A 55653-nucleotide genomic window follows, 5' to 3' on the forward strand; every position below is an offset into this window, starting at 1 on the left:
CCACAGGGAGCGGGGGCTCTACGGCAAGCACCCATCGCCGACAAGATCGGCTCCCACCAGGCGCTCTTTCGAGTGCCACCTTGTCCGAAAGTGCTGTTTATTCGTCATGTGATTGCTGGGCCCTCGTCCATACACCGTAGATAGGTTGCAGCCGCTTCGGCGCGCCCACCTTTCACCTTGTATCGGAGCACAGCATGAAACTGACGGGTAACACGATTTTCATCACCGGCGCGACATCCGGCATCGGCCGGGGCCTTGCCGAAGCATTCCACAGGCTCGGCAACCAGGTCATCATCAGCGGGCGGCGCAAGGAGCTCCTCGAGGAAGTGACGATGGCCAATCCCGGCATGCAGGCGATCGAACTCGACATCGCCGACCCGGCAAGCATCAAGTCCGTCGCCGACTGGCTCAAGAACGCACACCCGAGCCTCAATGTGCTCATCAACAACGCCGGCCTGATGCCGTTCGACGATCCGTCCGGCGTGATGGACGACGAGCAGATGCAGAAGATCATCGTCACGAACTTCTTCGGCCCCATCCGCATGACTTCAGCGCTCATCGACGTGCTGAAGGCCCAGCCGTCGTCGACGGTCATCCACAACACGTCGGTCGTGTCGTTCATGCCCCTGGCCACCAACTCCGTGTATTCGGCCGGCAAGGCCGCACTGCATTCGTTCACCCAGACCCAGCGCTTCGCCCTCCGCAAGACGTCGGTCGAGGTCATCGAGATCGCCCCGCCCTGGGTCAACACCGACCTCATCTACAAGAGCGGTGATCCCCGTGCCATGCCGCTGGATGACTATGTCAACGACACGATGCGCCAGCTCGGCACCGACGAGCAGGAAATCATCGTCGACGCCATCCGTGACCTGCGCGACAACCCCGGTACCGGGGAGTACAAGCTCATCGCCGAGTTCAACGAGTACCTCGCCGAGCATCCCATTCCCGTGGAATCCCAACCCTCGCTTACCGAGGGAGTCGTCGCATGAGCACGTTCGTCGACGACATCCTCGACGCCCACGGCGGCCTCGACCGCTGGCGTCGATTTACCACGGTCCACGCGAAGCTGCTTCAAGGCGGTGCGCTATGGGGTCTCAAGGGCAAGGCAGGCGTTCTCGATGACACGGCTGTTACGGTATCGACGGATCGCCAGTGGGCATCCCATGCGCCATTCGGCACGAGAGCGGCCCGTTCGGACTTTACGAGCCAACGTATCGCGCTGCTGGATGCCTCGGGGACGGTCATGGAAGCGATGGACCGTCCGCGCGCCTCATTCGAAGGGCACTCCCTGGAGTCACCCTGGAACGACATCCAACTCGCCTTCTTCGCGGGCTGCGCGATGTGGACGTATCTCAATACGCCATTCCTTCTGGCATGGGAGGGCGTGCACGCCGAGGACGGCGGCACCTGGGAGGAGAACGGCGAGACATGGCAGAAAGTGAATGTGCGCTACCCGGACTCGCTCGAAGTCTTCAGCAAGGCGCAGGCGATCTACGTGGGGCCGGACAAACTGGTGCGACGTCTCGACTACGATGTGGAGATCGCGGGAAACACGCCCGGCGCGCACTACGTCGACGGCTACATCGATGTATCGGGCATCCGTATCCCGACCCGGCGACGCATCTACCCGCGCCTCGCCGATGGGACGTCATCGGGCGAACCGCTGGTCGTTTCCATCGAGCTCAGCGACATCGTCCTGCGCTGATCCTCGTTCAAGTCATCCGAGAAGCACGGGGGAGGGAGACCAGGAAACGTGTGGACCAGCCCATTGGTGCGTGATCGAGGCGGATTTCGCCACCATGTGCATCAAGGATCGACCGGCAGATCGCCAGGCCGAGCCCCATCCCGTGATCCTTGGTCGTAAAAAAGCTATCGAACAGGCGGCCGAGGTTCTCGGCCGCGATGCCCGGGCCCGTGTCATCGACATAGACGCGCACGTGCAACTCGTCATCTTCCATCGAGACACGTAAACGACGAAGCCTTGCCGACATCTGGTGCATCGCTTGCGATGCATTCAGCGCCAGGTTCACGATCACCTGCTGAATCTGGATGTGATCCGCCTGCACGGTGGGAAGACCCGGCAAGGTCGTCGCCTCGACCTCGACCTGGTTTCTGTCGAGCTCCCCGTGCACGAATGAAAGTGCGTCGTTTACGACCTCGTTCAGGTCAACCTCGCAGAAGGTCGTCTGTTCACGGCAGGCCATCTTCCGGATGCGTGAAAGAACACTTGCTGCACGCTGCGCCTGGGCGGCTACACGCTCCGCGATGGCACGCAACTCGTCGTGATCCGGGTCGGGATGCGAGAGCCATCGCAGGGCGGAATGCGAATCCAGTGCAATGGCGGAAAGCGGCTGGCTCACCTCATGCGCGATCGAGGCTACGAGTTCGCCTAGAGTGGCGATACGTCCCGCATGCGCGAGGTCGGCCTGCGTTTGGGCAAGGACCGCCAGCGGGACGGTACGAGGCTTCTGCATGGGGTGTTCTTGTACATTTTCGTCTGTCCTCCGAGACTAGCCCTCAAGGGCCGGTTCAGAAGGACGAAATAGCCACCAATCCGGACATCCGGCTGGATGTCGGATAAAAGCCGCCCCATTTGGCTGGCTGGTTTGACGTGAGTCTTTTGCTACGGAGGAGCCGAGCGTGCGGCACGTAGGCTTGATTGTTTATCCCGACTTCCAGGTCCTTTGCTTCGCTGCCCTTTCCGTATTCGAGGTGGCCAACAAGGAGGCCGGAAAGCGTCTGTATGACCTGCAGGTCCTCGGCAGCGGAGGCGCGTCGGTGCGTGGCTCCTTTGGGCAGGAAGTGACCTGCATGCCTTTGGTGGACGACGGTTTCGATACGCTGCTTCTGGGTGTCGGGATGGACATACCGCCGCATGACCGCCGTGTCTCGGAGTTCCTGACGGAGACGAGCGCTCGCACCCGCCGCATCGCGTCCATTTGCCTGGGCAGTTTCGTACTCGGCGACGCGGGGCTGCTGGATGGCCGCAAGGCGACCACTCACTGGAACTACGGGGACCAGATGCGGGAGCGTTACCCCCGATGCGAGGTGGACCTCGATCGGATCTTCGTTCGCAGTGGTCGCATCTGGTCTTCAGCCGGAATGGCCGCGGGCGTGGACCTCGCCCTGGGGCTCGTCGAGGAGGACCATGGTCGCGAACTGGCCGCCATGATCGCGAAAGGCATGGTGCTGCCCCACCGCCGGGCAGGCGGGCAATCCCAGCATTCGGCGCTGCTGGAGCTGGATGCTCAGAGCGACCGCATCCAAGCCACCCTCGCCTATGCCCGGCGCAACCTGAGGAACCCACTGACGATCGCCGAGCTCGCGGGAGTCGCGTGCATGAGTCCTCGACATTTCTCCCGCGCGTTCCGGGCGGAGACGGGGCGATCGCCGGCTCAGGCCATAGCGCAGTTGCGCCTTGAACAGGCACGGATACTCGTCGAACAGGGGAGCCAGACACTTGAAAGCATTGCCCGGGAGACCGGGTTCGGCGACAGCGAGCGGATGCGCCGTGCTTTCCTTCGCTGGATCGGGGTCATTCCTGCCGATCTTCGGCGCCACGCGCGAACCGGCCGCAGGATCGACTTAGGCGCCTGACCGTTGGCCCGGGTGCGATACGTACTTGCCGCTCACGCCGAGAAACACCATGGTGACGATGCTGCCTACCGACGCCAGCAGCATGTCCTGCTGGGCATCCCACACATCGCCTTGCGTGCCCAGGTATTCCTGCCCGATGCCATCGCCGAACGCGGTGGCTGCGGCCCATTCGATCAGTTCATAGATCAGGGCGTGGGACATGATGAAGGTGACCGGAAGAATCCAGCGCCAGATGCCCTGCGGCGGTGCCCGTCGCGCGAAGAGTTCGACGGCGGCGGGCGTGACCAGCAGCCCATAGGAAAAATGGACGAGCCGGTCGAAGTGGTTGCGGGTCAGGCCGAGCAGGCCGTTCAAAGTGACGCCGAAGACGCTGGCGAACCACTCGTCGTAGGGAACGTTCGAATACGTGTAGTGGGCGCCGATCTCGTGCAGGGCCAGGAACACGAAAAGTGACACGCAGGCGGTGTTGGAGAAATGCAGCCGGCGGTAGCCCACGACCAGCAGCGGCAAGGCCACCGCGACGACGGCGTTCTCGAGCAGCCAGTTCGTCCAGATGGCCGGCCTGAAAGCCGAAATCGCGATAACGAGGATCGAGCCCGCCAGCAGGGCGGATGGGACGCGGCCGCGGTTCATGGCGTGCAAATCAGCTTCCCCATCCGAGGTATCCATGACGTCGTCGCGTGGGATCTACGATATCCGAGGCAAGAGGTGAAATAAAAGAGTAAAATCAGCCTCTTTTGACCAGCAGAACCGTGCAATCTTCCCAACGGACGATGGTCCGGGGACCGACGTTCATCCGCCTGCTTGCCCGGCTCACGGACGTCGAGACCCCGCCATCCAGCCAATCGCTGTCGGACCGATTGAGCCAATGGCTCGAATGGACCCACGCCATCGCGCTCTCCACGGCCCTCGACGGCACGCCGTCGGCGCCGGCCGAGGATGTGCCGACTTTTGGCAGTGCGCAGGAGGAGGAATACGCCCGGGCCAGGGCGTCCCTGGTGAATGCCATCGCGGGAGCGCGCGAACTGGCTCCCTCCGGCGATCGCGGGGCCGGGCGGGGCGTCGGAGTGGACGAGACGGCCGATTACGCGCCGTTCCGCCAGCGCTACCTCGCCCTGCAAAGGTCGATGCAGGCCACGACAGGCCAGCTGCGTGGCCGCCTGCGGGACATGCTCGCGGCGACATCGCCCGCGCTGGCCCGGCTGGCGGAGGTCGATGCGGTGATGGAACTCGCGTTGAGCCCGCGCGAGCAAAAATTGCTCGGTGCCGTGCCCGCCGTGCTCGGGGGGCACTTCGATCGCCTCCGCCAGCGGGAGCAGGGGGCGGACGCATGGATGGACGTATTCCGAAAGGACATGCGGAGCGTCTTGCTCGCCGAACTGGATGTTCGTTTTCAACCGGTCGACGGCCTGCTTGCAGCGCTGCGCGCCAGCTAACTGGGTAGTCATGTTCAGAAATCTTCTTTACTTCGCCGTGTTCCTCATCGGCCTCGCGGCCATCGGCTGGATCGGCATCGGCTATGTCGGCTCGAACCCGCTGGGCGCGGCGGTCGCCGGGCTGATCGGTGCCTGTTACCTCGTCGGTGCGCTCGAATTGCACCGTTATCGCCAGGCCACGCGGTCGCTGGGGCTGGCGGTGGCCGACCTGTCCGCGCCGCCGCCGAGCCTGGCGGCCTGGCTGGAGCCCTTGCACGCGAGCCTGCGGAACGCGGTGCGCCTGCGCATCGAAGGCGCGCGTGCGGCCATGCCCGCGCCGGCATTGACGCCTTACCTGGTGGGCTTGCTTGTCTTGCTGGGCATGCTCGGCACGCTGCTGGGCATGATGGCGACGCTGAGGGGAACCGGCATCGCGCTGGAAAGCGCGACGGACCTGCAGGCGATCCGTGGTTCGCTCGCCGCGCCGGTGAAGGGCCTGGGCTTCGCCTTCGGCACGTCGATCGCGGGCGTGGCCAGTTCCGCGATGCTCGGGCTGCTCTCGGCCTTGTGCCGGCGTGAGCGGCTCGAGACGGTGCAGCTGCTGGATGTGAAGATCGCCACGACCCTGCGCGTCCACTCCCAGGCGCACCAGCGTGAAGAGGCCTTCAGGCTCCTGCAGCAGCAGGCCGAGTCGATGCCTGCCCTGGTCGACCGCCTGCAGGCGATGATGGCGGCTATCGAAAAGAACAGTCTCGCCGCCAGCGACCGCCAACTCGCGAACCAGGAGGCATTCCACGCCTCGACCGACGCGATGTACACGCGCCTCGCGTCATCGGTCGAGGCATCGCTCAAGGACAGTGTCTCCGAAAGCGCGCGTGCGGCGAGCGCGACGCTCCAGCCGGTCATCGACGCCACCATGGCCGGGCTCGCGCGTGAAGCGGCATCGCTGCACGACACCGTGACGAAGGCCGTGCAACGGCATCTCGACGGTCTTACGGAAGGCTTCCAGGGATCCACCGCGATGATCGCCAACCTCTGGAACGATGCCCTGGCGGAGCAACGCCGTACGAACGAGGCCGTGGCGAACGATCTGCGCGGCTCGCTGGAAGCGTTCACCCAGACCTTCGACGAGCGTTCGACGAACCTCGTGGAAACGGTTTCGACGCGTTTCGAGGCCGCTTCGCATGGGGCGGCCGCGGTGTTCGAACAGCATGCCACGTCCCTCGTCGAAACCGTCCGCCAGTCCCATACGGGCCTGCAGGACGTCCTGGCATCGCGCGACGAAGAACGACTCACATTGTGGGCCGACACGCTCGCCCGCACCGCCAGCGACATCACGGCACAGACCAAGGCGGACGCCAGCGCGACCATCGCTGAGATATCCCGTCTGGTCGAAGCCGCGTCCGAGGCGCCGAAAGTCGCCGCCGAAGTCGTTGCCGAGTTGCGGCAGAAACTTTCCGACAGCATGGTGCGCGACACGGCGATGCTCGACGAGCGCAGCCGTTTGCTGGCGACACTGGAAACCCTGCTCGATGCCGTGAACCACGCGTCGACCGAACAACGTGCCGCCGTCGACGCGCTGGTGGCTACGTCGGCCGACCTGCTGGAACGTGTCGGTACGCGATTCACCGACCAGATCGAGGCCGAGACCGGCAAGCTGGCCTCCGTCGCCGCACAGGTCACCGGCAGTGCCGTCGAGGTGGCGAGCCTGGGTGAAGCGTTCGGCGCGGGTGTCCAGTTGTTCGGCCAGTCGAACGAAGCCTTGATGGAACGCCTGGAGCAGGTCGCCACCGCGCTCGACAATTCCCTCGTTCGCAGCGATGAGCAACTGGCGTATTACGTGGCGCAGGCAAGGGAAGTGGTCGATCTCAGCGTGCTGTCGCAAAAGCAGATCCTGGATGACATGCAGCGCCTCGCCGCGCAGCGCATGCCGGCCATGGACGAAACGGCATGAGCGACGACGTCGAGTTCGAATCCGAGTCGGCCGCACCGATCTGGGCTGCGTTCGGCGACCTGATGTCGGTGCTGCTGGGTGCCTTCGTGTTGATCCTCGTCGGCGTCATCGGCATGCAGCTGCAACTCTCGAACCGCCTGGATGAAGAGGTCAAGCAACGGCAGGCCGAGGCGCAGCGCCGCATGACGCTCGAACAGGCCCTGGCGGTGCCGCTCGCGGCGGGTCGCGTGACCCTCGTCGACGGGCGCATCGGCATTCGCGGCAGCGTGTTGTTCGCGCTGAACTCCGACCAGCTCCAGCCCGAAGGGCGCGAGCTCCTGAAGAGCCTTGCGGCGCCGCTCACCCAATACCTCGCCTCGCGAAACGAGGTCCTCATGGTCAGTGGTTTCACCGACGACCAGCCGGTGCGCGACAGCAATCGCCACTTCGCCGACAACTGGGAACTGTCCGCGCAACGTGCGCTTACGGTGACGCGTGCGCTGATCGCCGAGGGCGTTCCCGCGCCGTCCGTGTTCGCCGCGGCGTTCGGCTCCGAACAACCCGTGAGCCCGAACGCCACCGACGAAGGCCGCGCGAAAAACCGGCGCGTGGAGATCGCACCGATTCCGAAACCGTCGACAGCCACCGTGGCGTCCCATGGACCGTAGCGTGTCGCGTGCTCGCGGTCCGCTGGGGCGGTTGGTGGACGAGTTCGCCCGCGACCCTGCATCCCACGCCTATCCCGAGCTTCCCGCCCTCGACGAATTCCGGGCTATCTGGTCCGGCCTGCGTGCGGAGAGCCAGCTGCGGCAGACGCTCGACTACGTGCCCCGGAACGCGGGCCCGCTCAATTCGAATGCGCTCGTGCACCGGTCGATCGAGCTCATGCGCGAGTTGTCGCCGGGATACCTGAGGCAGTTCCTTTCCTATGTCGACGACTTGGCGTGGATCGAGCGGGTGACGGCCGGTGGTCCTTCGGGGGAGAAGGATGTCCCCCAGGCGGCGAGCATCGGCAAGCGACCAAAGGGCAAGCGCGTCCGGCGATAGTCCCGGAATCAATTTGAAAATGGATGTCGATCCGGGATATCCCCGTTCGTCGTAGGCAATGAGGACTTCACCTCGCCACGAGAATTTCCCATGACCGGCACCGTTCGCTTGCACCGCGTATTCACCACCCCGCCCGAGCGCATCTACCGCGCCTTCCTCGACGCCGCCGCCACGTCCAAGTGGCTGCCCCCCGATGGCTTCACCTGCACCGTGCACGAACTGGATGCGCGGGTGGGCGGTAAGTATCGGATGACGTTCACGAATTTCTCCACCGGCAACGGCCACAGCTTCGGCGGCACCTATCTGGAACTGGTGCCGAACGAGCGTATCGTCCACGACGACCGTTTCGACGATCCCAACCTGCCCGGTAGCATGGTCACGACGATCAGCCTGCGCGCCGTGTCCTGTGGGACCGACGTGCAGATCGTCCAGGAGGGGATTCCCGACATGATTCCGGTCGAGCAGTGCTATCTCGGCTGGCAGGAGTCGCTGACCTTGCTCGAGCGGCTGGTCGAAGTGGCGATACCGGACTGACCCAAAGGACACGCACGATGAGCATTGTCATTACCGCGTTCGAACGCTCGCCCGATGGCGGCCTGGGCCTGGCGCGCGACACGCGTGTTCGCTGGGCGCTGGAGGAAGTGGGCCAACCGTACGAGGTTCGCCTCGTGTCCTTCGGGGCGATGAAGGAGCCCGCGCACCTGGGCCTCCATCCCTTCGGCCAGATTCCCACCTATGAGGAAGGGGAGCTGGTGCTGTTCGAGAGCGGCGCGATCATCTTCCACCTCGCCGACCGCCACGCGGGCTTGTTGCCGGAGGACGCCAATGCCCGGGCCCGTGCGATCACCTGGATGTTCGCCGCGATCAACACCGTGGAGCCACCGATCCTGGAACTGGTGACCGCCAGGTTCGTGGAGGGCGACAAGCCCTGGACCCAGGAGCGCATGCCCCTGATCGCGGATCGCATCCGCGGGCGGCTGGACCGGCTTGTCGCCCGCCTGGGCGACGCCGAGTGGCTCGACGGTGAGTTCAGCGCCGGCGACCTGATGATGGTATCGGTGCTGCTCAGGCTGAGGCCATCGGGCATCCTGGCGGAATTTCCGAGCCTTGCCGCCTATGTCGCCCGCGGCGAAGCGCGGCCGGCGTACCAGCGGGCGTTCGCTGCCCAGTTGGCGATCAATGCCGCGCCGGCCAGCGTGCCCTGAGCCAAGCTTCATCCCGCCGGGAGCCATCGAAACATGGAAGCCAAGTAATATGGCTCCATGTCTCGATGTGAAAGCCAGGAAGCTTCGTGGTCCTAGTGAACGGACAGCCGGATTCCCATCGGACGGCCGCCGTCTTCATCGCCTTGATCTCGCTGCTCAGCGTGGCAGCCTTGTATGCGCCGCGTTTCGTGCGGCCGACCGTGGCGGCTCAGGCCGCTTCGCCTGTGAGGCCCATCATGCCGGCGGTCGAGGTCTGGCTGAGCACCGCCGACCACCGCCTCAAGCTGGCGCCGCAACCCGATATCGACACGAGACCCCACGACGCCTCGCCCGCCGACATCGTCATCGACGTCGGCACTCGGTACCAGACCATGACGGGCTTTGGCGCGGCCATGACCGACTCGTCGGCTTGGCTTCTCCAGAACACGTTGAACGCCCTGCAACGCCGCGCGTTGTTGCGCGAGTTGTATGGTCCGCCGCCGAACCTCAACCTCAACATGATGCGCCTGATCGTCGGCGCCTCGGACTTCTCGCTGAGGCTGTATACGCTGGACGATATTCCCTTCGGCCAGACCGACCCGCAGTTGGAGCACTTCAACGTCGCGCCAAACCTCCAGGACGTGATACCGGTGGTGCGAGAAGTGCTCTCCATCCACCCGGAAATGCTGATCGTCGCTTCGCCATGGAGCGCTCCGGCTTGGATGAAGACCAATGAGAACCTGATCGGTGGGGAACTGCTGGAACAGTACGAGAGCACGTACGCGGACTATCTCGTCAAATATCTCGATGCCTACCGCAGCCACGGTATACCCATATTCGCCCTGACCTTGCAGAACGAGCCCGCTTATTCACCCATCAGCTATCCCGGCATGGTCATGGGCGCGGAGACGCGTGCACGGATCATCGCCAAGTACCTAGGGCCGAGGCTGGAACGGCGGAAGCCGAGAACGGCCATCCTGGACTGGGATCACAACTGGAGCCATCCCGAGCAACCGTTGGCCGTGCTGGCCAACGCGGATGCCGCACGCTATGTCGATGGCGTGGCCTGGCATTGCTATGAAGGCAGCCAGCATGAGCAAGGTCGCGTGCATCGCCAGTATCCCGACAAGGATGCGTATATCACCGAGTGTTCGGGTGGCGACTGGCCGTTGAACATGAACGGCGAACTGCTCTGGTTCACCCGCAACCTGCTGGTCACGGGAACCCGCCAATGGGCGCGTGGCGTCATCTATTGGAACCTGGCGCTGGACGAGAACCACGGCCCCCATTTCGGCGGATGCCTGGCTTGCAAGGGCGTGGTCACGATCGACTCGCAGACCGGGGCGGTGACTCGCAACGACGAGTACTACGCCCTGGCGCACTTCAGCCAGTTCGTCCTGCCGGGCGCCACGCGAGTGAAGTCCAACGATACCGATGCCGACAAGGGCATCGCCAACGTGGCCTTCCAGAACGACTTCGATGGATCGATGGTTCTCGTGATGGTGAACATCAATACCGCGGCGCGTCCTGTTTCGGTGACGGATGGCCGGTTCCGCTTCGAGTACACGATGCCGCCGGAAAGCGTGGCTACCTTCGTATGGAATCCGGATCTGCCGGGGGCGCTGGTGCGACGGGCCCTGCGGTGGCTGGGCAACGTGCGCCCTTTGCCGTAGGCGAGGTCGGCGCGCTTAAACCTTCGTGATGCATATGGCATCCAAGCCGTGGTCGCCGGACCGGGGAGGTGTCGATGAACGTTTTTCCAGGATCGCGAAAGCGAGCCCGCCGATGCTGTCCATGGCGGGTCGCGCTGTGGCTGATCGCCTTGCCGATGACCTTTCCGGCATGGGCGGACTGCGGTGGCTGCGCCGCCATCGCCCAGCGTTTCGTTGCCGAGGAAGGCTTCAATGGCGTGGTGCTGGTAGGCCACGGTTCGCACATCGACTACTCCGCCAGCTTCGGTGTGGCGGATGCCGCCACGGGTCGCGCCTTGACTGCCGACACACCGTTCGAGTCCGGCTCGATCTCGAAGTGGATCGCCGCGATCGTGGTCATGCGATTGGTCCAACAGGGGCAGCTCGCGTTGGACGAGCCGATCTCCACTTATCTCCCGGACTATCGGCCCGACAACGGCGCGAAGCTGACCCTGCGCAACTTGATGACCCATGCCAGCGGGCTTCCCAACGACATCGACGACGCCATCAAGCGCGACCCGGCCACGCGGTCCGTGTCGATCGACCAGGCAGAGGCCGTGCGCCGCTTCGCAAGCGGTGATTTGCGTTTCGAGCCTGGGACGGAATGGGACTACTCGCATTCCAACTGGCTACTGGTCAAGTCGGTCATCGAGCGGGTCACGGGACGAGATTATGCTTCGCTAGTCGATGGGTACATCGTCCGGCCGCTTGCCATGCGCCATAGTGGAACCTTCACGGGAAGCTCGCTGGTGGTACCGGGCATGGCTCACGGTTACCGGAAACTGATTCCCCAGGCGGAACCGCTCGACAAGCCATCGCCGAACTTCATGATGCTCGCTGGTGGCTTCTACGCCAGCGCTCACGACTTCTTCGCCTTGGTGGACGGTCTTTTCTCAGGCAGGGTGTTGTCGCCCGAGTCCACGCGTATCTTGATGACCGTCGAACGCCCTGCCCAGCACTACGCCTTGGGTGGACGTACCAAGACGTTGCCCTTTGGCGGCAAGGATCATCCCGTCGCATGGGAATACGGATCCAACGGCGCCTACCGGGTGCTCGTATGGCGCACGCTCGACGATGGCCACACCGTTATCCTGATGAATAACACCAGTTTCGATCACATGAAGATCGGAGGGCTGGGCACGGCGCTCATGGATGCGAGCTATCGTTAGACGGCTCTCGCCGATTTGTTGGTCGATGAAGTTGACGCTCATGCTGGGGCAGAATGTTTGGCAACTCGATGTCGTGGATCAACCAAAATAAAGTAGCCCGACCGCAAGCAGGGCACACTGAAAAAAGAAATACGTTATGACTCTGATCAGGAGGATCGAGCCATCCTTTCGGCAAAACTTATAAAGGATGAAAGTATTGGCAAGAAGCCATGCTACAAAGGACACATAATAAGCTGCTGTTCCAGAACCAAAGAATACCTGGGAGAAAATTCTCCCCACGAGGTACATGGGTACCAGCAGAGAATAAAAGACTACCTTATCGAAGGTCATATCAAAGCTTGCCTTACTTGGGCTCGGTTGAAGGGTGCCGCAATGAACTCACGGGCGCCTCATCCCTACAGTTGCCGTCATCGTCGCAACCACCCAGATCATCTATATGAGTCACGGCCTCGAACGCAGCACCCATAGGGGTGACCTTCAGGACGCCGGTCTTCGTAATCTTAAGTGCCTTGTAGGACAAGGTTTTGACGATCTGATTAGACGCAGCATCATCAATTTTCCCAAAGATGAGCAATGGCGCACGCCATTGTGACGTCGCGCAGGGGCGACTTCTTCCAAGCACTCATCAATGTCCCCTGTAGAAAGTCAATTTTCAGCGGGATGGAGATCGTGAGATCAATGGCCATCCGAGTACATCCTGCCGCAAAGTTATACGATGTGCCTGCGGTACAACGCAAACGATCACACGCCGATTATCAGCTGCTCAACAAATGACTACCTATGTGGGTTCAAGGACCGGATATGAGATTTCTGCCGAAGGCCCACGTATTAGTGCTCGCAGTCATGGTGTCTGTGATCACCCTGGCCGCCGTATCCCGGGCGTCGGCAGGTGAGTTCCCGACGCATTCGGCAGCTTCCCCGTTATTCGGCACCTGGTCGCTCGATACGTCGCGCCTACCCATGCCGACCGATCAGCGCCCGAAGAGCGTCACGTTTACGTTCGCCGATGCGGGCGGCGACAAATGGGTCACTCACGTCGACATCGTCTACACGCCTGGCGTGGAGGTTCATTCCGTTTCCACGGCTACGCTGGACGGGACTTACGCGGTCATCGAGAACAGTCCGGAAGCCGACCATGTCGCAGTGGAGCGACCCGCACCCAACGTCCTGGTCATGGCGTTGCAGAAAGAAGGCGTTCTCGTCTCGACGCGAATCTATACCGTGTTGCCGGACGGACGTAACCTCGTCGAGACGGTGGTTTATCCAGGAACCAACCGCACGCCCGTCATGCGTGCCAACTACTTCACGCGTATCCGCTGACTCAGCCGTTCATGATGCGGGCGAACAGCGCCTGGTGCAGCCATCGTGGCGTCGCCCACACCATCGCCACGGCGGCCTTGTTGTTGAAGCCCGGGACGACACTGATGCGGCCCGCATCGAGCGCGCGGATTCCGACCCGTACCACGGGTTCGGGCTTCATCATCAGCAGCTTGAGTCCTAGCGTGATTTTCTGCTTCGCGGCCTGGGCAAAGCCGGTGTCGGATATGCCGGGGCATAGCGTCGTGACGGTCACGCCGTCACGCTTGAACTCGCGGTGCAGCGCCTCGCCCAGACGAAGCACATAAGCCTTGGCTGCACCATAGACGGCCATGTCTTTCACGCCGAAGTAAGCCAGCAAGCTGGCGACGAGCAGGATCTTTCCATGGCCTTGCTTGCGCATGTCGTCACCGAAGAGCCGTGTCATGAGTGTCAGGCTCGCGATGTCCAACTGCACCATGTCCAGGATGCTTTGCCGCGACGAGTCGAGGAAGGAGCCCTGCAAGCCATGCCCCGCGTTGTTGATCAGGATTTCGATCGCGATTCCGCGCTCGCGAAGATTCGAGTGCAGCCCGTTGACGGCTGCCAAGTCCGACAGATCGACCTGTTCCGTGATGACCTCCACTCCGTATGTCTGGCGAAGCGTCGCAGCCAAGGCTTGCAGCCGATCGAGACGACGTGCGGCCAGGACCAGCGAATGGCCCTGGACAGCGTACTGCTTGGCGAATTCTTCGCCAAAACCACTGGATGCCCCCGTTATGAGGACCCACGTACCGGCGTTGGTAGCCATGATGCTTGCCTTTGTTGAGGTCACGGTGAAACAGAAGGTGGCCGCCATCCCGCAGTTCAGGCAGAATTGAAGACCGATGGTCTCTAATATAACAGACCATCGGTCTTTTGCAACTGGAAGGTGATCCCCCGCATGACCTCGCCCCATTCCTATGTACGCGCCCGCTCCCCCGAGCAGAAGGAAGAGCGCCGCCGGCATCTGCTGGCTACCGCCCGGGCCATGCTGTTGCAGGACCCGGACGTCCTGGATCTCGGAATCAATGAGCTCGCCCGCCAGGCGGAGATGACGAAGTCGAATGTCTACCGCTATTTCGAAAGCAGCGAAGCCGTGCTGATGGATCTGCTCGTCGAGGAATTCGCGGGGTGGCACGCGGACCTGGGCGCGGCACTGGATCGGGGCGGCAAGAACGCATGGGGTGTCGAACACATCGCCCGTGTTTTCGCCTCGACGATCGTCGCGCGTCCGTTGCTTTGCCGCCTGACCAGCATCTTGCCGTCCATTCTCGAGCGCAAGGTGTCATTCGAACGCATGGTCGAGATCAAAGGCAATCTGCTGGCGATTCGTCAACGAACGGCGCAGGACTTCCATTCCCGGGTGCCCGGCATATCCGCACAGGCGTTCGATCAGGTGGTGAAGCACGCGCTGCCACTCATCATCGGTCTGTGGCCGCTAAGCCATCCCACGGGGATCGCCGCGCAAGTGATCGAGCAACCGGGCTTGCAGAGCCTGCGGTACGATTTCGAGCACGATCTCGAACATGCGCTCCTGGCATTGATGCGGGGAATGACGCAAGTCTGAAAGGTGTCGTGTCACGGTCGCCGCTCCAGCCTCAGCAAGCGCCCGTCGGATTCATCCGTGAGCAGGTAGACGGTACCGTCCGGCGCCTGTTTCACGTTGCGCAGGCGCACGCCGGTGAGCAGCACCTCCTCGCCGACCACGCGATCTCCCTGCAAGTCCAGCCGGAGCAAGCTGCCCGTGCTCAGGCCAGCCAGAAGCAGGTCGCCGCGCCACTCCGGAAACTGCTTGCCGCTGTAAGCGGCTAGTCCGGCAGGCGCGATCGTGCGATCCGTCCAGGTCCAGGCCGGCGCGGTATAGACAGCTCCCGGCAGCGTCTGCGGCACATAGCCGGCATCGCGAAGGCGACCCGCCGTATGCACGGGCCACCCATAGTTCGCATGGGGCTGCAGCAGATTGATCTCATCGCCCCGCGTGGCCCCGTGCTCGGACATCCAGATGCGCCCATCGTCCGCCTGTGCGAGTCCTTGCGCGGAACGGATGCCCAGTGCGTAGATCCCCGGTATCGCGCCCTTGCCGAAATCGGGATTGCCGCGCGCCGGTTTGCCATCCAGGGTGAAGCGATAAATTTTACCGCGTCGATCCGTGGGGTCCTGCGACACAGGTAGCGGAGGGTTGCTGCTTTCGCGGAAATGACGCTCGCCGATGGTCATGTAAAGGTGACGCTGGCGATCGATCAGCAGTCCGCCGCCGTAATGGAAGCGCTCCGACGAGCGTGGCGTGGCATCGAAGAGCGGACGCACGTCGACAAGGCGATCATCTTGCAGGCGCGCGGTGGACAGGCGGGTCGTCGTGCCCTCCGCACCGCGCGATGTATACGTGAAATAGATACGGTGGTTGCGGGCGAAGTCCGGGTGCAGTACCACGTCGAACAAGCCGACATTGTCACCGCGCCCTTGCGCGGCATTCTCCAGGTCGTCCGGCATGCCCGCGATCGGGTGTTTTTCGCCGCCAGGAGTAACCCGGACCAGTCCGCCTTCCTTCTCGCTGACCAGGAAATCCCCTTGGGGAAGAAACGCCATCGACCACGGGCGATGGAGGCCCGTGGCGACGGGAACCGTCTCCACCTGGGCCGTCGTCATGGTTGCGGCCAGTATGAGTTCGAGCAGCATCGACGACTCCTTTGGTATGGTGCTTCGCGGCCCGTATTGGGCGCGCGTCGGGTGGAAGGAGGGGACTGCACATGTCGTCCACGAGGCTAACGGTTGCGGAGGCACCCGGTAGGGCGTTTGCGCCGAAGCGTTCCGCGTGCGCGCCGAACCGAATCGCGGCGGCCACCCGGCGAAGGTGTCCCGTCTATGCTGTCGACAGGTCGAACCACCTACGCCATGACTCCTGATCCCGTCGTTCCGAACGATCCTCCATCGCCCCCTGTGCTGGGCGCGCTGCCGCCGGCAAGATCGGCGAACGCGCTGTTCTGGTGGCTGCACGCGGGCGGCTGGGGTGGCGTGTTCCTGGTCAACTATTTCTCCGCACTCGCCAACGGGAAACCGGCCGAGTACTGGACGGTATTGCTCGCCGTGGCTGTCACTGGCTTCCTCGGCACGCTCGGGCTGCGTTACCTGTTGCGTGCGTGCGGCGACCGGCCGCCGGCGCGAGTGGCATTGCTGATGATCGTGCCGGCGGTGCTGATCGCCGCCGCGATGGGGCTCACCTACAAGCTGGTAACCGACCTGGAATGGTGCCGCCAATGCCTGCCCTTCACCGGTTTCGGCTATTTCACTTACGTGATCAGCCAGCTCTACGTGGTGGTCGGTTGGGCCAGCCTTTACCTGGTCATGACCACCTGGCGCAAACTCCGCATGCAGACGGAAACCGCGTTGGCCGCGACCGCGATGGCGCACCAGGCGCAGCTGAAGATGCTGCGCTATCAGTTGAACCCGCACTTCCTGTTCAACACCCTCAATGCGATCTCGACGTTGGTGCTCGATCGCGACAACGCCACCGCCAACCGGATGGTGCAGGGGTTGAGCGCCTTCCTCCGTCATTCGCTCGACGCCGATCCGATGCAGCGGGTGACGTTGAAGCAGGAACTGGATGCGATCGGCCTGTACCTGGACATCGAAAAGACCCGTTTCGCCGAACGCCTGCGGGTGGACGTCGAGGTCGAACCGACTTGCTGGCAGGCGCTGCTGCCAAGCCTGTTGCTGCAACCGCTGGTGGAGAACGCCATCAAGTATTCGGTGGTCAAGCGGGTGGAGGGCGGCATGATCGGCTTGCGCGCGGTTCGCGAAGGCGACTATCTGAAACTCTCCGTGATCGACGACGGCCCGGGATGGCCGGAACTGGAGCAAGGGGGCATGCCGACCGACAGCACGCCACGCGGTACCCGGGTCGGCCTTGCCAATACCCGTGACCGGCTGAGCGTGCTGTATGGGGTACGGCAGAACTTCGAGTTGCGTAACCGCAGCGAGGGCGGTTTTGCGGTGACGATGACATTGCCATTCGAGATCGAGGGGATGCCATGACCTCGTCCAAGGCCACACAGGAAAGGAAGATCCGGACGCTGCTCGTCGACGACGAGCCCCTGGCCCGGCGGGGACTGGAATTGCGCCTGGCCGGTGAACGCGACATCCATATCGTCGGCCAGGTCGGCGATGGCGCGGCGGCGGTGCGCGCGGTATCGGAACAGGCGCCGGACCTGCTGTTCCTGGACGTGCAGATGCCTGGCCTCGACGGCTTCGCGACCCTGCGCGCGATTCCGGCGCAGCAGATGCCACTGGTGGTGTTCGTTACCGCCTATGACCACTACGCGCTCGATGCCTTCGAAGCGAGCGCGGTGGATTACCTTCTCAAGCCGGTGGACGACGGGCGGCTGCATCAGGCGCTGTTTCGCGTGCGCGAAGCGCTTGATCGTCGTGAGGCCAGCGATCACCGCGCAAAGCTGCTCGGCCTGCTCGGTGCGCTGAGTGGCCGCCCGGCACTGACCCTTGACGAGGCACTTGAGGCCGAGGGTGCGCAGGAACTGCGTGATCCTGAAGCGCCGCTGGCCGTTCGCGACGGTGCGCGAACATTGCGTCTGTCGCGCGCCAGCATTCGTTGGATCGATGCAGCGGGTGACTACCTTTGCATCCACACCGATCGTGATACCCACGTGCTACGCGCCACCCTTGGGCAGCTAGAGAAGCGCCTGCACGCGAGTCGTTTTCCGCGCATCCACCGTTCGACGCTGGTCAATGCCGCGCGCGTCGTATCGCTACGACCGCATCTAAACGGCGAGTACTTCCTGACCCTGGACTGTGGGCAGGAACTCAAGCTGTCACGCAGTTATCGCGATCGGCTCGTATTGTTCAAATGACGAAGCGCCGAAAAGCGTTGCGCCGAAGCGTGCGAAATCCGCGGTGAAAGCGATTGTCCGAGGGGCTATCGCCGGACATCCTGCGTCGACTTCCCACGGAGACGCGCCATGAACCAGCAACGGATTCGCAGCCTCCTCGCTGTCGTCCTCGTTACCCTCACCGCACGCGTGCAGGCCTTGCCGGTCGATGTGCCCGCAACCCGCCAAGCGGCGCAGCAGGACTCTGCCGCACAGGAAGGCATGAGGCAGGCCATCCAGCACTACTTCAGCGGACAAGCCACCGGTGAGGCATCTCACATGCGTCTGGCTTTCCTGCCAAGCGCACGGATCGAGAGCGTGCGCGACGGCAAGTTCACCTCGTTGTCCCTGGATGAGTTCTGCGCGTTCTTCAAGGGCAAGGTGGCTGACAATGAAGCGTCGCGCGTGCGGACCGTCGATTTCATGGATGCTTCGGGCAATGCGGGCACTGCCCGAGTCACCCTGAATTATGGTGCTGTCGTGATTACCGACTACTTCTTGCTGCTGAAGGTAGGCGATGAATGGAAGATCGCGAACAAGATTTCGTACTTCGACCGAAAAGAATCGGTTCGGCCGAGCAATGCCACCATCAGGTAGCCGCCGCACTCCGGTGGGCTTTGTCGCAGAACGCGGAGGGCCATGCCCCGGATAACCTTTTCGCCCTCGGTGGGCACGTCCGTACCGAGATAGGCCGTCTTTGCGAAAATTCTCAAAGCTGTCTGCCCAGCGTGCCTGTCCGGCAGCGCAGGTTTAACCTGCGACCGCAGATATGGCGCCCATAGGCGCGGCAGGTATTGACGGAGCCGGCTGACCTCATTTCTGCTCCGTAAGCCTGCCAGTCCCGGCCGGCATCGACGTTCATCTCAGACAAGGACTTGTGTGATGCGCATGTTCGATAAATGGCTTGCTTCTACCCTTCTTGCCGCTACCCTCACCAGCGCTCCGGCTCTCGCCGCCCCCCAACCTCCCATCGACCCGCCATCGGAAGCGCTTGTCATCAGTGGCGCTGATGCGGATCTCCGTCTGGCGCTTGGGGATGCCTACCCGGCCTTTGCCCGGAACTTCACTGTCACGGCCCATCCTGTGGCCCTGAAAGACGGTGGGTTGTTCCTTGACGGCTGGCGAACCGGCGCTCCGCTCGCCCACGCTGCAGCGTTCGTCCACTATGCCGACGGCCGGACGTTCGCCGCTTACTTTGACGAAGAACGGGGCGAAATCATTTACGTCGGTGATGGTTCCGTTCATCCCGCACTGCGCATCTGGGCACGGCGATTCGGTCCTGCCTTGCACGTGACGCCACCCGTCACCCCGTCGACCTCGCCCGCCCGCACGTCGTCCAGCACGGCGCCGTCGGCCACTGCCAACACACCGACAGCAGAAGATCAAGTGGAGCTACGGAAGGTTGCAGCCTCCGTATGGGGCGAGGGCCTTGCCTCCGGATGGGACATGAATGCCGAAGTCGGCGACATCCTGGGCACCGTCACCCACGAAATCATGGAGTGCTCGGCTGCTTTCAGCCTGGTCCCAAAGCCAGTCGGTTGGGTTCCGGGATGGTCGTACGTGGCCAAAAGTGCTCTGTCCATCGTCGCGTACGTCACCGGCGTTTCCAAAGACCGCCGCTACCAGACCTGCGTGAGTGCCGCTGCCTTCAATTGGCGTAGCGCCATCGAAATCGCCTCTGCCGGCATTTGACCATCGTGGCGGAATTTGTCGTGTACTTGCTCAGCGCCATTGCCGACTACTGGGGCCAAGCCGGACAGCGCCGGGCCTGGTGGATGCTGGGCGCCACCTTGATCGTCGTCGCGGTGGTGTGGGCAGTGTTCGTCAAACGTGCTGCATGACGTTGGTGGGCCCACCAGGACTCGAACCTGGAACCAAAGGATTATGAGTCCTCTGCTCTAACCATTGAGCTATAGGCCCTTGCAGCGCAAGGAGTGTAGCGGAAGGCGCAAGGCAGGTGGAGAGGTGGCCGTGCCGTCGGCGCGATCGAACCCATGTTCAATAATTTCGTATGTTCATTTTCATAGAACATATAAAGCAATTGAACAAAAGTCTGAAGGCCGACGATTAGATTGCGGCCCAAAAGAAAATGCCCGCTTGCGCGGGCATTTTCGTCTTACCTCGTCACGTCACCCGATCAGTCGATATCGAGGAACGAGCGCAGCGTTTCCGACCGGCTCGGGTGGCGCAGCTTGCGCAGGGCCTTGGCTTCGATCTGGCGGATGCGCTCGCGGGTGACGTCGAACTGCTTGCCGACTTCTTCCAGCGTGTGATCCGTGTTCATGTCGATGCCGAAGCGCATGCGCAGCACCTTCGCTTCACGCGGGGTGAGGCCGGCGAGCACGTCGCGCACGGTTTCCATGAGCCCCGTCTCGGTCGCCGACTCGACGGGCGAGCTGGCGTTGGTGTCTTCGATGAAGTCGCCAAGATGCGAATCTTCGTCGTCGCCGATCGGGGTTTCCATGGAGATCGGTTCCTTCGCGATCTTCAGGACCTTGCGGATCTTGTCTTCCGGCATCTCCATTTCCTTCGCCAGCTCTTCCGGCGTCGGCTCGCGGCCGAACTGCTGGAGCATCTGGCGGGAGATGCGGTTCAACTTGTTGATCGTTTCGATCATGTGCACCGGGATACGGATGGTGCGCGCCTGATCGGCGATCGAGCGGGTGATGGCCTGGCGGATCCACCACGTCGCATAGGTCGAGAACTTGTAGCCGCGGCGGTATTCGAACTTGTCCACCGCCTTCATCAGGCCGATGTTGCCTTCCTGGATGAGATCGAGGAACTGCAGGCCGCGGTTGGTGTACTTCTTCGCGATCGAGATCACCAGGCGCAGGTTGGCCTCGACCATTTCCTTCTTGGCGCGGCGGGCCTTGGCCTCACCGACGGACATCGCGCGGTTGATTTCCTTGATGTCGGTCAGCGGCAGGTACAGGGTGCGCTCGATCTGGGCGAGCTTCTCCTGCTCCGCGTCGATGGCTTCGCGGTAGTTCTTGATGTTCGGCGACCACTTCTGGCGCTTGCGCGACAGTTCGGCGGCCCACTCGAGATTGCCTTCGTTCGACGGGAAGCTCTTCAGGAACTCGGCGCGCGGCATCTTCACCTGCTTGACGAAGATGTCCATGAGCACGCGTTCGTGGTGACGGATGTCGTTCACCACTTCGCGCAGCTTGCGCACGAAGCTGTCGATCAGCGCCGACGGGAGCTTCAGGTTGAGGAAGGCCTCCGACATCTGCTCGCGGATCTTCGCGACCTTCTTGTCGTTGATCTCGGCCTTCGGTGCGGCCTTCTGGAACTTGGCGTGCAGCGAACGCAGTTCTTCCATGCGGCGCTTGACCTCTTCCGGGTCGGGACCGGTCGGGCCGGCTTCCTCTTCCTCGGCGGGGGCACCCTCGACTTCCTCGTCATCGGTCTCGGCATCGCCGTCGACCACCACGGCGGCGTCGGCTTCGGCCTGGGCGGCGTCGGCGGCTTCTTCGAGGTCGGCGAAGCCAGCGAGGATCTCGCTCAGGCGGCGCTTGCCTTCCACGTGCTGGTCGTATTCCTCGAGCAGCAGCTGGATGGTGAGCGGGAAGCTGGCCAGCGCGGTCTGGACCTGGCCGAGGCCTTCCTCGATGCGCTTGGCGATGGCGATCTCGCCTTCGCGGGTCAGCAGCTCGACCGTGCCCATTTCGCGCATGTACATGCGGACGGGGTCGGTGGTGCGGCCCACCTCGGCGTCCACGGCGGACAGCAGCGCCACGGCTTCTTCAGCCGCGGACTCGTCGTCGGTGCTGGCACCGGGGGCGGCGCCGTCGGAGATCGTGTCGGTGTCCGGCGCGGAATCGTGGACTTCGATGCCGACGCCCTTGAGCACCGCCATGATGTCTTCGATCTGCTCCGGATCGACGATGTCGTCGGGCAGGTGGTCGTTGATTTCCGCGTAGGTCAGGTAGCCCTGCTCCAATCCCTTGGAGATGAGCTGTTTGATTTCAGACTGTTGCTCGTGAGCTTTATTAGTCATGCCGACCGCCGCGGGTTACAGGAACCGATCAGTATAGTCATCTGATGATTTTTTGACCAGTTTTCAAGTGGATCGGCCTCACCAGCACCACGCAAAAATCGCGCCAGAGGGCCTGTTCGGGCCGGGGCGTTCACGTGGCGGTGAGGAAGGATGGGGGCTCGGCCCCTCGGACAGGACACCTCAGCGCACCTCCAGACGGAAGGTGACCGGGCCATCGTTGATCAGGTGAACCTTCATATGGGCACCGAAGCGGCCGGTTTCCACCCCTGGGTGGGCAATGCCCGCCAGGGCGACCAGACGATCGAACCAGCGGCGCCCTTCTTCAGGGGGTGCCGCCGTGGTGAAGCTGGGGCGCATGCCCTTGCGAGTGTCGGCGGCGAGGGTGAACTGGCTGACCAGAAGCAGGCCGCCCCCGGTCTCGGCGAGGCACAGGTTCATCTTGCCCTGCGCGTCGGAGAACACCCGGTAGCCGCGCAGGCGCTCCAGCATCCGCACGCACTGGGCTTCGCCGTCGCCGGGTTCCACGGCCACGAGTGCGAGCAGGCCGGCACCGATGGCGCCCACCGTTTCCCCGTCGACCTCGACGCGTGCGGACTCGACCCGCTGGATCACTGCAATCATGGACAAGCTTAGCGGCGGATGGGCGCCAAGCTTAATGGCGAACGAGGCCGGTTTGCAGGCGGGTTACACTTCGCGGAATGCGCCCGGACATCTATCTCCTCTATCTCCTGCTCAGGCTGGTGAGCCTGTTCCCTCTGCGTACCGTCCATGCCATGGGCGCCTGGATCGGCCGCCGCTCGTTGCGTTCGCATTCGCGCAGCGCCCGCTACAGCGCGGTGAACCTGCGCCTGACCCGCCCGGAGTTGTCCGGGGCCGAACGGGCCGACCTGTTGCTCCGGACCATGGAGGAATCGGGCAAGTCGGTGACCGAGGTGGCGGCGATCTGGGGTGGCGGCGCCGAGAAATCGCTGGGCATGGTCCGCGACGTGGTCGGTGGCGAACTGTTCGCCGAGGCCCTCGCCTCGGGCAAGGGCGTCATCGTGGCCGCCCCCCACCTCGGCTGCTGGGAGCTGCTGAACTACTGGCTGTGCAGCAAGACGCCGATGGCCATCCTCTACCGTCCGCCACGCATCCATGCGATCGAGGCGCTGCTGCGCAAGGTGCGCGGCAAGCTCGCACCCGAGCAGGTGAGGGCGGAAGGTGCCGGCGTGCGTACCCTGTTCAAGCGCCTGGGGGCTGGTGGCACCGTCGGCATCCTGCCGGACCAGAAACCGCGCGAAGGGGAAGGCGAATTCGCCCCGTTCTTCGGCGTCGACGCGCTCACCATGGTGTTGTTGCCGCGGCTCGCGGCTCGCACGGGGGCGACGGTGCTATTCAGCTTCGCCGAGCGCCTGCCCGATGGCGAGGGCTTCCGCATCCACGTGCTGCCGGCGCCGGAAGGCATCGACAGCGCCGATCTCAAGATCGCCTGCACGGCGCTGAACCGGGGCGTGGAGCGTTGCGTGGAACGAGCCTTCCCGCAGTACCAGTGGCACTACAAGCGCTATACGGCGCATGACCGCCCCGACCCCTACAAGCTCAACGCGGCCGCGAAATCCGGTTGAGGAAGACGGTCATTTCCTTCGCCGCCTGGATATCGCCGCGCCGGGTGGCGGTGTCGATGCCGGAGCGCCACGCGGCGGCGGCGCCTTCCTCGTCATCGACCGCCAGCAAGGCCTTGCCCAGCAGCTTCCACGCCGCGGAATAATCCGGGTCGAAGGCCAGCGCCTCGCGGAACGACTGCGCGGCTTCCATGTACTGCCCGTCGCCGAGCAACGCGTTGCCGATCGAAAAGCGCAACAGGGCCCCGTCGCGGACGCCGCCGATTTGCGCGCGCAGCCGTTCGACGAGGGGGTCGGTCACCGGAGTGCCGTCCGCGTGCGCCAGTAATCCTGCGGATAGAGCAGGGTCGGTTGACGCGGCTCGGCCGGAAGCCGGCCGTTCTGCAAGGCGTTCAGCGTCGGCGCGTCCCAGATCATCAGCCATCCCGTGCGCGAAGGCTGGATCAGGCGCGCGTAACGGAAGGCATTCGCGGGCGGATGCTTGGCGTAGGAGATCACCAGGCCATCCGGATGGTGGCGGGCGAAGTCGTCCAGCGTGTCGCCGTCGTGCACCACGTCGTCATCGTCGTCCTCGTCCACCTGCGTCGGCATCCCGGGCGCGACCTTCAACCGCGCGATCGGATGCATCAGCCGGCCGGCGAAATGGTACTGGCCGTTGTACGAGACGCCGAGGTTGCCGATGGGCCGCCCGGCGGCATCCGCCTGGCCGAGGAAAAGCGAGGCGGGGGTGAGGTCGTAGCGATACCACAGGCCCAGGGTGAAGAGCGCGTTGAGCGCCACCGTGCCGATGAGGCCGGCGAAGGCCAGCCGGCGCATCTCGCCGCGTCCGCGAAGCAGCAGCAGTGCGCCCAGCACGATGAAGATCACGCCGAAGAAGCGCGCATACGGCGCCATGCCCACCAGCCAGATGTTGTCCGGGAAGCGCGAGGGCACCACCGACGGCATGGCGAACAACGCGATGGCCAACAGGAAGGCGCCCAGCGAAAGCGGCCACGTGCCCAAGGCGTAATGCGACGCCAGTGCCTTGTGCCGTTCGCGCAGGTCGGCGACCGACGCGGCGACCAGCATGGTGACGCCCGCCAGTTCGGGCAGCACGTAGTAGAGCTGCTTGCCGGTGATCAGAGAGAAGGTGAGCAGGGTGGGCAGCAGCCAGGCCACGAGGAAGCGCAGCCCCGGTTCGAGCGGTTGCCGCGCCAGCGCCAGGAACAGCGGCAGCAACACCAGCACCACGAGGATCTTTTCGGCCCAGCCGGGGAAGTGGCCGCCCGCGGCCGATGCGAGCAGGAGCAGCAACGAGACACCCGCGCAGACCAGCGCGGCGGTGGTGCCCGCACGCCAGGGCCGGCGGAACAGCGTGGTGGGCACGGCGACGAGGCCACGCAACCAGCCGCTGAGCGGGAACAGGAGCACCGGCAGGAACAGGAAGTAGTACCAGGCCGGCCGGGCGTGGTTCTGCAGGTCCTGCACCTTCGCGTCCACGACGCGGCCCGCGGTCTGGGTGAAGAACAGGCGCTGGCGATAGGCCTCGCCCCCCGACTCGCCGGCGGGAATCGCCCAGGCCAGCAGGATCGCGAAGCCGAGCAGGAGGCCGAGGACGCCGAAGCCGTACCAGCGGGCCTTGTTCTGTCGGGCCCACTCGTTCCAGAGCGGTCCGAGCAGGAACGGGAACAGCACGTGCACCACCATCACCGGTCCCTTGGTGAGCAGACCGGCGCCGATCATCAGGCCGAACAACCACCATCGCGGTTGGGCCCGCGTGGCGGTGGGCGTGAGACAGAGCAATGCGGCCAGCACCCAGACCACGAGGAGCACCTCGTACATGATCTGCAGGCCGAACAGGAACGCGTACGCCAACGCCATCAACAGCCACGGCGTGGCCTTGGCCACCCACGGCCGGGTGGGGAACAGGCGTCCCGCCAGTACCGAGGCGAGCACCAGCTGTACGCCACCGAAGACCACCTCGAGGATGCGCGGCCATACGTCGGTCACGCCGAATACGGCCCAACCGGCGTGGATCATCCAGAACAGCAGGGGCGCTTTTTCGCTGTACGGGTCGCCGTTGATGTGCGGCACCAGCCAATGGCCGTGCGCCCACATCTCCCAGGCGACGGCGAGCGTGCGCGTGGAGAACATCGGCATCGGGCCGTGCGCGAAGATGGCGAGCAAGGCCATCGCGGCCCATAGCGGCAGCCACGGCCAGAGGGCACGGAGATGTTCCGATCGGGTATAGGCGCTGTTGGACAAGGGCGTCGTCACCGTTAAAGGATCATGAATTCTAAACGCACCATGGCGGGAATGGCTGACTTTAGTCCTACCGCTCCCCCCGTCTGTGCGGCGTGGACACCGCCCGGCGCCGGCTATCCGAGCAGGTGGTCGAGCGCGCCGCGCAACCTTCCAGCGAACCCGGCCTGGTTGTTTTCGTACCAGTGCCGCGCGTTTTCCCCGAGGCGATGCAGTTCCTGGTCGGGCATGCCGGCGGCACGCTCGACGCATGCCGCCAGGGCGGCCTCGTCGAATTGCCACAGCGCGGACGCGTTGAGCGTGCCGTTTTCGTGCGCCGTGACGAGCAGGCCGCGGTCGTCCCCGACGAGCTCGTTCATCGGCGGCGCGTCCGTGGCGAGGACGACGGCGCCACAACTCATCGCCTCGACGATGTAGTGGCCCCAGCCCTCGGCTTCCGACAGGCACAGGTGGAAGGCGTGCGCGTTCTGCAGTCGCCGGATGTCCTCGATGTCGTCGACATAGGTGACGCGGTGATCGAGGTTCGCGGCCGTGCCAGCCTGGTCGCCGCGCGCGGTGGAGGGCGACTGCAGCACGTGCAACGTGGGCCACTCCGGATGGCGGCGCCATATCTCCAGCAAGCGTTCCGTCCCTTTCATCCGGCTGGCGCCGGCGAGGTGGAGGAAGTCGCGGTTCCGTTCGATGCCATCGCGACGGCAATCGATGCTCTGGAACCCGATGACGTGCACCGGCAGGCCCTGCGCGGCGAAGGTGTCGCGCGCGATGGTGGTCTTGCACAGGATCGCGTCGAAGCGATGCAACTGGCGCCGGTCGCGGCGCGAAAGCCATTCCGGGTTCGGCACGAGCGCGTTGCACCGTGCGAGCGGCAGGTACGCCGCATGCACGTGTTCGAGCGTGATGCCCAGGTCATGGCGGCGCGGTCCCCGCCCGGCCAGCCAGCGCGCGTGCATGCGCAGCCGTTGCCACCAGGCGCGCCAGGGCAGCCCTCGGCTGCGGCGTGGCACCGAGGTGATCGACACCTCGTGCCCCAGCGCGAGCAGCGCATCCTCCAGCAGGCGGATGTCGTGGCTGAGGCCACGGCCGTTGTTCCAGGCGATCAGGTGGATGGAAGCCACGTGTCAGCGCACCGCGGCCGGTCGTTCGGCCCTGTTCAGCAGGCGGCCGATGTAGACGGCAAGGCCGAGCGTGAGGAAGAAATACAGCGAGTGCGGCATCGGGCGGTAGAACACGTTGTCCGTCAGCGCGCAGAGCGCGTACATGCACACGGTGCTGAGGCCCGCGCTCGCCGGCATGGCGATGGCGTTGTCCGGATGCAGCGCGTATCGCAGGAAGAATGCGAGGGCGGCACCGAACAGCAGGACGAGCACGGCCAACCCCGGCAGGCCGCCGGTCACCGCCCATTCCAGGTATTCACTGTGCGGGTGGTCGTAGCGTTCCACCGTGGCGTTGACCTTGCCCTCGGCGATGCGCGCCCGCGCATAGTCACCGAACTGGTTCAGGCCCACGCCGGCCAGCGGATGGTCGTCCAGCGCCATGGTCGCGGTGCGCCACATCTCCAGGCGTTCGCGAACGGCGCCACTGGCATCCTGCTCGCTGTACGTGGACATTTCCTCGGTGACGGCGGCGAAGCGGGTCAGTACCTCGCCGTGCATCGTCGTCGCCGCGCCCGCGGCGGCGGCGATGCCTACCACGAGGAACACCAGGCCTTCGCGCCAGCGGCCGGTCCGGCGGGACTGGATCAGCACCACGATGACGAACACCGGAAGGAAGGCGAGGAGCGGCCCGCGGCTCTGGGTCAGCAGGGCACCGTAGATGCCCAGGGCGGCACAGACGATATGCAGCACGCGCTCGCCACGGCCGAGTTCGCTGCGCAGGGCCTGCACCACGGCGATCAGCGCCAGCACGAGCATGAACATGCCGAATTCGATGGCACCCCATAGCCCGTTGTTGATCCCGTAGACGCGGTCGATGCCCTCGACGTAATGCTGCTCCAGGCAGACGATTCCGAGCACGCCGGCGGAAGCGGCGAAGCCGATACGCAGCACGACAGGCCGCAGCGGGCTGGCGAAGCCGACGGCGATGACCAGGAAGGCGAGGATGTGCGAGGTGACGTCGAACTCGCGCCAGTCGATGCCGTGGATGGCGACGTTCACCAGCCAGAACGCGAAGGCCAGTGCCGCCGGGCCGAGTACCCAGCGCGCACGACGGACGGCGGCGCGTGCCTCGGTATCCCGGATGAGCATCCAGATGCCGAGAAGGAACAGGATGGCGGCGGGGATGGCCTTCGCCTTGATCGGAAGCGCGAACGACAGCGGCATCATCGCGATCAGCAACGAGACGATCCATACGCGCCACGGGTTGGTTTTTTCGAGCACTCGGCACCTGGCTTGGATCGGGACGGCGTGGCGGCTACGCCGCATGGCGGCCCAGATGGTACTTTACCGGATGGCCGATGCCGCTCCGGGGCGATCCTCGCGGGCCGGCCGGAATTCAGCTTCGGCAAGGACCGACCCAGGGCGATGAAGCTCCTTTTCACGAACTTCCACGACGGCGACGGCGGCGGTCACACCACTTACATCATCGGCCTGGCGCAAGGGCTTGCGGGGCGCCATGAGGTGCATGTCGCCGCGCCACCCGGCAGCCGCCTCAACCGCGAAGCGCGCGCGATCGACGGGGTGCGCGTGCTCGACCAGCCGTTCCCTAACGGACTCGGCCGTCTTCGGGCACGTGGTCGTGCGCGGCGGCAGCTTACCGATGCCCTCCGGCGCGAGCGGTTCGACCTCGTCCATGTGAACGGGTCGGCGGACCATCGGCTGGTCATGTCGGCCGTGCGCGGCATGCGGCCTCGCCCTCCCATCGTCCTGACCAAGCACAACTCCAAGCCGATGACCGGCCCCGGACACGCATGGCGCTCGCGCTTCGGTACCGACCAGGTCATCGCCGTGTGCGAATTCGTGCGGCGCCAGTTGCTGGCCTCTCCCTATAAGCGTTGCCGCGTGGCCACCGTCTTCAATGGCGTGGACATCGACCGGTTCACGCCGCGCGAACCGGAGCCGGAGCAGCGCGCGGCATGGCTGGCGCCGGATACCGGCCCCGACCCACTGCTGATCGGCAGCAATGCCGGCACGGCGCGCTACAAGGGCTGGATGGACCTGGTCGAAGCGCTGGCCTCGCTGGCGCCGGACGAGCGTGCGCGCCTGCGGGTGGTTCTCGCTGGTGGAATGCCCGGGGCGGAGGACCTCGCCCGGATCGAGGCGCTGGGTGTCGCGCCGCAGGTCCATTTCACGGGCCGGTTGGCCGATGTGCGCCCGATGGTGGCCGCGCTGGACGCGGGCTTCGTCTTGTCGTGGGACGTCGAGACGATCTCGTTCGCCTGCCGCGAAATGATGGCGATGGGCAAGCCGGTACTGGTCAGCGATTACGCGGGTCTTCCCGAGAACATCCGCCAGGGCGAAGACGGCTGGGTCGTGCCGGCCCGCGACCGGGCGGCCATCGCCAATGCCTTGCGTGCCTTGCTCGCCACGCGTGCATCGCTTTCCGCGATGGGCGACGCCGCGCGCGCGCATGCGCAAGCCGAGTTCGGGATGGAGCGCTTCGTGGACGCCACGGAAGCCGTCTATGCGGCGTTGGTGGCGGACTTTTCCAGCAGGGCGTAATACATGCCGTCGAGGTCGCCGTCGCCCGGCAGGATCTGCCAGCCCACGGTGGCCGCTTGTCCCACGGGCAAGGTGAACGGCACCACCGTGGCATCGTCGCGGCTGGCGAGAAAGGCGTTCACCACGCCCTCGTTCTCCCGCCGCAAGAGCGAGCACGTGACGTAGAGCAGGCGCCCGCCGGGAGCCAGCACGTTCCAGGAAGCGGCGAGGATGCGTTCCTGCTGCGGGACCAGGGCATCGATGTCACCCGCGCGCCGATGCAGGCGCACGTCGGGACGGCGGCGGATCACGCCCGTGGCCGAGCATGGCGCGTCGATCATCACGCGGTCGAAGAGGCGACCGTCCCACCACGCCGTGGTATCGCCCGCGTCACCGACGATGACCTCGGCTTCGAGGCCCAGCCGCTCCAGGTTCTGCCGGATACGTGGCACACGGTGCGCCTCGGATTCCACCGCGACCAGCGACACCGCCGCCCGCTCCAGGACGTGACAGGCCTTGCCGCCTGGCGCCGCGCAAGCGTCGAGCACGCGCTGGCCATCGGCGAGGCCGAGCAGGTCGGCGGGAACCTGTGCGGCGCCGTCCTGCACGGCGAAATGGCCCTGGGCGAAACCGGGCAGGCGGGTGACGTCGGTGCTGTGCGGCAGGACCAGCCCGTCTTCCAGCCAGGGATGGAGATCGACTTCCTGTCCGGCGGCGCGCAGGGCTTCCGCCGCCTCGGCACGTGCCACGCGGCGACGGTTCGCGCGCAGCATCAGCGGCGGTTCCGTGTTCGCGGCGGCGAGGACGCCGTCGACCTGCGCCGGCCAGTCGTTCGCGATCGCCTCTACCAGCCACGCCGGGTGCGCATGGCGCGTGGCCGGCACCGCATCGAGTTCGGCCAGCAAGGCTTCGCGTTCACGCTGCCACCGGCGCAGCACCGCGTTGACCACCCCGGCGAGTCGCGGCCGGCGCACTTCGCGCACCGCTTCGACCGTGGCGGCCACGGCGGCGTAGCCAGGCAGCTCCAATATCTCCAGTTGCACCAGCCCGACGACCAGCAGTGCATGCACGACGGGTTCGTTGCGCCGGATCGGCTTGTCGAGCAGGCGATCGAGCGCGGCGTCGAAGCGAGGCCACCAGCGGGCTCCCTCGTTGAGCAGCGCGGTGAGCAGGGCGCGGTCGCGTGAATCCGGGAGTCGGGGCAGGGCGCGGTCGGCGACCTCGCGCAGCGAGTGCCCGGAAAGCGCGATGTCGGCCAGGGCTTCCGCCGCGAGGGCGCGTACCGAGATGGCGCGGCTCACGAGGCGGCCCGCTTCAGCTCCGGACGGGCGTTGAGGTAATCCGCCGCGCCGATCCGGCGCCCGCCCGCCCGTTGCACGGCGGTGAGTCGCAGGGCGCCTTCCGCGCAAGCCACGTCGATGCCCGCCCGGGAAGCCGCGATCACCTCGCCGGCAGGCACGCCGGGGACTCCCTCGATGGCGCGGGCGGACCAGATGCGCAGTCGCTCGCCGGCGACATCCGCTTCGGCGACCGGCCAGGGATCGAAGGCGCGCACCTTCCGCTCCAGTTCGGTGGCCGGCAGGGAAAAGTCGAGGCGGGCTTCCGCTTTGTCGAGCTTGTGCGCGTACATCACGCCGTCCCCGGGCTGGGCCCGAGGGGTCAGGATTTCACCGGCGAGCGTCCTGCGCAGGCCTTCGGCGAGTGCGTCCGCGCCCAGCGCGGAAAGCCGGTCGTGCAGGCTGCCACCGGTGTCGTCCGCGCCGATCGGCGTGCGCCGCTCGACCAGAACGGGACCGGTATCGAGGCCTGCCTCCATCTGCATGAGGTCGACCCCCGACTCGCTGTCCCCGGCGAGGATGGCGCGCTGGATCGGCGCGGCGCCGCGCCAGCGCGGCAGGAGCGAAGCGTGGACGTTCCAGCAGCCCAGCCGCGGAATGGCCAGTACCTTGCGCGGCAGGATCAGGCCATACGCGACGACGACCATGAGGTCGGGAGCGTATGCCGCGAGCCGTTCGCGGTCAGCCTCGGCCTTGAACGATTCAGGCTGCTCGACCGGAATGCCGGCGGCGAGCGCGGCTTCCTTCACCGGGCTGGCGGCCAACTTGCGGCCGCGGCCGGCGGGCCGGTCGGGCTGGGTATAGACGGCGACGACGTCCGCTCCCGAGGCCCGGCAGGCCTGGAGGCAGGGCACGGCGAATTCAGGCGTTCCGGCGAACACCACCCGCAGGGAACGGTCGGCCACGATCAGGCGCTTGCCTTGCGCTGTTTTTCCATCCGCTTGAGCAGCATTCCGCGTTTCAGCGGCGACAGGTAGTCGACGAAGACCTTGCCGGCGAGATGGTCCATCTCGTGCTGGATGCACACGGCCAGGGGGCCTTCGGCCTCGATCAGGATCTCCTTGCCGTCGACGTCCTGGGCGCGGACCTTCACGTGCAGGGCACGGGTCACGTCCGCATAGATGCCCGGGAACGACAGGCAGCCCTCCTGGTAGACCTGCTGGCCGTCCTTTTCCAGGATCTCGGGATTGATCAGCGCCAGGGGCTCGTTACGGTCGTCGCTCATGTCGGCGACCAGCACGCGCTGGTGCACGTTCACCTGGGTGGCGGCCAGGCCGACGCCGTTGGCGGCGTACATGGTTTCATACATGTCGGCGACGAACTGCTTGAGTTCGGCATCGAAGACGGTGACCGGGGCGGCGACGGTGCGCAGGCGCGGGTCGGGGAATTCCAGGATGGCGAGGGTGGACACGGTGTCACCTTGAACGTTCACGGGCCGCTGCGGCGCCTGTGCCCGGATTTGCGGGCAAATCGGCGAAATCCAAGCAACGGCATCTGTAGGATGGCCCCGTATTCTACGCCCGCGCCGGGGACCGGGCGAGCAGGCGTACGTATTGTGCCCGTTAACGATTCAGTTACACTCGCGACAGCACCGGGGAAGGGGGAAAACCCGCCATGATCAAGAAGTTCGCCATGCTGCTTGGCGGCATGTTTTTTACTGTGGCCGTCTATGCGGCGGCGGCCCAGATTCGTCCCGATCACCCCGACACCTACACGGTGCGCCGGGGCGATACGCTTTGGGACATCTCAGCCCGCTTCCTCAGCAAGCCCTGGCTATGGCCGGAGATCTGGCAGGCGAACCCGCAGGTGCGCAATCCGCACCTCATCTATCCGGGCGACGTGCTCAACCTGTCGATGACCGGAGGCGGCCCTCGCATCGGCCTGCAGCCGCGCGTGCGCACCGATGGCGACGCTATCCCGGCGATTCCGCTCAGCGAATTGCGCATGTTCCTCAAGGAACTGCGGGTGATGGACGCCGACGAGGTCGAGCGTTCGCCGTACCTGGTGGGCTTCGAAGAGAACCACCTGCGCGCGACGCCGGGCAACAAGATCTACGCCCGCGACCTCGATTCCGCCCAGCCCGGCCAGCGCTGGGCGATCGTCCGCCCGACCAACCGTTTCCGCGACCACGGCGGTTCGGACGGCAACGTCGACATGATCGGCAACCCCTCGCACGGCTCGTTCGTGGCCGACGAACTCGACAGCGACGTCTCCATGGCGCCGAGCCCGTGGCGCGAGGATTCGCGCCACGACACGCATACGGGCAAGGGCGACGATCGCGGGGTCGAGGTATCGGTGATCGGCACGGCCGAGGTGATCGCGACCAATGGCGACGTCTCCAGCCTGGTCCTCGTCGATTCCACCCTCGAGGTGCGCAAGGGCGACCGCCTGATGCCGGTCGACGACAAGCCGTACGACCCGTATTTCTATCCTCACGCGCCGAAGTCGATGCCGGCGGACCCTCGTGTGATCGGCTTCACCGACGCCTTGAGCGGCGTGGGCAGCCGTCAGGTCGTCTCCATCTCGGCGGGATCGGCCGATGGCGTCGACAACGGCACGACCTTCACGGTGATGAGCCAGGGCGAGAAGATCCCCGACGAGGTCAGCGGCAACTACAACCGTCGCGACACCTCGCGCAAGGTGCAACTGCCGGACGAATTCGGTGGTCACCTGATGGTGTTCCGCACCTTCGACCATGTCAGCTACGCGCTGGTGATGGACGCGCTGCGTCCGCTGCGGAAGGGCGACCGCCTCGTCCTGCCGGAATGACACAGGACGGTGGGGGCCGTGAACCGGCTCCCACCGCTGCGCCCACGCCTCACCTGAATTGGTGGCCTGTTCCGACAGGCAGCCCATGCGCGCCCTCTAAACTGCGCGGATGACCGACTCCGACGACCTCCGCGACTGGTTGATCCTGCTGCGCACCCCCGGCCTTGGGGCCCGCCGCATTCGCGAGGGCCTCGTCGCCCGCGGCGATGCGGCGTCCCTGCTCCGCTGGCTGGCGCGTCACGCCGATGCCCTGGACGGCGAGGGCCGGGCCTGGATCGAGCAACCGGACGAAGCCGCGCTCGCCCACGACCTCGCCTGGCTCGCCGGCGGCGACCAGCGCCTGCTTCGGTGCACGGAAGAGGATTTCCCACCGCAGCTGGAAGCCATTCCCGATCCGCCGGCCGCCCTTTTCGTCAAGGGCGACGCGTCGCTGCTGTTGCGGCCTCAAATCGCGATCGTCGGCGCCCGGCGAGCCCAGCCGCCCGGCTTGGCCAACGCGCGGCGCTTCGCCGCCGAGCTGTCGGCGGGCGGGCTGCTGGTCACCAGTGGCATGGCCGACGGGGTCGACGGCGCCGCGCACGAGGCCGCCCTGGACGCGGGCCAGCCCACCGTGGCGGTGATCGGCACCGGACCGGACCGGGTCTATCCCCGAAAACACCACGCCCTGGCCCGGCGCATCGCCGCCCAGGGCGCCATCGTCAGCGAATACCCGCCGGGCACGCCCGCGCTGGTCCACCATTTCCCCCAGCGCAACCGGATCATCGCCGGCCTGAGCCTGGGCGTGGTGGTGATCGAGGCCGGACGCCGCTCCGGCTCGCTGATCACGGCCCGGCAGGCCGGCGAACAGGGGCGGGAGGTCTTCGCGTTGCCCGGATCGATCCACAACCCCTTGGCCGAAGGCTGTCATGCCCTCATTGGAGAGGGGGCCCGCCTGGTTCAGAAACCCGACGAAGTCCTCGCCACCCTGGCACCCGCGGCCCTGGAACTGGGTGCGGAACTGCGCGCCCGCCTGGAGCGGGGCGAGGGCAAGATCGGGGTAGGCCGGCGCAAGACCGGTCCCTTCGATTGGCGCCAGGATGAGGAATATCGCCGCCTGCTCGACGTCATGGGGTACGATCCCGCCTCCCTCGACGCCTTGGTGGACGCGACGGGCATCGCTCCCGGAGCGCTGTCGTCGATGCTGCTGATACTGGAACTCGAAGGCGAAATCGCGACGCTGTCGGGCAACCGCTACCAGCGCATGGTCTGATCGCCGACGCTTGACAGCCGTCACGGCGATATGTTTCCAACTAAATATATACATACGCTGGGGTCAACTCGCCCCCGCGATCCTCGGAATCGGTAACGCATGGCAAAGAACCTCCTCATCGTCGAATCGCCGGCCAAGGCCAAGACGATCAACAAGTACCTGGGAGCCGACTTCCAGGTGCTGGCGTCGTATGGCCACGTCCGCGACCTTCGGCCGAAGGAGGGCGCCGTCGACCCCGACCACGGCTTCGCCATGGCCTACGAGGTGATCGACCGCAACGAGAAGCATGTCGACGCCATCGCCAAGGCGGCCCGGGCGGCCAGCAGCATCTACCTCGCGACCGACTTGGATCGCGAAGGTGAGGCCATCTCCTGGCATATCAGCGAGATCCTCCGCGAACGCGGCCTGCTGGAGGGCAAGGACGTCCAGCGCGTGGTGTTCAGCGAGATCACGCCGAAGGCCATCAAGGAGGCTGTCGCGAATCCGCGCAAGCTTTCGCACGACCTGGTCGACGCCCAGCAGGCCCGCCGGGCGCTGGATTACCTGGTCGGTTTCAACCTCTCGCCGGTGCTCTGGCGCAAGGTGCAGCGCGGCCTGTCCGCTGGCCGCGTGCAGTCCCCGGCGCTGCGCATGATCGTCGAGCGTGAACTCGAGATCGAAGCCTTCAAGGCGCGCGAGTACTGGACCATCCAGGCCAGCCTGACCCACCCGGAGGGTGCGTTCGACGCCCGCCTGGTCCGTCTCGACGGCAAGAAGTTCGAGCAGTTCGACCTCACCAACGAAGCCGATGCCATGGCGGCGCGTGCGGCGCTGGAGAAGGCCGCCGCCGGCCGTTTCACCGTCGGCGAGGTCACCAGCAAGGAGCGCAAGCGCCGCCCGGCGCCGCCCTTCACCACGTCCACGTTGCAGCAGGAGGCCGCGCGCAAGCTCGGCTTCTCCACCAGCCGCACCATGCGCATCGCCCAGGGCCTCTACGAGGGCGTGGGGCTGGGCAGCGAAGGCAATGTCGGTCTCATCACCTACATGCGTACCGACTCGGTGGCGCTCTCGGAAGACGCCGTGGCCGAATTGCGCGACCTGATTGGGCGCGAATACGGCAAGGGAGCGTTGCCAGACGCCGTCCAGGTCTACAAGTCCAAGTCGAAGAACGCCCAGGAAGCGCACGAAGCCGTGCGCCCGACCTCGGCCATGCGCACGCCGCGCAGCGTCGCCTCCTTCCTCAACGACGACCAGCGCAAGCTCTATGAGTTGATCTGGAAGCGCACGGTCGCCTGCCAGATGGTCCATGCCACGCTGAACACGGTTTCCGTGGAATTCCCCGTCGCCGAATCGGCGTTCCGCGCCACGGGTACCACGGTGATCGATCCCGGCTTTCTCGCCGTATACGAGGAAGGTCGCGACCAGAAGGGCGAGGACGAGGACGAACAGCGCCGCCTGCCCCGCCTCAAGCAGGGCGACGTGGTGCCGGTTTCGCAGATCGCCGCCGACCAGCATTTCACCGAGCCGCCGCCGCGCTTCTCCGAGGCGAGCCTGGTCAAGACGCTTGAGGAATACGGCATCGGCCGTCCCTCCACCTACGCCAGCATCATCCAGGTGCTGCTCAGCCGCGAGTACGTCCTGCTCGAAAGCCGCCGCTTCAAGCCCACCGACGTGGGCCGCGCGGTCAGCCAGTTCCTCTCCGGGCACTTCGCCCGATACGTCGACTACGACTTCACCGCCCGCCTCGAAGACGAGTTGGACGCGGTAAGCCGTGGCGAGGAAGCCTGGGTGCCGTTGCTCGAACGCTTCTGGCTGCCGTTCAAGACCCTGGTGGACGACAAGACCGAGTCGGTCGACCGCAACGAGGCCACGGGCGCACGCGAGCTCGGTGAGGATCCGAAAACGGGCAAGCCGGTGTCGGTGCGCCTGGGACGCTATGGCGCCTACGCCCAGATCGGCAGCAAGGACGACGAAGCCAAGCCCACCTACGCGAGCCTGCGGCCCGGGCAGAGCATGCACACCATCACGCTCGAAGAGGCGATGGAGTTGTTCAAGCTGCCGCGCACCCTGGGCAAGTCCGACGCAGGCGAGGATGTCACCGTCGGCATCGGCCGCTTCGGGCCCTTCGTGAAGCAGGGCGATACCTATGCCTCGCTCAAGCCCGAGGACGACCCGTACGTCATCGAATTGCCGCGTGCGTTGCAACTGGTGCAGGAGAAGCTGGAGGCCATCGCCAACCGGACGATCCTCGACTTCGGCAACGGCGTGCAGGTGCTCAACGGGCGCTACGGCCCCTACATCACCGACGGCGAGAAAAACGCACGCATTCCCAAGGATCGCGATCCGAAGACGCTCACCGAGACGGAATGCGCCGAATTGCTGGCGGCTGCCCCGGTGAAGAAGCCTCGTGGCGGTCGCGCGGCCAAGAAGACCGCGGCGAAGAAGGCCACCGCCAAGAAGGCGGCGGCGAAGAAAGTGGCGGCCAAGGATGCGACGGCGGTGAAAAAGACGGCCACGAAGAAGGCGGCCACCAAGAAAACCGCGAGCAAGAAGACGGCGGCCAAGAAGGCCGCCGCGAAGAAGACGACAACCAAGACCGCCACGAAGAAAGCCGTCGTGAAAAAGACGACGAGCAAGGCGACCGCACCCGTCGCCGATTGACCATGCGTCGTTTCACGTCGGCCGCCATCGAACAGGCCGCCTCGCTCCTGCGCGACGGCGGTGTGCTCGCTTATCCCACCGAGGCCGTCTTCGGCCTCGGTTGCGACCCGCACGACCGCACCGCCTTCGAACGCCTGTTCGCGCTGAAAGGCAGGCCTTACTCGCAAGGCGTCCTGCTCATCGCCGCCGATTTCCTGCAGGCGGCGCCGTATATCGACCTGACGAAGGTTTCCGCGAAGGCCCTGGAGCAGGTGCTCGCCTCCTGGCCCGGCCCGAACACGTGGATCTTCCCGCGCAGTGCCCATGTGCCCGAGTGGGTCGCGGGTACCCACTCGGGCATCGCCCTGCGGATCACGGCGCACGCGCCCGCCGCCGCCCTGTGCTCGGCATTCGGTGGCGCGCTGGTATCGACCAGCGCGAATCCCCACGGCGAGCCGCCGGCACGGGACCTGCCGACCCTGGAGCGCTACTTCGGCGCCCGGCTCGACGGCGTGCTGGATGCTGAACTCGGCGGTCTCGACCGCCCGACGGTCATCCGTGACGCCCTGAGCGGCGCTATCATCCGCGCCTGATAGGGGGAGAAGCCGTTGTCGTCGAACGTATTTGAGATTGCCGGAAGGGCTCCCGGCCCACGGCTGCCCTTGCTGGTGGGCGCGTTGTCACGGCCGGTCGCATGGCGCGCCGGACAACCCGTCAGCGCCGCGGTGTTCCTCGGCCACGTGCGCCAGGTGGCCTCGCTCCTGCCGGATGCCGGCAGCGCGGTGAACCTGTGCGAAGACCGCTACGCCTTCCTGGTCGCCTTCGCGGCGCTGGTCGTGCGTGGCCAGACCAATCTTCTTCCGCCTTCGCGCGCGCCGCACGCGGTCGACGAAGTGATGGCGGGACACCCCGGCTCGTATGCGATCGGCGAACTCGACCTGTCGCCCGCTCCAGCCGGCTACGTGCGGATACCTGCGCTCGACGATGGCGCGTCCGTGGAAACCGAGGTACCGATGATCGCCGCCGACGCGGTGGTCGCCATCGGCTACACCTCCGGTTCCACCGGCAAGCCCAAGCCCAACGTGAAGACGTGGGGCAGCTTCGTGGACAGCAACGCCGGGAACGCGAGCATGCTCGGCAAGAGCATCGGCAAGGCGTTCGATCTCGTCGCCACCGTGCCGCCGCAGCACATGTACGGCATGGAGATGTCGGTGCTGATGCCCCTGCTTTCCGAGGTGAGCGTGCACGCCGGGCGTCCGTTCTTCCCGGCCGACGTGGCGGCGGCGCTGGCGACGATGCCGGAGCCACGTGTCCTCGTGACCACGCCCGTGCACCTGCGCGCACTGGTGGAATCGGGCGTGGCCCTGCCGCCGTTGGCGGCGTTCGTCTCGGCGACGGCACCCATGCCGGTCGAACTGGCGACCACCGCCGAGCGACGCTTCGGTGCGCCGCTATACGAAGTATTCGGTTCGACGGAAACCTGCGTCTTCGCCAGCCGCCGTACGTCGACCGACGAGGACTGGACGCTCTATCCGGGCGTCACGCTGCATCCGCAGCCTGACGGCACGCTGGTCGATGCCCCGCAACTGGCGGAAGCCATCGCACTCGCGGACATCGTCACCTTGCATGGCGAAGGCCGTCTCTTCCGCTTGCGCGGCCGCAACAGCGACCTGCTGGAGATCGCCGGCAAACGCGCCTCGCTGGGCGACCTGAACCGGCGGCTCCTTGCCATCGATGGCGTGCGCGACGGCGTGTTGTTCCAGCTCGATGAGGCGGACGCGTCGGGTGTGCGCCGCATCGCCGGTCTCGTCGTCGCGCCTGGAATGACCGAGCAGACGGTGATGGCGGCCTTGCGCGACGCGATGGACCCGGTCTTCCTGCCGCGTCCATTGCGCCTCGTCGAGGCGCTGCCGCGCAACGAAACGGGCAAGCTTCCGCGCGGACAGTTGCTGGCGCTCCTGTTCGCGCGCTGAAGCGCGGTCAGCGGGAGCCGAACGCGCCCATCGTCCCCAGTATCTCGCGCGCGATCGCTACCCGGTTGCCACCATCCTCGGGCTTGGTGATGTCGATGTTCAGCGCGAAGAACCAGCGCTTGCCACCGTGCTCGACCCAGCCCACATACCAGCCGATGTCGTCCGCCTTGGCCGGATCGGCATTGTTCTGCGCACCGTGCGTCGCCCAGCCTGTCTTGGCGTGCAGCACATAGTCCGTGCCGGCTTCGTAGATCGTGATGCGCCGCGCGATCTCCTGTGCACGCGCCGAGAAGGGCAACGTGCCGTCGGCCAGGCGCCGCAGGAAGGCGACCTGTTGCTCGGCGGTTATGCGCAACGCGCCGTCCAGCCAGAACCTGTCGATCCCGCCGCCAATGTCGCGGTTGCCATAGCCGGCCTTGTCGATCCACGACTGCATCCTTTGTTGCCCGGCCCGCCGCGCCACTTCCTGATAGAGCCATACCGTGGAATAGCGCATGCCACTGGCGAGGCTGTTGGCGCGATTCCACTCGACCATCGGCTTGCCGCCCATGTCGCGGACCTTGCCATCCCAGGCGATCGGGTCGAACTCATCGGCGACCGCGCCGGTATCGATGGCCACCATCGCATTGAAGATCTTGAACGTGGAAGCCGGGATGTAGGGCTTGCGGGCGCGTGCCGCGTCGAAAACGTGCGTCGTTCCCGAGCCCTCCTCGTACACCAGAAGGGTTCCGTGCACATTGGCATCGGCGAATACCTTGCCCCACTCTGGATGTTCCTGCCATCCGGCGGCGTGGGACGAGGTGGCTAGCACGAGGGCGAACAACGCGGCGAGCAGGTGGGGCAGGCGTACCATGCGGGCGATCTCCTTGGTCTGGGTGGTCGAGCTTCCTTCCACGAGGGGCAAGGCGAGGGGCTCCGGTATGGCGTTTCGCGGGCAGTGCCCGAAGACGCCGGGTAGAATAGGCGGTTCAACGTCTGGAGATACCCATGAAAGTCCTCGTCATCGGCGGCGGCGGGCGCGAGCACGCGCTGGCCTGGAAGCTTGGCCAATCCGCACGCGTGGACGAGGTGATCGTGGCTCCCGGCAACGCCGGCACGGCGCATGAGCCGGGCATGCGCAACGAAGCCGTGGCGGTGACCGATATCGATGGACTGGTGGCGCTGGCGAAGCGCGAAGCCGTGGGCCTGACCGTCGTGGGACCGGAAGTGCCGCTGGTCGCGGGCGTGGTCGACCGCTTCACGCGCGAAGGCTTGCGTTGCTTCGGCCCGGGCGCCGCGGCGGCACAGCTCGAAGGTAGCAAGGCGTTCGCGAAGGACTTCCTGGCTCGACACCGCATTCCCACCGCGCACTACGCCGTGTTCACCGAGCTGGCGCCCGCGTTGGCGCACGTTCGCGAGCAGGGTGCGCCGATCGTCATCAAGGCCGACGGCCTGGCCGCGGGCAAGGGCGTGGTCGTGGCGATGACCCTCGACGAGGCCGAGGCCGCGTTGAACGACATGCTTGGCCAGCAAGCCTTCGGCGATGCCTCGTCACGCGTGGTGATCGAGGAATTCCTCGACGGGGAAGAAGCCAGCTTCATCGTGATCGCCGATGGCAAGCACGCCTTGCCGATGGCCACGAGCCAGGACCACAAGCGCCGCGACGACGGCGACAAGGGCCCGAACACGGGCGGCATGGGTGCCTATTCCCCCGCGCCCGTGGTCACCGACGAGGTGTCCGCCCGCGTGATGCGCGAAATCATCGAGCCGACGCTCGTCGGCATGGCCGCGGACGGTGCTCCCTTCACCGGGTTCCTGTACGCGGGGCTGATGATCGACAAGGCGGGCGCACCGAAGGTCATCGAGTTCAACGTCCGTTTCGGCGACCCGGAAACCCAGCCGATCATGTTGCGGCTCACCTCGGACCTGGTCGACCTGGTCGAGGCGGCCCTCGATGGCCGGATCGCGCAGGCTGCGGCCACGTGGGACCACCGTCCTTCGCTCGGCGTGGTGCTGGCCGCCGAAGGCTATCCGGGCAAGGTCCGTTCGGGTGACGCCATCGAAGGCGCCGATACCGACTTCGGCGCGGATGTGAAGGTGTTCCATGCGGGCACATCGGAAGGCGCGGACGGCAAGCCCGTCACGGCGGGTGGCCGCGTATTGACCGTGTGCGCGCTCGGCGACGACTTGGCCCAGGCACGCGAGAAGGCTTACGCCGCGCTGGGTGCCGTCCGTTTCCGTGGTGGCTTCTATCGCCACGACATCGCCCATCGGGCGCTGGCGCGCGGTTGATCCAAGGGACGCCGGTGCGCTCGGCTACACTGGCGTCCATCTTTCCGCAGGGACCACGGCATGTCGCAGTTCTCCCTACTCGCCAAGCGCCGCTTCGCGCCCTTCTTCTGGACCCAGGCACTCGGTGCCTTCAACGACAATGCGTTCCGCAACGCGATGGTCATGCTGGTGGCGTTCCAGATGGCCTTGCCGGATGCGCAGGTATCGCTCTACACGAACCTCGCGCCCGCGTTGTTCATCCTGCCGTACTTCCTGTTTTCGGCGACGGCGGGACAGCTCGCCGAGAAGTTCGAGAAGACCCGCATCATCCGCTTCGTGAAGCTGTTCGAGATCGCCGCCATGGCGATCGCGGCGATCGGCTTCTTCACTCATCACGTGTCGTTGTTGCTCGTCGTCCTGTTCCTGATGGGCGTGCATTCCACCGTGTTCGGGCCGATCAAATACTCGATCCTGCCGCAGGCGCTGGAGCGTAGCGAACTCGTCGGCGGCAACGCCCTCGTGGAGACCGGCACACAGCTGGCGATGTTGACGGGCATGATCCTCGGCAACTCGCTGATGCTGATCGCCGGCTACGGCACGCTCGCCGCATCGCTCACCACGATAGCCATCGCATGCGTGGGCTATGTCGTGAGCCGCTCCATCCCGACCGCGCCGGCGACGGCACCCGACTTGCGCTTCAACTGGAATCCGTTCAGCGAAACGTGGCGCGTGCTGAAGATCACCCACGAAGACCGCGCGGTGTTCAACGCCGTGCTGGGCATCTCGTGGTTCTGGTTCTTCGGCACCGTGATGATCGCGCAGTTGCCGAACTACACGCGGCATACCCTCGGCGGCGACGGCTCCGTGAACACGCTCGTGCTGACTCTTTTCTCGCTGGGTACGGGTATCGGTTCGCTGCTGTGCGAGAAGCTTTCGGCCAAGCGCGTGGAAATCGGCCTCGTGCCAATGGGCGCGTTCGGCCTCACGGTGTTCGCCGTGGACCTGTTCTTCGCGCGCCCGATGGTCACGCCGGGTGCCGGCCTGGGCTGGCTCGCCTTCGCCGGTACGGCGGGGGCATGGCGGGTGATGCTCGACCTGACGATGATCGGCGCGTTCGCCGGCTTTTATGTGGTGCCGCTGTTCGCCTTCGTGCAGAGCCGGGCGCCGCGTGAGCGCCTGTCACGCATCATCGCGGGGAACAATATCGTCAACGCCTTGCTGATCTGCGTGGCCTCGGGCTTCGGCATCGGCTTGACCGCTCTGGGGCTGGACGTGCCCACGATCTTCCTGATCACGGGCATCGTGAACGTCGCGGTGGCGGTCTACATCTTCACCCTCGTGCCCGAATTCATGATGCGCTTCATCACCTGGGTGCTGGTGCGCACGCTCTACCGGGTCCGCGTGGACGGCTTGAAGCACGTTCCTGATGAAGGCGCGGCGCTGGTCGTGTGCAACCACGTGAGCTTCATGGACCCCTTGATCCTCATGGCGAACGTGCGCCGGCCGATGCGCTTCGTCATGTACTACAAGATTTACAACCTGCCCATCCTCCGTTTCGTCTTCCGCACGGCCAAGGCGATTCCCATCGCCGGGCGCAACGAAGACCCCGCCTTGATGGAGCGCGCCTTCGAGCGGGTGGACGAGGCCCTGGCGAACGGCGAAGTGGTCTGCATCTTCCCCGAGGGCGGCATCACCCGCGACGGCACGATCCAGAACTTCCGCCCGGGTGTCGACCGCATTCTCGCGCGACGGCCGGTGCCGGTGGTGCCGCTGGCCTTGCGCGGCATGTGGGGCAGCATCTTCAGCCGCCGCGACAGCGCGCTGCGCCGGGCACGCCTTCCTCGCCGCTTCTGGTCGAGGATCGAACTGGTGGGCGGTGCGCCGCTACCCGCGGGCGACGCCGACGCGGCCGTGCTGGAAGCGCGCGTCACCGAACTCCGCGGCGACAATCCCTGACGAATAGCCGGCCTGCTGGTGCAGCCGATGTGCTGTTGTGGGAGCCGCTTCAGCGGCGATCCCGCGGCAGCGGGCCCGGTTCAGGCAAGCACCCATCGCCGCTGAAGCGGCTCCCACAGGAGTGGGCTTCGGACTTCAGGCGAACCAGGCGGCCAGGACGATCACCGCGACCACGGCCAGCCAGACGATCAATACGCGCCGGATGACGCGCCGGGCGTCCTCCAGTTCCGCGATCGGGTCGCTCACGTCCTGCACGTAGCCGTCGCCGGCCTCCACGTCCGCATCGACGCCCGCGCGCGCGACGGCGCCGAGGAAGTCGGGTTCGAGACGGGAACGTGGGCTGCCGGAAGTGTGATGCCACTGCTTCCAGGCGCCCATCACGGCGTCGAAATCCGACACCAGTGCCATGGCGAAGACCATCAGGTGGGCGGGAATCCAATCGAGCGCGTCGGCGACACGGCGCGCGGCGTTGCGCGTGGCGGCATCGAGGGCGAGGGTGGCTTCGCGGCCGAGGATTTGTGCAAGGCGATAGCCGAGCGCGCCGGCGGGACCGAGCAGGAAGAACCAGAACAACACGCCGAAACGACGGCGCAGCGCGCCATAGAACGCCGCCTCGACCATGACGGGGGCGAACCATGTCAGCGGCGCATCGTCGTGGCGCAGGGCGGCGATGGCTTCGTCGCGGCGCAGGGCGTCCGGCGCGCGCAGGACCGCGTCGATGTCGGCCTCGATCTCGCGGGGGCCCAGGGCATAGACCAGCACGATCACCGCGAAGGCGAGCCAGCCCAGGTCGAAGAAGGGAAGGGAGCGCAGGATGCCCGCGAGAATGGCGCATGCGACGACAGGTACCAGCAGCACCACGGCGACGCGCCCCGGCCCGGACGTATCGCCCAGCCGGTTCACCCAATGGCGAAACCAGCGATCGTCGCGCCAGCGGGCCAGCTGCGGGACGCTCCAGGCGACGACGAGGGCGATGAGGACGGCGAGGAGACGTAGAGCCATGGTGTCGGGGAATCCGCGAGTCGTTGCCCCGATTGTAGGCGAAGCACCGCCGTCAGCGGCGGGACGCCTGGGCGACCAGTTCATCCAGGTGCACGCCGCGCAGGCCGAGCCAGTGTTCGATCAGCCGGTACGACACCGAGAGCGGTGGCGGTACGCCGAGCGAACCCGAGGTCATGCCCTGGACGATATCGTCGACGGTGAACCAGCGGGCATCCTCGAGTTCGTCGTCGCGCAGGTGGATCTCGCGTGTCCTGGCGGTCGCGGTGAAACCGACCATCAGCGACGCGGGCAGCGGCCACGGTTGCGACGAGTGATAGGTGGCGTGCAGCACCTCCACGCCGGATTCCTCGCGGACCTCGCGCTTGACCGCGTCTTCCAGCGATTCGCCCGGTTCGATGAAGCCGGCCAGCGTGGAGTAACGGCCGGGGGGCCAGCCGCGCTGGCGACCGAGCAGGCAGGCGTCGCCGTCTTCCACGATCACGATGATCGCGGCATCGGTACGCGGGAAATGCATGTGCGGGCCGTCAGGGTTCGTGCATTGCACGCGATGACCCGAGGCCACGACCAAGGTGGGCGAACCGCATTGGCTGCAGAAGCGGGTCTGCCGCTGCCAGTGGGTGATGCCCTTCGCATAGGCGAACAGGCCGGCTTCGAAAGCCGGAAGGATCAGTCCGGCCTCTCGCAACGACATGCGTCGTGCGCCGGTCAGCGAAACGAAGAGTTCGGCGTGCGCTTCGTCGACGACGAGCGTGAACCAGGCGCTGTCGTTCGCCAGGCCGAGCAAGGTGGACGGCAGGTCGCCGAAGCGCTCGGAACGCATCGCCGGCGTCATCCAGTGCGGCCTGTCCGCCTCTGCCTGGACGAAAGCCTGGCCCTCGCTGTCGAGTACGAGGAAACGCGTACCCGGCGAGCGTTCCGTTTCCTCGACCCACAGGCGATCGTCACGCCGCTCGGCCATGCGATCGATGTCGATGCCGGCGAAGACGTTTTCGCGGGCGCGGCTGGCGACCGCCTTGTCCCGCTCCTGCTCGACGCTCACGCCCACCGACCGGTCATGCGCTGAACGAGGAACCGCAGCCGCAGGTGGTCTTCGCGTTAGGGTTGCGAATGACGAATTGCGAACCGCTGAACGATTCGGCGTAGTCGATTTCCGCGCCGGTGAGGTATTGCAGCGAGAGCGGATCGACCACCAGTGTCACGCCTTCGCGGGACACGGCCAGATCGTCCTCGGCCTGTTCCTCATCGAAGGTGAAACCGTACTGGAAGCCCGAACAGCCACCGCCGCTGATGTACACGCGGAGCTTGAGGCCCGGATTGCCTTCCTCTTCGATCAGCTCGTGCACCTTGCGGGCGGCGGCTTCGGTGAAGACGAGCGGCGCACCCGCGGACCGATAGTCCGGTGCCGAACTCGGAGCCATGGGAAATGGGTTATTCATGCCGCTCATAATGGCGCCGTTCCGTGTCAGGTCAAGCCTCGCTGAGGGCCGGGGTGGCCTCGATCGCCGCCTGGGCCAGCTGGCGGACCGTCTGTGGGGCCCGGTGCACCATCTTGCCGTTGACCTGCGCGCCGGCCGCCATCTCCAGTACCTGATAGCGCACGTCGCCCTCCACCCGGGCCAGGGGAGCCAGTTCCAGGCGCTCCGAGACGTCGATGTCACCGGTGACGCCGCCGTTGATCACGGCCTGGGGCACCTCGATATGCCCGATGACACGGCCGGTCTCACTGATCGTGAGCACGCCGTCCCCGGAAGGATCGGCGTGGATCGATCCTTCGACCGTTCCGTCCAGGTGCAAGGCGCCACTGAACAGGACGTCGCCGCGAAGGGTGACGCCGCGGGCGATAAGGCTTGTGGCGGCCGCACCCACGGCAGGAGCCTGGTTCTTCCGGTTATTGCTGAACATCGTTGGCCTCGTCGTTGCGCAGGGCATCGGTCCACGCCACCGTGCCGGTGACGGACTGGTCGCCGGTGATATCGGCGACCAGTCGCAGGCGGGTGGGTTTGAAGCCCGCCGGCAAGGTGAAGCTGCCCTGGATCTGCTGGAAATACTTGAAGGAGAAGGGAAGCCCTGTCGTCTGCGCACCCTGGCCGAGCGCCGCGCCCTCGAGGGTCGCGACCTTGTCGTCCTGAATGCCCTCGACCGCCAGTTTCAGTGAGCCTTTCACCAATTCCCCCCGGCGCGCGTTCTGGGTGAGCGTGACCATCAGGTTCCAGGCGTTCGCCGTGCCCTTCACCGGCGCGATGCGGGCCCCCTGGATCTTCAGCCCGTCGCGTTGGCCGCCGCCACCGACCAGGCGCGAGTAAAAGGCGAGGTCGGTGCGCAGGCCGCTGATCTCTTCGTCGCGCTCGGCCATGTTGCGCTTGAGTTCTTTCGCCGCGATGTCCGCCACCTGCGCGGAGCGCTGCAGGTTGGCCAGTTGTTGGCGGAGGTCCTCGTTATCGGCGGCGAGCTGGCGAACCCCGCCGCGATCCGAGACCGCGGCAGGCCCACGGGCCGCCACGAACCAGGTGCCCACGGCCACCAGGGCCAGGCTGAGCGCCCAGGCACCGGTCAGGACGAGGCGCTTGCGGCGCTCGCTGGCCGCGTCGTCGAGCGAGCGCACGACGAAACGCGGCGGTGGGCGTGAAGCCATGGAGATACCGTGGAGAAGACGTGAAGACGCCGATGGTATATCCCCCGTCTTCCCCCATGGTCAAGGAACCGGTCCCCATAACGGAGAAGGCCGCCTCGCGGCGGCCTTCGATCAGTCGTGGAGCGATCCGACCTTGCTGAGCATGTACCGCTCGGGGCCGATGTCGGAGATCAGGCTGAACTGGGTTTCCAGCCAGTCGATGTGCTCCTCTTCCTGGCCCAGGATGAACTTGAAGAGGTCGCGGCTGACGAAATCGTGGATGCCTTCGCTGTAGGCGATCGCTTCGCGCAGGTCCTTGGTGGCCAGCATCTCGAGGTCGAGGTCGCCCTGGAGGGCTTCGACCACGTTCTCGCCGATGCGCAGCTTGCCCAGGTGCTGGAGGTTCGGCAGGCCGTCGAGGAAGAGTATCCGCTCGATGAGCTTGTCCGCGTGCTTCATCTCCTCGATCGACTCCTCGTACTCGTGCTTGGCGAGTTCGTTGTAGCCCCAGTCCTTGAACATCCTGTAATGCAGGAAGTACTGGTTGATCGCGGCCAGCTCGTTGTAGAGGACCTTGTTGAGGTATTCGATGACCTTCGCGTCGCCCTTCATGAGGGGTCTCCCTGAGTGTGCAGGGCACGACTATACGTGGCCCGGCGGGGACATGACGTAACGAGAATGAAGGTGGTTTGCGTCCGCGAATGGACGCGGCGCGCGTCAGGCCGGGGAGGGCAGGAAGGTCAGTACGGAGCGCGTTTCCGCGACGGCCTCGCGCAGGCACTGGCGGGCTTCGGACTCGCAGGCCCCGCAACAGTCCGAACAGCCCGTTCGGGCCTGGAGTTCGGCAAAGGATTCGACGCCCTCGGCCGCGGCGCGGCGGATGGCGTGGTCGGTGACGGCATTGCACATGCAGATGTACATGGCGCGCATTCGAACGCGAATGCGAACGATTGTCAACTACACGAATGTGAAGACGCCCCCGGCGGCGGGCGTCCGTTCATTCTCCGCCGCGGGCCAGCCGCTCCGCTTCGGCCTGCTGGGGGCAGGTTCCCACCGTCACCGAGCACACGGTCTCAACGGTGGGAGCGAACTGGCGCAACGCCCGCTCATAGACCTGCCGCTTGAAGTTCACCACGTGGTTCGCCGGATACCAGAAGTCGACCCAGCGCCACAGGTCGAACTCGGGTTTCTCGCAGGCATCCAGGCGGAACGCGTCCTCGCCACACTTCAGGCGGAGCAGGAACCACACCTGCTTCTGGCCGATGCAGGTGGGTCGCTGATGATGGCGCACGAAACGGCTCGGCAGCCGGTAGCGCAGCCAGCCACGGGTTTCCGCCAGCACTTCCACGTGCTGGGCGAGCAGGCCGGTTTCCTCTTCCAGTTCGCGGTACATGGCCTCCAGCGGTGTCTCGTCGCTGCGCATGCCACCTTGGGGGAACTGCCAGCCGTCACGATTGACGCGGCGAGCCCAGAACAGGCGGCCGTCTCCGTTCAGGAGCACGATCCCCACGTTCGGTCGATAGCCATCAGCGTCGATCATCCGCCCTCCACGAACCAGTTCGGCGCTTCCGGAGAGGCGCTCGATGCGCCCGATTCAACCACAGCGCGAGAAGCGCGGGCAAGGCGCTACTTGAACGGGAGGCCCGTGCCGATTAAACTGCCCGGCCTTCGCGGGTCCGCCCGTGAACGACCAGGTTCCATGGCTAGGTAGCTCAGCTGGTCAGAGCGCGGCACTCATAATGCTGAGGTCGGCGGTTCGAGCCCGCCTCTAGCCACCAATGCAAAAGGCCGCGCTCATGGGCGCGGCCTTTTTCTTTGCTCCCATGATCGAATCAGGATGCCTCGCGTTCCACCAGCGGAAGATCGTCGCCGCGCGGTGGCGTATCCAGGACGGCCCGCGCCAACTCCACCACGTTGTGCACGCGCAGCTTGGCCATCAGGTTCGCCCGGTGCAGTTCGACGGTCTTCGGGCTGATGTTCAACTCGCTGGCGATGACCTTGTTGAGCTTGCCGCCCATGATCCCGTCCAGTACCTGCGACTCGCGGCGGGTCAGCGAGACATCGGGACGGAGGCTGGCGAAGACGTTCGCCGCCGGTTCCTCGCTACCGGGTTCATCGTCAGGGAGGGGCATCAGGAAGACCGCATGGAAAGCCGCGGGTGGCACGTCGAGCAGTTGCCGGGTGAGCCGATAGCGGCGGGGAGGCGCATGCCGGTCGCGAAAGACGAACTCATCCGCGTGGTCGGTGCGATGAAGGTGCTCCTCCAGCCATGCCGGTCCGGCCCGTCCCCTCGCGGTCATGCCGAATTCGCGCTGGAAGGCCGCATTGACCATCACGGCGCGACCGCCTTCGTGGCGCCAGACGACGCAGGGCCAGGGCAAGGCGGCGAATACTTCCTCGGCCAGCCCGCAGGTGTGCGAGCCGTCGAGCGAATCACTAGCAAGGCACATCGATGCCTCCTGAATGTACGCGTGGGAAGCCGGTGAAGCCCCCTCGCTTCACCCGTGTAGTTACCACTGCAACCGTTTCCCGATGAAAAGTCCATGAATCGTGGCCGCGGATATGCCGAACTGCGACATCCGTCGTGAATACCACTTCCACGGGGGGCGTCGGCACGCCCTCCGCTACAATGCGGGGTCATCCGTGAAAGACGCCGTCCCCATGCGCATATTCAAGACGTTCAACATCGAAGCGGCCCACCGCTTGCCGAATGTGCCCGAAGGGCACAAGTGCTCGCGCCTGCACGGCCATTCATTCCGCATCGAACTGCACGTCGAGGGTCCGACCGATCCGGTGCTGGGCTGGGTGATGGATTTCGGCGACCTCAAGGCGCGTTTCCAGCCGCTCTACGATCGCCTCGACCATCACTACCTCAACGACGTCGAGGGCCTGGAGAATCCGACCAGCGAAAACCTGGCACGCTGGATATTCGAACGCCTGCGCGCCGACGTGCCGGGCCTGGCGAAGGTCGTGGTGCACGAGACCTGTACCTCCGGCGCCGAATACTCCGCCTGAGCCAGGCTTCCGGCCGAAACCTGCCTGCGCAACAATTCGTGGTTGCCGCCTTGTCCGGGGCGGGTCTACACTCCGGCACTCCCCGTTCCCCAACGGTTGCCGCGATGTCCCATGTAAACGGTTACGCCGAACTCGCCCGATGCGTCGGGCGGATGGCGGCGACTGCATATGCATGGGTGACAGCGTCGGCCGGCGCATTGGCAGGCCGTCCCGCCCGGGCCTGACCGACCGCGTCTCCTCGCCAACGACGCGACGGATGGTCGCGCCGGCGGGTGGTTATGGCCTTTCGTCGCTTGTCCCGTCGTTTACGGCACTGGTATACTTTTCCAGATTAAACCGTGGCCCGTTGAACCATCTGGTGCCGCCTTCGAGCGAAACCACGGGAGCCTCGCGTTGCTCAACAGTCTTGCAGCCGGTCGTCACCTCGCCATGCGCATCGTCATCGCGCAGCTGGTGGTGGCTGTCATAGCGGGACTCGCTTTTTCCCTGCAGGGTCGTCCAGCCGCGCTGGCCGCCTTCGGGGGTGCCCTGGTCGTCGCCATCGCTACCGCGCTGCTTGCCGCGCGAGCGTTCAGCGCGCTGGGTGGAGCGGGAGTGACGTTCATGAGGTTCCTCGTGGGAATGATCCTTCGCTGGATCGTCCTCATTGGTGGACTGGCGCTCATCCTGGTTCAGTGGAAGCTGCCACCCTTGCCCGCGTTGGTGGGACTGGTGGCCGGCTACGCGGTCAACGTATTTGCATTCAGATTCAAGGGTTGAGGCATGGCGAGCGAACCGCAAGGCGGTCTGACCGAATACATCCAGCACCACCTGAACCACATGACGGTGAATTTCAGCGCCGATCATTTCTGGTTCTGGAACCTCCGCGCGGACTCGATCATCATTTCGTTCGTCCTCGGCGCCGCGTTCTGCCTGTGGTTCTGGCTGTTCGCGCGCAAGGCCACGTCCGGCGTGCCGTCGAAGGGCCAGGCCCTGGTCGAGCTGGCGATCGAATTCGTCGATACACAGGTGAAAGACACCTTCCATGGCGATCGCCGCACGGTGACGCCGCTGGCGCTGTCGATCTTCATGTGGGTATTCCTCATGAACGCGATGGACCTGCTGCCGGTCGACCTTGCCGGCTGGCTGGTGCACACCTTCGCGGGTGACGAAGTCGCCCACCACACCTATTTCCGCATGGTGCCCACCGCGGACATCAACACCACCGTCGGCCTGTCGGTCGCCGTGCTGTTCATCGTCATCGGCCACGGCATCAAGGCCAAAGGTGGCTTCGGCTTCGGCAAGGAACTGCTCACGGCCCCGTTCCATGCGAACAACCCGATCGCCAAGCTCGTGCTGGTGATCCCGAACTTCCTTCTCAACGTCGTCGAAACCCTGTCCAAGCCGGTGTCGCTCGCGATGCGACTGTTCGGCAACATGTACGGCGGCGAATTGGTGTTCATGCTGATTGCCGGTCTGATGGTGAGCTGGATCAGCTTCGTGCCTGGCGTCGTGTTCAACACGGCGTGGGCGATCTTCCACATCCTGATCATCGCCCTCCAGGCGTTCATCTTCATGATGCTCACGATCGTCTACATCGCCACCGCGCGGGAACACCACTAACTCACCGCACCGACGTTAGAAATTCGATTCCACGCCCTTTCGTTTCCACCCTTTCGTTATTCGTATATCCCAGGAGAACACCATGGAACTCGCCTCGCTTCTCGCCCACGTCCAGGGCATGACCGCCATCGCCATCGGCGTGATCATCGGCCTCGGTGCGCTCGGCGCCTGCCTCGGTATCGCCATCATGGGCTCGAAGTTCCTCGAGTCGGCCGCTCGCCAGCCGGAACTGGTTCCGCTGCTCCAGGGTCGCATGTTCCTGCTCGCCGGCCTGATCGACGCGGCGTTCATCATCGGCCTGGCCGTTGCGCTGCTCTTCGCGTTCTCGAACCCGCTGGTCGGTGTCGTGCGCGCCGCGGTCGGCGGCTAAGCAGCCGTTCGTCTTGTCGCCGTGATCCCCTGGGGTCACGGCGATCGTCAGTACCCAAGCGTTCGGAGTCTTTGGAGAGATCATGGAAATCAACATGACCTTCCTGGGCCAGATGATCTCTTTTGCGATCCTGGTCTGGTTCACCACCAAGTTCATCTGGCCCCAGCTCAACGGTGCCATCGAAGAACGCCAGAAGAAGGTGGCCGAAGGGCTCGCCGCGGCCGAGCGTGCTCGTGCCGAGCTGAAGGATGCCGACGCCAAGGTCGCCGTCGAGATCAAGCAGGCCCGCCTGCAGGCCACCGAGATCATCGACAAGGCCCAGCAGCAGGGCAACCAGATCCTCGAAAAGGCCCGCGCCGAAGCCACCGACGAGATCAACCGTCTGAAGGCCCAGGCCCAGGACGAGATCGCATCGATGGCCCAGCGTGCGCGTGAGCAGCTGCGCGAGCAGGTTGGCGCGCTCGCCGTCCGTGGCGCCGAAAAGATCGTCCAGCGCGAGATCGATCCGGCGACCCACAAGGCCCTGCTCGACCAGCTTGCTGCCGAGATCTGATCATGGCCCAGGCGCTCACCCTCGCTCGTCCCTACGCACGCGCCGCTTTCGAAGTGGCGCATGCGTCGGGTTCGCTCGCCGAATGGCTGGCGGCGCTGAACTTCGCGGCCGCCGTCGCGGTGGATCCGCGTGTCGCCGGCCTCGGTAACGATCCGCGCGTGCTGCCGACCCAACTGGTCGCGCTGCACCTGCCCCCCGGCGTGGCGGCCGATGTGCCGTTCGGCCAGTTCCTCGCGGAGCTGGCGGAGAACGGCCGCATGGTGCTGTTGCCGGAAATCGCCGCGCTCTACGACGACTACAAGCGGGAGTCGGAGTCGACCCTGAAGGTCAAGGTCACGAGCGCACTGGATCTCGACACGGCGCAGGCCGAACAGCTGCGCGCCTCGCTGAAGCGCCGCTTCAAGCGCGAGATCGAACTGGATACGCACGTCGATCCGGCGTTGCTCGGCGGTGTCGTCATCGACACGGGCGAGCAGGTCATCGACGGTTCGGCGCGAGGCCGCCTGCAACGGCTGGCCAGCGCGCTGACGCACTGATACGAGCTTCTCATACCACCGGGTGCCGTGAGAGCGGCGCGACCCAAGGAACCGACCATGTCCAGCACCACTCTGAATCCGTCCGAGATCAGCGAGCTGATCAAGACCCGCATCGAGCAGTTCAAGCTCGGCGCCGAGGCACGCAACGAAGGCACGATCATCAGCGTGTCCGACGGCATCGTGCGTATCCACGGCCTGGCCGACGTGATGCAGGGCGAAATGATCGAACTGCCGAACGACACGTTCGCCCTAGCGCTGAACCTCGAGCGCGACTCGGTCGGCGCCGTGGTGCTCGGTGAATACCAGCACCTGCGCGAAGGCGACGCCGCCAAGACCACCGGCCGCATCCTCGAAGTGCCGGTCGGCCCGGGCCTGCTCGGCCGCGTCGTCGACGCGCTGGGCAACCCGATCGACGGCAAGGGTCCGATCGACGCCGTGGGCACCAGCCCCGTCGAGAAGGTCGCCCCGGGCGTCATCTGGCGCCAGTCGGTCGACCAGCCGATGCAGACCGGCTACAAGTCCATCGACTCGATGATCCCGATCGGCCGCGGCCAGCGCGAGCTGATCATCGGCGACCGCCAGACGGGCAAGACCGCCGTCGCGATCGACGCGATCATCAACCAGAAGAACTCCGGCATTAAGTGCATCTACGTCGCCATCGGCCAGAAGCGCAGCTCGATCGCCAACGTCGTGCGCAAGCTGGAAGAGAACGGCGCGCTGGCCAACACGATCGTCGTCGTCGCCTCGGCCTCCGAAGCGGCCGCCCTGCAGTACGTCGCACCGTATTCCGGTTGCGCCATGGGCGAGTACTTCCGCGACCGCGGCGAAGACGCGCTGATCGTGTACGACGACCTCTCCAAGCAGGCCGTGGCCTACCGCCAGATCTCGCTCCTGCTGAAGCGTCCGCCGGGCCGCGAAGCCTATCCGGGCGACGTCTTCTATCTTCACTCGCGCCTGCTCGAGCGCGCCTCGCGCGTCAGCGCCGAGTACGTCGAGAAGATGACCAACGGCGAAGTGAAGGGCAAGACCGGTTCGCTCACCGCGCTGCCGATCATCGAGACCCAGGCCGGCGACGTCTCCGCGTTCGTTCCGACCAACGTGATCTCGATCACCGACGGCCAGATCTTCCTCGAGACCGATCTGTTCAACGCCGGTATCCGTCCGCCCGTGAACGCCGGTATCTCGGTGTCCCGCGTCGGTGGTGCCGCCCAGACCAAGATCATCAAGAAGCTGTCCGGTGGCGTGAAGCTCGCCCTCGCGCAGTACCGCGAACTGGCCGCGTTCGCGCAGTTCGCCTCGGACCTGGATGCCGCCACGCGCGCGCAGCTCGACCGTGGCCAGCGCGTCACCGAACTGATGAAGCAGCCGCAGTACTCGCCGCTCTCGATCGCCGAACTCGGCGTGTCGGTCTACGCGGCCGAGAAGGGCTACCTCGACGACCTGCCGGTCAACAAGGTGCTGGCGTTCGAGAAGGGCCTGCACGCCTTCATGCGCCAGAACCACGGCGACCTGATGAAGAAGATCGACCAGACCGGTGACTGGGACAAGGACATCGAGGCGACCTTCAAGGCCGCCGCCGACGAGTTCAAGAAGACCGGTAGCTGGTAAGAGCGAAACGCGCGGGGCGCAGGCCGCAAGGCCGGCCCCGCGAGCTGGCGACACCTTTCAAAGACGAGTAAGCCATGGCTAGCGGCCGCGAAATCAAAACCAAGATCAAAAGCACGCAGAACATGCGCAAGGTGACCGGCGCGCTGCAGATGGTCTCGGCGTCGAAGATCCGCAAGGCGCAGGACCTGATGAAGGCCTCGCGCCCGTATGCGCGTCTGATGCGCAAGGTCATCGCGCACGTCGCGCAGGCCAGCACCGATTTCACCCATCCGTTCCTCACTGAACGCGAGAACGTCGCGCGCGTGGGCTTCATCGTGGTGTCGACGGATCGCGGCCTCGCCGGCGGCCTCAATTCCAACCTGTTCCGCCGCACGCTGGCCTCGATCCGCGAGTGGCAGGGCAAGGGTGCCGAGGTGGACGTCGTCGCCATCGGCCAGAAGGCCGTGCAGTTCTTCCGTCGCATCAAGGGCGT

59 protein-coding genes and 2 tRNA genes (1 of these 61 cut by a window edge) are annotated in these 55653 nt (G+C 65.5%); 36 read left to right on the top strand and 25 right to left on the bottom strand.

Features of this window, described 5'->3' with window-relative positions; translation table 11 throughout:
* Positions 1 to 194: 194 nt before the first annotated feature.
* Positions 195 to 989 (top strand): SDR family oxidoreductase, encoded by a 795-nt coding sequence (locus AB6730_RS10705; RefSeq protein WP_371023593.1) that lies wholly within the window; start codon positions 195 to 197, stop codon positions 987 to 989.
* Positions 986 to 1705 (top strand): hypothetical protein, encoded by a 720-nt coding sequence (locus AB6730_RS10710; RefSeq protein ID WP_371023594.1) that lies wholly within the window; start codon positions 986 to 988, stop codon positions 1703 to 1705. Before AB6730_RS10705 ends, AB6730_RS10710 begins: the two co-directional genes overlap by 4 nt.
* Before the next feature lie 7 nt (positions 1706 to 1712).
* On the opposite strand, the gene AB6730_RS10715 is transcribed toward AB6730_RS10710, so the two are convergent.
* The gene (locus tag AB6730_RS10715) at positions 1713 to 2474 is read right to left on the bottom strand and encodes a sensor histidine kinase (RefSeq protein WP_371023595.1); all 762 of its coding nucleotides are present in this window, start codon (positions 2472 to 2474) and stop codon (positions 1713 to 1715) included.
* A 166-nt stretch (positions 2475 to 2640) separates the two neighbouring features.
* On the opposite strand from AB6730_RS10715, the gene AB6730_RS10720 reads away from it, so the two are divergent.
* The gene (locus tag AB6730_RS10720; protein WP_371023596.1) at positions 2641 to 3597 is read left to right on the top strand and encodes a GlxA family transcriptional regulator; all 957 of its coding nucleotides are present in this window, start codon (positions 2641 to 2643) and stop codon (positions 3595 to 3597) included.
* Here the strand turns inward: AB6730_RS10720 and AB6730_RS10725 are convergent.
* Positions 3586 to 4230 (bottom strand): DUF2238 domain-containing protein, encoded by a 645-nt coding sequence (locus AB6730_RS10725; RefSeq protein WP_371023597.1) that lies wholly within the window; start codon positions 4228 to 4230, stop codon positions 3586 to 3588. The two genes, AB6730_RS10720 and AB6730_RS10725, sit on opposite strands and share 12 nt — an antisense overlap.
* A gap of 104 nt (positions 4231 to 4334) precedes the next feature.
* Between AB6730_RS10725 and AB6730_RS10730 the strand changes: the two genes are divergently transcribed.
* The 8 genes from AB6730_RS10730 (at position 4335) to AB6730_RS10765 (ending at position 12036) form a co-directional block, all read left to right on the top strand.
* Positions 4335 to 5033 carry a DUF3348 domain-containing protein gene (locus AB6730_RS10730; RefSeq protein WP_371023598.1) on the top strand — a complete coding sequence of 233 codons (699 nt, stop codon included), beginning with the start codon at positions 4335 to 4337 and terminating at the stop codon, positions 5031 to 5033.
* Between the two features lie 10 nt (positions 5034 to 5043).
* A complete protein-coding gene (locus tag AB6730_RS10735; RefSeq protein ID WP_371023599.1) occupies positions 5044 to 6966 on the top strand; it encodes a DUF802 domain-containing protein in 1923 nt (640 codons plus the stop codon).
* A complete protein-coding gene (locus AB6730_RS10740) occupies positions 6963 to 7613 on the top strand; it encodes an OmpA family protein (protein ID WP_371023600.1) in 651 nt (216 codons plus the stop codon). Before AB6730_RS10735 ends, AB6730_RS10740 begins: the two co-directional genes overlap by 4 nt.
* Before the next feature lies 1 nt (position 7614).
* A complete protein-coding gene (locus AB6730_RS10745; protein WP_371023601.1) occupies positions 7615 to 7992 on the top strand; it encodes a DUF2894 domain-containing protein in 378 nt (125 codons plus the stop codon).
* Between the two features lie 90 nt (positions 7993 to 8082).
* Positions 8083 to 8526 carry an SRPBCC family protein gene (locus tag AB6730_RS10750; protein WP_371023602.1) on the top strand — a complete coding sequence of 148 codons (444 nt, stop codon included), beginning with the start codon at positions 8083 to 8085 and terminating at the stop codon, positions 8524 to 8526.
* A gap of 17 nt (positions 8527 to 8543) precedes the next feature.
* The gene (locus AB6730_RS10755; RefSeq protein WP_371023603.1) at positions 8544 to 9197 is read left to right on the top strand and encodes a glutathione S-transferase family protein; all 654 of its coding nucleotides are present in this window, start codon (positions 8544 to 8546) and stop codon (positions 9195 to 9197) included.
* A gap of 86 nt (positions 9198 to 9283) precedes the next feature.
* A complete protein-coding gene (locus AB6730_RS10760) occupies positions 9284 to 10849 on the top strand; it encodes a glycoside hydrolase family 30 beta sandwich domain-containing protein (protein ID WP_371023604.1) in 1566 nt (521 codons plus the stop codon).
* Positions 10850 to 10923: 74 nt separating this feature from the next.
* On the top strand, positions 10924 to 12036 hold the full coding sequence (locus tag AB6730_RS10765; protein WP_371023605.1) for a serine hydrolase domain-containing protein: 1113 nt from the start codon (positions 10924 to 10926) through the stop codon (positions 12034 to 12036).
* A 551-nt stretch (positions 12037 to 12587) separates the two neighbouring features.
* Here the strand turns inward: AB6730_RS10765 and AB6730_RS10770 are convergent.
* Positions 12588 to 12722, bottom strand: a complete 135-nt coding sequence (locus AB6730_RS10770) for a hypothetical protein (RefSeq protein ID WP_371023606.1) — start codon at positions 12720 to 12722, stop codon at positions 12588 to 12590.
* Positions 12723 to 12837: 115 nt separating this feature from the next.
* Here AB6730_RS10770 and AB6730_RS10775 point away from each other — a divergent pair, with 115 nt between their 5' ends.
* The gene (locus AB6730_RS10775; protein WP_371023607.1) at positions 12838 to 13356 is read left to right on the top strand and encodes a hypothetical protein; all 519 of its coding nucleotides are present in this window, start codon (positions 12838 to 12840) and stop codon (positions 13354 to 13356) included.
* A gap of 1 nt (position 13357) precedes the next feature.
* On the opposite strand, the gene AB6730_RS10780 is transcribed toward AB6730_RS10775, so the two are convergent.
* Positions 13358 to 14143, bottom strand: coding sequence for an SDR family NAD(P)-dependent oxidoreductase (locus tag AB6730_RS10780; protein WP_371023608.1), 786 nt, complete (start codon positions 14141 to 14143; stop codon positions 13358 to 13360).
* A 132-nt stretch (positions 14144 to 14275) separates the two neighbouring features.
* On the opposite strand from AB6730_RS10780, the gene AB6730_RS10785 reads away from it, so the two are divergent.
* Positions 14276 to 14941, top strand: a complete 666-nt coding sequence (locus AB6730_RS10785) for a TetR/AcrR family transcriptional regulator (RefSeq protein ID WP_371023609.1) — start codon at positions 14276 to 14278, stop codon at positions 14939 to 14941.
* 11 nt (positions 14942 to 14952) lie between these two features.
* On the opposite strand, the gene AB6730_RS10790 is transcribed toward AB6730_RS10785, so the two are convergent.
* Positions 14953 to 16050, bottom strand: coding sequence for a PQQ-dependent sugar dehydrogenase (locus AB6730_RS10790; protein WP_371023610.1), 1098 nt, complete (start codon positions 16048 to 16050; stop codon positions 14953 to 14955).
* Between the two features lie 216 nt (positions 16051 to 16266).
* On the opposite strand from AB6730_RS10790, the gene AB6730_RS10795 reads away from it, so the two are divergent.
* The 5 genes from AB6730_RS10795 (at position 16267) to AB6730_RS10815 (ending at position 20095) form a co-directional block, all read left to right on the top strand.
* The gene (locus tag AB6730_RS10795; protein WP_371023611.1) at positions 16267 to 17406 is read left to right on the top strand and encodes a sensor histidine kinase; all 1140 of its coding nucleotides are present in this window, start codon (positions 16267 to 16269) and stop codon (positions 17404 to 17406) included.
* On the top strand, positions 17403 to 18236 hold the full coding sequence (locus AB6730_RS10800) for a LytR/AlgR family response regulator transcription factor (protein ID WP_371023612.1): 834 nt from the start codon (positions 17403 to 17405) through the stop codon (positions 18234 to 18236). Before AB6730_RS10795 ends, AB6730_RS10800 begins: the two co-directional genes overlap by 4 nt.
* A gap of 108 nt (positions 18237 to 18344) precedes the next feature.
* Positions 18345 to 18851 carry a nuclear transport factor 2 family protein gene (locus AB6730_RS10805; RefSeq protein WP_371023613.1) on the top strand — a complete coding sequence of 169 codons (507 nt, stop codon included), beginning with the start codon at positions 18345 to 18347 and terminating at the stop codon, positions 18849 to 18851.
* Positions 18852 to 19136: 285 nt separating this feature from the next.
* Positions 19137 to 19946, top strand: coding sequence for a hypothetical protein (locus AB6730_RS10810; protein WP_371023614.1), 810 nt, complete (start codon positions 19137 to 19139; stop codon positions 19944 to 19946).
* Between the two features lie 20 nt (positions 19947 to 19966).
* On the top strand, positions 19967 to 20095 hold the full coding sequence (locus AB6730_RS10815; protein ID WP_371023615.1) for a hypothetical protein: 129 nt from the start codon (positions 19967 to 19969) through the stop codon (positions 20093 to 20095).
* Between the two features lie 3 nt (positions 20096 to 20098).
* Here the strand turns inward: AB6730_RS10815 and AB6730_RS10820 are convergent.
* The 3 genes from AB6730_RS10820 to dtd all read right to left on the bottom strand — a co-directional run bounded on the left by AB6730_RS10820 (position 20099) and on the right by dtd (position 22875).
* A tRNA-Ile gene (locus AB6730_RS10820) sits at positions 20099 to 20174 on the bottom strand.
* A gap of 217 nt (positions 20175 to 20391) precedes the next feature.
* The gene (rpoD, locus tag AB6730_RS10825; protein ID WP_371023616.1) at positions 20392 to 22254 is read right to left on the bottom strand and encodes an RNA polymerase sigma factor RpoD; all 1863 of its coding nucleotides are present in this window, start codon (positions 22252 to 22254) and stop codon (positions 20392 to 20394) included.
* Between the two features lie 180 nt (positions 22255 to 22434).
* Positions 22435 to 22875, bottom strand: a complete 441-nt coding sequence (gene dtd / locus AB6730_RS10830) for a D-aminoacyl-tRNA deacylase (protein WP_371023617.1) — start codon at positions 22873 to 22875, stop codon at positions 22435 to 22437.
* Positions 22876 to 22952: 77 nt separating this feature from the next.
* Between dtd and AB6730_RS10835 the strand changes: the two genes are divergently transcribed.
* Positions 22953 to 23858 carry a lipid A biosynthesis acyltransferase gene (locus tag AB6730_RS10835; protein ID WP_371023618.1) on the top strand — a complete coding sequence of 302 codons (906 nt, stop codon included), beginning with the start codon at positions 22953 to 22955 and terminating at the stop codon, positions 23856 to 23858.
* Here the strand turns inward: AB6730_RS10835 and AB6730_RS10840 are convergent.
* From AB6730_RS10840 to AB6730_RS10855, 4 genes are all read right to left on the bottom strand, one after another.
* Positions 23833 to 24156: a tetratricopeptide repeat protein gene (locus AB6730_RS10840; RefSeq protein ID WP_371023619.1), complete on the bottom strand. Its 324-nt coding sequence runs from the start codon at positions 24154 to 24156 to the stop codon at positions 23833 to 23835. The two genes, AB6730_RS10835 and AB6730_RS10840, sit on opposite strands and share 26 nt — an antisense overlap.
* On the bottom strand, positions 24153 to 26099 hold the full coding sequence (locus AB6730_RS10845) for an ArnT family glycosyltransferase (protein ID WP_371023698.1): 1947 nt from the start codon (positions 26097 to 26099) through the stop codon (positions 24153 to 24155). The genes AB6730_RS10840 and AB6730_RS10845 overlap by 4 nt, the downstream gene beginning before the upstream one ends.
* 113 nt (positions 26100 to 26212) lie before the next feature.
* Positions 26213 to 27211, bottom strand: coding sequence for a glycosyltransferase family 4 protein (locus AB6730_RS10850; RefSeq protein ID WP_371023620.1), 999 nt, complete (start codon positions 27209 to 27211; stop codon positions 26213 to 26215).
* Positions 27212 to 27214: 3 nt separating this feature from the next.
* Positions 27215 to 28471, bottom strand: a complete 1257-nt coding sequence (locus tag AB6730_RS10855; RefSeq protein WP_371023621.1) for an O-antigen ligase family protein — start codon at positions 28469 to 28471, stop codon at positions 27215 to 27217.
* A gap of 144 nt (positions 28472 to 28615) precedes the next feature.
* On the opposite strand from AB6730_RS10855, the gene AB6730_RS10860 reads away from it, so the two are divergent.
* Entirely contained in the window at positions 28616 to 29752 is a 1137-nt protein-coding gene (locus AB6730_RS10860; protein WP_371023622.1) for a glycosyltransferase, read from the top strand.
* Here AB6730_RS10860 and rsmB read toward each other — a convergent pair.
* Genes rsmB through def form a run of 3 tightly spaced genes read right to left on the bottom strand, consistent with a single transcriptional unit; the run spans position 29713 to position 32479 of the window.
* Positions 29713 to 31032: a 16S rRNA (cytosine(967)-C(5))-methyltransferase RsmB gene (gene rsmB, locus AB6730_RS10865; RefSeq protein WP_371023623.1), complete on the bottom strand. Its 1320-nt coding sequence runs from the start codon at positions 31030 to 31032 to the stop codon at positions 29713 to 29715. The two genes, AB6730_RS10860 and rsmB, sit on opposite strands and share 40 nt — an antisense overlap.
* Entirely contained in the window at positions 31029 to 31973 is a 945-nt protein-coding gene (gene fmt / locus AB6730_RS10870; protein ID WP_371023624.1) for a methionyl-tRNA formyltransferase, read from the bottom strand. Before fmt ends, rsmB begins: the two co-directional genes overlap by 4 nt.
* 2 nt (positions 31974 to 31975) lie before the next feature.
* Positions 31976 to 32479: a peptide deformylase gene (gene def / locus AB6730_RS10875; RefSeq protein ID WP_371023699.1), complete on the bottom strand. Its 504-nt coding sequence runs from the start codon at positions 32477 to 32479 to the stop codon at positions 31976 to 31978.
* A gap of 203 nt (positions 32480 to 32682) precedes the next feature.
* Between def and AB6730_RS10880 the strand changes: the two genes are divergently transcribed.
* The 5 genes from AB6730_RS10880 (at position 32683) to AB6730_RS10900 (ending at position 39678) form a co-directional block, all read left to right on the top strand.
* Entirely contained in the window at positions 32683 to 33837 is a 1155-nt protein-coding gene (locus AB6730_RS10880) for a LysM peptidoglycan-binding domain-containing protein (RefSeq protein ID WP_371023625.1), read from the top strand.
* A gap of 109 nt (positions 33838 to 33946) precedes the next feature.
* The gene (gene dprA, locus AB6730_RS10885; RefSeq protein WP_371023626.1) at positions 33947 to 35086 is read left to right on the top strand and encodes a DNA-processing protein DprA; all 1140 of its coding nucleotides are present in this window, start codon (positions 33947 to 33949) and stop codon (positions 35084 to 35086) included.
* Between the two features lie 99 nt (positions 35087 to 35185).
* Entirely contained in the window at positions 35186 to 37726 is a 2541-nt protein-coding gene (locus AB6730_RS10890) for a DNA topoisomerase I (protein WP_371023627.1), read from the top strand.
* 2 nt (positions 37727 to 37728) lie between these two features.
* Positions 37729 to 38298: an L-threonylcarbamoyladenylate synthase gene (locus AB6730_RS10895; RefSeq protein WP_371023628.1), complete on the top strand. Its 570-nt coding sequence runs from the start codon at positions 37729 to 37731 to the stop codon at positions 38296 to 38298.
* Between the two features lie 15 nt (positions 38299 to 38313).
* On the top strand, positions 38314 to 39678 hold the full coding sequence (locus AB6730_RS10900) for an AMP-binding protein (protein ID WP_371023629.1): 1365 nt from the start codon (positions 38314 to 38316) through the stop codon (positions 39676 to 39678).
* A 7-nt stretch (positions 39679 to 39685) separates the two neighbouring features.
* Here the strand turns inward: AB6730_RS10900 and blaOXA are convergent, their stop codons facing one another.
* Positions 39686 to 40573 carry a class D beta-lactamase gene (gene blaOXA, locus AB6730_RS10905; protein ID WP_371023700.1) on the bottom strand — a complete coding sequence of 296 codons (888 nt, stop codon included), beginning with the start codon at positions 40571 to 40573 and terminating at the stop codon, positions 39686 to 39688.
* A 92-nt stretch (positions 40574 to 40665) separates the two neighbouring features.
* Here blaOXA and purD point away from each other — a divergent pair, with 92 nt between their 5' ends.
* Together purD and AB6730_RS10915 are read left to right on the top strand one after the other, a co-directional pair.
* Entirely contained in the window at positions 40666 to 41949 is a 1284-nt protein-coding gene (gene purD, locus AB6730_RS10910) for a phosphoribosylamine--glycine ligase (protein WP_371023630.1), read from the top strand.
* A 60-nt stretch (positions 41950 to 42009) separates the two neighbouring features.
* The gene (locus AB6730_RS10915) at positions 42010 to 43884 is read left to right on the top strand and encodes an MFS transporter (protein ID WP_371023631.1); all 1875 of its coding nucleotides are present in this window, start codon (positions 42010 to 42012) and stop codon (positions 43882 to 43884) included.
* Positions 43885 to 44019: 135 nt separating this feature from the next.
* Here AB6730_RS10915 and AB6730_RS10920 read toward each other — a convergent pair whose 3' ends face one another.
* From AB6730_RS10920 to AB6730_RS10955, 8 genes are all read right to left on the bottom strand, one after another.
* Positions 44020 to 44886 (bottom strand): beta-lactamase induction protein, encoded by an 867-nt coding sequence (locus AB6730_RS10920; RefSeq protein WP_371023632.1) that lies wholly within the window; start codon positions 44884 to 44886, stop codon positions 44020 to 44022.
* A 52-nt stretch (positions 44887 to 44938) separates the two neighbouring features.
* Positions 44939 to 45925, bottom strand: coding sequence for an NAD(+) diphosphatase (nudC, locus tag AB6730_RS10925; RefSeq protein WP_371023633.1), 987 nt, complete (start codon positions 45923 to 45925; stop codon positions 44939 to 44941).
* A gap of 13 nt (positions 45926 to 45938) precedes the next feature.
* Positions 45939 to 46304, bottom strand: a complete 366-nt coding sequence (erpA, locus tag AB6730_RS10930; protein ID WP_371023634.1) for an iron-sulfur cluster insertion protein ErpA — start codon at positions 46302 to 46304, stop codon at positions 45939 to 45941.
* A gap of 49 nt (positions 46305 to 46353) precedes the next feature.
* The gene (locus tag AB6730_RS10935; RefSeq protein ID WP_371023635.1) at positions 46354 to 46788 is read right to left on the bottom strand and encodes a polymer-forming cytoskeletal protein; all 435 of its coding nucleotides are present in this window, start codon (positions 46786 to 46788) and stop codon (positions 46354 to 46356) included.
* Positions 46775 to 47518, bottom strand: a complete 744-nt coding sequence (locus AB6730_RS10940; protein WP_371023636.1) for a DUF6776 family protein — start codon at positions 47516 to 47518, stop codon at positions 46775 to 46777. The genes AB6730_RS10935 and AB6730_RS10940 overlap by 14 nt, the downstream gene beginning before the upstream one ends.
* Before the next feature lie 111 nt (positions 47519 to 47629).
* A complete protein-coding gene (bfr, locus tag AB6730_RS10945) occupies positions 47630 to 48109 on the bottom strand; it encodes a bacterioferritin (RefSeq protein ID WP_072323582.1) in 480 nt (159 codons plus the stop codon).
* Between the two features lie 105 nt (positions 48110 to 48214).
* The gene (locus AB6730_RS10950) at positions 48215 to 48427 is read right to left on the bottom strand and encodes a (2Fe-2S)-binding protein (RefSeq protein ID WP_371023637.1); all 213 of its coding nucleotides are present in this window, start codon (positions 48425 to 48427) and stop codon (positions 48215 to 48217) included.
* 67 nt (positions 48428 to 48494) lie between these two features.
* Entirely contained in the window at positions 48495 to 49037 is a 543-nt protein-coding gene (locus AB6730_RS10955) for an RNA pyrophosphohydrolase (RefSeq protein WP_371023638.1), read from the bottom strand.
* A gap of 161 nt (positions 49038 to 49198) precedes the next feature.
* Between AB6730_RS10955 and AB6730_RS10960 the strand changes: the two genes are divergently transcribed.
* Positions 49199 to 49275 (top strand) — tRNA-Met (locus AB6730_RS10960).
* A gap of 54 nt (positions 49276 to 49329) precedes the next feature.
* Here the strand turns inward: AB6730_RS10960 and AB6730_RS10965 are convergent.
* Positions 49330 to 49947: a response regulator transcription factor gene (locus tag AB6730_RS10965; protein WP_371023639.1), complete on the bottom strand. Its 618-nt coding sequence runs from the start codon at positions 49945 to 49947 to the stop codon at positions 49330 to 49332.
* A 211-nt stretch (positions 49948 to 50158) separates the two neighbouring features.
* On the opposite strand from AB6730_RS10965, the gene queD reads away from it, so the two are divergent.
* The 8 genes from queD to atpG form a co-directional block, all read left to right on the top strand.
* Positions 50159 to 50512: a 6-carboxytetrahydropterin synthase QueD gene (gene queD, locus AB6730_RS10970; protein WP_371023640.1), complete on the top strand. Its 354-nt coding sequence runs from the start codon at positions 50159 to 50161 to the stop codon at positions 50510 to 50512.
* A gap of 429 nt (positions 50513 to 50941) precedes the next feature.
* Positions 50942 to 51271 carry an ATP synthase subunit I gene (locus tag AB6730_RS10975; RefSeq protein WP_371023641.1) on the top strand — a complete coding sequence of 110 codons (330 nt, stop codon included), beginning with the start codon at positions 50942 to 50944 and terminating at the stop codon, positions 51269 to 51271.
* 3 nt (positions 51272 to 51274) lie between these two features.
* Entirely contained in the window at positions 51275 to 52114 is an 840-nt protein-coding gene (gene atpB, locus AB6730_RS10980) for a F0F1 ATP synthase subunit A (protein ID WP_306848230.1), read from the top strand.
* Between the two features lie 82 nt (positions 52115 to 52196).
* Complete coding sequence (gene atpE, locus AB6730_RS10985) at positions 52197 to 52484, top strand: F0F1 ATP synthase subunit C (RefSeq protein ID WP_139978979.1); 288 nt, start codon at positions 52197 to 52199, stop codon at positions 52482 to 52484.
* A gap of 82 nt (positions 52485 to 52566) precedes the next feature.
* Entirely contained in the window at positions 52567 to 53037 is a 471-nt protein-coding gene (locus AB6730_RS10990; RefSeq protein ID WP_371023642.1) for a F0F1 ATP synthase subunit B, read from the top strand.
* Between the two features lie 2 nt (positions 53038 to 53039).
* The gene (locus AB6730_RS10995) at positions 53040 to 53573 is read left to right on the top strand and encodes a F0F1 ATP synthase subunit delta (RefSeq protein WP_371023643.1); all 534 of its coding nucleotides are present in this window, start codon (positions 53040 to 53042) and stop codon (positions 53571 to 53573) included.
* Positions 53574 to 53630: 57 nt separating this feature from the next.
* Complete coding sequence (gene atpA, locus AB6730_RS11000) at positions 53631 to 55181, top strand: F0F1 ATP synthase subunit alpha (RefSeq protein ID WP_371023644.1); 1551 nt, start codon at positions 53631 to 53633, stop codon at positions 55179 to 55181.
* Positions 55182 to 55255: 74 nt separating this feature from the next.
* Positions 55256 to 55653: the 5' portion of a F0F1 ATP synthase subunit gamma gene (gene atpG / locus AB6730_RS11005; RefSeq protein WP_371023645.1), read on the top strand. It continues 511 nt past the right edge of the window; only the first 398 of its 909 coding nucleotides appear in the window; its start codon is at positions 55256 to 55258; its stop codon lies off the right edge, out of view.

Source organism: Luteibacter sp. RCC_6_2 (genome assembly GCF_041360655.1).
Taxonomy (GTDB): domain Bacteria; phylum Pseudomonadota; class Gammaproteobacteria; order Xanthomonadales; family Rhodanobacteraceae; genus Luteibacter.

Excerpts from the sequence above, each read along its gene's own strand:
- AB6730_RS10705 (WP_371023593.1), top strand. The coding sequence starts at position 195 with ATGAAACTGACGGGTAACACGATTTTCATCACCGGCGCGACATCCGGC.
- AB6730_RS10710 (WP_371023594.1), top strand. The coding sequence starts at position 986 with ATGAGCACGTTCGTCGACGACATCCTCGACGCCCACGGCGGCCTCGAC.
- AB6730_RS10715 (WP_371023595.1), bottom strand. The coding sequence starts at position 2,474 with ATGCAGAAGCCTCGTACCGTCCCGCTGGCGGTCCTTGCCCAAACGCAG.
- AB6730_RS10725 (WP_371023597.1), bottom strand. The coding sequence starts at position 4,230 with ATGAACCGCGGCCGCGTCCCATCCGCCCTGCTGGCGGGCTCGATCCTC.
- AB6730_RS10735 (WP_371023599.1), top strand. The coding sequence starts at position 5,044 with ATGTTCAGAAATCTTCTTTACTTCGCCGTGTTCCTCATCGGCCTCGCG.
- AB6730_RS10740 (WP_371023600.1), top strand. The coding sequence starts at position 6,963 with ATGAGCGACGACGTCGAGTTCGAATCCGAGTCGGCCGCACCGATCTGG.
- AB6730_RS10750 (WP_371023602.1), top strand. The coding sequence starts at position 8,083 with ATGACCGGCACCGTTCGCTTGCACCGCGTATTCACCACCCCGCCCGAG.
- AB6730_RS10755 (WP_371023603.1), top strand. The coding sequence starts at position 8,544 with ATGAGCATTGTCATTACCGCGTTCGAACGCTCGCCCGATGGCGGCCTG.
- AB6730_RS10765 (WP_371023605.1), top strand. The coding sequence starts at position 10,924 with ATGAACGTTTTTCCAGGATCGCGAAAGCGAGCCCGCCGATGCTGTCCA.
- AB6730_RS10770 (WP_371023606.1), bottom strand. The coding sequence starts at position 12,722 with ATGGCCATTGATCTCACGATCTCCATCCCGCTGAAAATTGACTTTCTA.
- AB6730_RS10775 (WP_371023607.1), top strand. The coding sequence starts at position 12,838 with ATGAGATTTCTGCCGAAGGCCCACGTATTAGTGCTCGCAGTCATGGTG.
- AB6730_RS10780 (WP_371023608.1), bottom strand. The coding sequence starts at position 14,143 with ATGGCTACCAACGCCGGTACGTGGGTCCTCATAACGGGGGCATCCAGT.
- AB6730_RS10785 (WP_371023609.1), top strand. The coding sequence starts at position 14,276 with ATGACCTCGCCCCATTCCTATGTACGCGCCCGCTCCCCCGAGCAGAAG.
- AB6730_RS10790 (WP_371023610.1), bottom strand. The coding sequence starts at position 16,050 with ATGCTGCTCGAACTCATACTGGCCGCAACCATGACGACGGCCCAGGTG.
- AB6730_RS10795 (WP_371023611.1), top strand. The coding sequence starts at position 16,267 with ATGACTCCTGATCCCGTCGTTCCGAACGATCCTCCATCGCCCCCTGTG.
- AB6730_RS10800 (WP_371023612.1), top strand. The coding sequence starts at position 17,403 with ATGACCTCGTCCAAGGCCACACAGGAAAGGAAGATCCGGACGCTGCTC.
- AB6730_RS10805 (WP_371023613.1), top strand. The coding sequence starts at position 18,345 with ATGAACCAGCAACGGATTCGCAGCCTCCTCGCTGTCGTCCTCGTTACC.
- AB6730_RS10810 (WP_371023614.1), top strand. The coding sequence starts at position 19,137 with ATGCGCATGTTCGATAAATGGCTTGCTTCTACCCTTCTTGCCGCTACC.
- rpoD (WP_371023616.1), bottom strand. The coding sequence starts at position 22,254 with ATGACTAATAAAGCTCACGAGCAACAGTCTGAAATCAAACAGCTCATC.
- dtd (WP_371023617.1), bottom strand. The coding sequence starts at position 22,875 with ATGATTGCAGTGATCCAGCGGGTCGAGTCCGCACGCGTCGAGGTCGAC.
- AB6730_RS10835 (WP_371023618.1), top strand. The coding sequence starts at position 22,953 with ATGCGCCCGGACATCTATCTCCTCTATCTCCTGCTCAGGCTGGTGAGC.
- AB6730_RS10860 (WP_371023622.1), top strand. The coding sequence starts at position 28,616 with ATGAAGCTCCTTTTCACGAACTTCCACGACGGCGACGGCGGCGGTCAC.
- AB6730_RS10880 (WP_371023625.1), top strand. The coding sequence starts at position 32,683 with ATGATCAAGAAGTTCGCCATGCTGCTTGGCGGCATGTTTTTTACTGTG.
- dprA (WP_371023626.1), top strand. The coding sequence starts at position 33,947 with ATGACCGACTCCGACGACCTCCGCGACTGGTTGATCCTGCTGCGCACC.
- AB6730_RS10890 (WP_371023627.1), top strand. The coding sequence starts at position 35,186 with ATGGCAAAGAACCTCCTCATCGTCGAATCGCCGGCCAAGGCCAAGACG.
- AB6730_RS10895 (WP_371023628.1), top strand. The coding sequence starts at position 37,729 with ATGCGTCGTTTCACGTCGGCCGCCATCGAACAGGCCGCCTCGCTCCTG.
- purD (WP_371023630.1), top strand. The coding sequence starts at position 40,666 with ATGAAAGTCCTCGTCATCGGCGGCGGCGGGCGCGAGCACGCGCTGGCC.
- AB6730_RS10915 (WP_371023631.1), top strand. The coding sequence starts at position 42,010 with ATGTCGCAGTTCTCCCTACTCGCCAAGCGCCGCTTCGCGCCCTTCTTC.
- AB6730_RS10920 (WP_371023632.1), bottom strand. The coding sequence starts at position 44,886 with ATGGCTCTACGTCTCCTCGCCGTCCTCATCGCCCTCGTCGTCGCCTGG.
- erpA (WP_371023634.1), bottom strand. The coding sequence starts at position 46,304 with ATGGCTCCGAGTTCGGCACCGGACTATCGGTCCGCGGGTGCGCCGCTC.
- AB6730_RS10935 (WP_371023635.1), bottom strand. The coding sequence starts at position 46,788 with ATGTTCAGCAATAACCGGAAGAACCAGGCTCCTGCCGTGGGTGCGGCC.
- AB6730_RS10940 (WP_371023636.1), bottom strand. The coding sequence starts at position 47,518 with ATGGCTTCACGCCCACCGCCGCGTTTCGTCGTGCGCTCGCTCGACGAC.
- bfr (WP_072323582.1), bottom strand. The coding sequence starts at position 48,109 with ATGAAGGGCGACGCGAAGGTCATCGAATACCTCAACAAGGTCCTCTAC.
- AB6730_RS10950 (WP_371023637.1), bottom strand. The coding sequence starts at position 48,427 with ATGCGCGCCATGTACATCTGCATGTGCAATGCCGTCACCGACCACGCC.
- AB6730_RS10955 (WP_371023638.1), bottom strand. The coding sequence starts at position 49,037 with ATGATCGACGCTGATGGCTATCGACCGAACGTGGGGATCGTGCTCCTG.
- AB6730_RS10965 (WP_371023639.1), bottom strand. The coding sequence starts at position 49,947 with ATGTGCCTTGCTAGTGATTCGCTCGACGGCTCGCACACCTGCGGGCTG.
- queD (WP_371023640.1), top strand. The coding sequence starts at position 50,159 with ATGCGCATATTCAAGACGTTCAACATCGAAGCGGCCCACCGCTTGCCG.
- AB6730_RS10975 (WP_371023641.1), top strand. The coding sequence starts at position 50,942 with ATGCGCATCGTCATCGCGCAGCTGGTGGTGGCTGTCATAGCGGGACTC.
- atpB (WP_306848230.1), top strand. The coding sequence starts at position 51,275 with ATGGCGAGCGAACCGCAAGGCGGTCTGACCGAATACATCCAGCACCAC.
- atpE (WP_139978979.1), top strand. The coding sequence starts at position 52,197 with ATGGAACTCGCCTCGCTTCTCGCCCACGTCCAGGGCATGACCGCCATC.
- AB6730_RS10990 (WP_371023642.1), top strand. The coding sequence starts at position 52,567 with ATGGAAATCAACATGACCTTCCTGGGCCAGATGATCTCTTTTGCGATC.
- AB6730_RS10995 (WP_371023643.1), top strand. The coding sequence starts at position 53,040 with ATGGCCCAGGCGCTCACCCTCGCTCGTCCCTACGCACGCGCCGCTTTC.
- atpA (WP_371023644.1), top strand. The coding sequence starts at position 53,631 with ATGTCCAGCACCACTCTGAATCCGTCCGAGATCAGCGAGCTGATCAAG.